Genomic DNA, 56,577 nt, shown 5'->3' with positions numbered 1-56,577 from the left:
CGAGCTGACGGTCGAGATCGCCGAGAACGTTCGGGTCAAGGTGATCCGCAGCACCGTGACCACCGTCCTGGCCCGCACCGAGCCGGCCAAGAACGGCGGGGCCAAGGGCACGGATGCGGACGACGACGCTACGCCGCCGCCTGCTGCCAACGCCCCGGCCGAGGCGGAGAAGCCGAAGGGGTTCAGCCGCTTCCTGTCGCGGAAGTGAGCTGAACGGGCGGGATCGGTCATGGAGATCTCCTCCGTCATCCCGCCCGGGCGGCGGATGATCGACGGCTATCCGCCGGGCGGCTTCCGCGTCGCCGGCACGTTGTACCAGGGGCCGATGCTGATCTGGCCGGAGGGTGAGACGCCCTGGTCTTTGAGCCGGATCGAGGACCTGGACGTGGCCGCTCTCGACCCGGTGCGTCGGATCGACCCGCCGGTCGAGGTGCTGCTGATCGGCTGCGGCCCGCGCATGACGTTGCTGCCCTCGGTGCTGCGGCGGCAGATCCGCGAGGCCGGCATCGGCATGGACGCGATGGACACCGGCGCCGCCTGCCGCACCTACAACGTCCTGATCTCAGAAGGCCGGCGCGCGGCCGCGGCGCTGATCCCGGTCTGAGATCGCCCCTGCGGTTGTTTAACTCGGCCGCTTGTCTAAACTCGAAGTGAGCCGCAGACAGCAGCAGGGAGGGCGCGACATGAAGCCGATGACGGCGGGCATCACCGGGGCTGCGGAGGGGATCGACAACCTCTCCTGGTCGATCCTGGGCCAGACCTATGTGCCGAAGCAGATCTCGGTGGACAGCTTCGCCTGGCACGCCACCTTCGGCATCGGCACCTTCGTGCCGCCGCACATCCACCCGCTGCAGGACGAGTTCCTCTATATCCTCGAGGGCAAGCTCGACTTCATGCTCGACGGCGCCAATGCCAGCGCCACGGTGGGCGATCTTGTGCGCCTGCCGAAGGGCATCCCGCACGGCATCTTCAACAACAGCGGCGCGATCGCGAAGTCGCTGTTCTGGGTGGCGCCGACCGGCCGGCTGGTCGAGCTGTTCCAGGCCATCCACGACCTGCCGCAGCAGACGCCGGAGGCGGTGGTGGCGCTGGCCGCCAAGTACGACGTCGATTTCCTGCCGCCGCCTGCCTAGTTACCCCTTACGCAGCTGGGCTGGGGTGAAGCCGGCGACCGTTGCATAGCCGCGGATGATCGCCTGGCGCTCCGCATGCGGCAGGACGGCGTCGATGTCCTCGAAGCCGTCCGGCGCCAGTTGCTCGATCACGTCGATCACGCCCTCCGGTCCGCCGCTGCGGTTCAGCCGGACGATCTCCGCGGTCTTCGGCCGCCGGTCCGCCTCGTAGCGTTCCAGCGCGGCGACGGCATCGGACGTGTCCGCCAGGGCGTCGGCCAGGGCCCGGGCGTCGAGGATCGCCTGGGACGCGCCGTTCGACCCGACCGGGTACATCGGATGCGCCGCGTCGCCCAGCAGTGTCACCCGGCCGTGGCGCCAGCGCGGCAGCGGGTCGCGGTCGCACATCGGGTACTCCCAGAACTCTGGCGTCGCCGCGACGATCTCGGTGATGTCGGCCTCCGGCAGGGCAAAGCGCCGGGCGTGCGGCAGCACCTCGTCCCGCCGGCCGGGCCGCGACCAGTCCTCGCGCCGCGGCGGGGGCGTGCTGTCGTCGCCGATGCGGGCGCAGACCGCCCAGTTGGTCAGCCGCCGGTCCGGCGCGGTGCCGGGCGCGATCGGATACAGCACCACCTTCGCCTGCATGCCGCCGGCGACGATCATCGTCCGCCCGTCCATATATGCCGGCCAGTCGATCGCGCCGCGCCAGATCATGACGCCGTTCCAGGACGGCGGCCCCTGGTTTGGGTAGAGCGCGTCGCGCACGATCGAATGGATACCGTCCGCCGCGACAAGAATGTCGCCCCGCGCGGTGCCGGCCGGTGCGCCGTGGCGGTCGACGAAATGCGCGGTCACCTCGGTCTCGGTCTGCTCGAAGCCGGCCAGCCGGCGGCCGTGGTGGATCTCGCCGCCCAGCCGCTCGCGCGCCGCCTTGTGCAGCACGCCGTGCAAGCGGCCGCGATGGATCGAGAACTGCGGCACCGGGAAGCCGGCATCCAGGCCGCGCGGCTCGCGCCACACGATCTGGCCGAAGCGGTTGGTGTAGAGCAGCTCCCGGGTGCGGATGGCGACGGCGTCGAGCCGGTCGAGCAGGCCCAGCCCGGCGAGTTCCTGGATCGCATGCGGCAGGGTGTTGATGCCGACGCCGACCTCCCGCGGCTCGGTCGCCTGCTCGAACACGGCGCAGCCGATGCCGCGCGCCTGCAGCATCAGCGCCGCGGTCAGCCCGCCGATGCCGCCACCGACGATGATCGCCTTCATCGGTTGCCTCCCTCGATGTCGTGGCGGCCAAGTCTTCAACCTTGAGCCGGCGCTGGCAAGCTCCGGTGGCGATCCGGGCCGCGAGCGGGCATATAGGGGCCGCCATGCCGACCACCGATTCCCTGGGCCAGAACGGCGAGCAGGTTCGCCGCCTCGACCACGACCGCTACCTGACCTGCCTGTTCGCCCCGGCGCCGCGCCGAGCGGGGCTCTTCGCGCTCTATGCCTTCAACATCGAGGTGGCGAAGACGCGCGAGGTCGTCAGCCAGCCGCTGCTCGGCCAGATCCGGCTGCAATGGTGGCGCGATGCGATCGGCGAGATCTACGATGGCCGGCCGCGGCGGCACGAGGTGCTGGATGCGCTGGCCCCCGCGATCTGGGCCTATGACCTCAGCCGGGCCCATTTCGACACCGTCCTCGACGCCCGCGAGCGCGACCTGGAAGACGAGCCGCCGGCGACCCTCGCCGATCTCGAGCGCTACGCCGCGGACACCGCCGGGCCGCTGCTGCGCCTGCATCTCGAGGTGCTGGGCGTACGTGAGGACGCGGCGCATCGGGCGGCGACGGCGGTCGGCACCGCTTGGGCGCTGGTCGGGCTGATGCGCGCCCTGCCGTTCCACGCCCGGCAGAAGCGCCTGTATCTGCCGCAGGAGATCATCGCCGCCGCGGGCGTCGACCGCGGCCTGCTGTTCGAGATGAAGCCGCATGACGGCCTGCGACGGGCGGCGGCTCGTGTGGCGGAGGCGGCGAGGGAGCGTCTGGCCGAAGCACGGGCCTTGCGCCACGAGGTGCCACGGACGGCTGTGCCGGCCCTGCTGTCCGCGCGCCTGGCCGACGGCTATCTGCGCCGGCTGCGCCGGGCAGGGCACGACGTCTTCTCCGCCCTGGTCCAGGAGCCACCGCCGCTGCGCCAGGCGGACTTGGTGCTGGGGGCCATCCTGGGGCGCTACTAGGTCGTCGATCCATCGATCCCGGGCGCGGCTGCAATCATCGCGCCGTCGTCATAGGATCAAGCACGGGCGACGCCGCTGGGCAGCCTCGGGCCGGGGGGATGGCGAATGGAATTGTCGGGCGACCTGATGGCAACGCATGGCGCGGATTTCGGCAGCAGCGTGCGCCGCGCCGCATTGCGTCTCGGCCTGCTCTACTGGCTGGCCGTCTTTGCCACGAGCAGTGTCTTATGGGGGATCGTCGGGACCGATCCGGTGGACTCCGCTGCCGGCAAGCTGGGGCTGCTTTCCTTCAGCGCCATGCTCACCTTCGGCATCGCGGCCCTCCTGTTCCGGCTGCGGCGTCTCGGGTTCTTCGCCAAGGCGCTGCTGTGCTTCGCCCTGTCGATGATGGCGGCGCCGATCTATTGCCTCGTGGATTTCGGGATCTATTACCTCTGCGTCCCGGCTGGTCAGGCCCGGTTCGATGCGGTCGATTTCGGCTACAACCTGGTCTACGGCACGTCGCTTTTCTTCGGCTGGTCGTGCCTGTTCGTGGCGTTGCTGTACAGCTTCGAGGTGCGCGATCGCGAGCGGCGGCTCGCGGCCTCGCGGGAAGAAGCCTTGTCCGCCCAGATGCGGGCGCTGCGCTATCAGGTCAATCCGCACTTCCTGTTCAACACGCTCAACTCCATCGCCGGGCTGATCGAGGAAGGCGCCGCACCCCAGGCGGGGCGCATGGTGCTGTCCTTGTCATCGTTTCTGCGCACCACGCTGGCCCTTGATCCGTTGCACGATGTTCGGCTGGCAGATGAGCTAGCGCTCCAGGCGGGATATCTGGAGATCGAGCGCGAGCGCTTTTCCGACCGCATGGCCGTGCGGCTGGACGTGGCGCCAGGGCTGGACACGGCGCTGATCCCCAGCCTGATCCTGCAGCCCCTGATCGAGAATGCCGTCAAGCACGGCGTCGGCGGGACGCCGGGCCGGGTGGAAATCGTCATCAGCGCCGACAGGTCGGGGCAAAGCCTGACCCTGGCGGTCGAGAACGACGTCGCGCCGGCCGGACAGGCCGAGGCGCACCGAACGGGAAGCACGGGCATCGGCCTCAGGAACGTGGCGGCCCGCATCGAGGCGTGTTTCCCGGGGGCCGGGTCCTGCACGGCTGGCCATGTGGCGCCCGGGCGCTTCCGTGCCGCGCTGATCATGCCTCTGAGGCTGGCATGAGCGAGGTGACGGTGCTGGTCGTCGAGGACGAACCTCTGGCGCGGCGGCGGCTGGCCCGCCAGCTGGCGTCGATCGGCGGCATGCGCCTGGTGGGCGAGGCCGGCGATGCCGACCAGGCCTGCGACCTGGTCCGCGACCTGGCCCCCGATGTCATGCTGCTGGACATCCAGCTGCCGGGCGGGACCGGCTTCGATGTCCTCGACCGGCTGGGAGCGAACGCGCCGGCGGTGGTGTTCGTCACCGCCTTCGATCACCACGCGCTTCGGGCTTTTGATGCAAGTGCGGTGGACTATGTCACCAAACCGGTGGACGAGGGCCGCCTGCGTGCCGCCCTGTCGCGGGCGCGGCAAGCCGTGCAGGCGCGAAAGAGTGAGGAGCATCTCGCGGAGTTGCGGGAGACGGTCTCCGCGCTGCGCCAGGCACTCCGCAAGCATGAGGGAAGGGCGGCGGAATTCTGGGTCAAGTCGAAGGGAGCGTTTCTCCGCATCCCGTCGGAGCAGGTGACGCGCTTTCAGGCCGATCGTGACTATGTCCGCATTCACGCCGGTGATGGGGCCTATTTCTACCAAGAGAGCCTGGCGTCCTTGGAACGCCGGCTGGACCCCACCGAATTCGTCCGGATCCACCGCAGCACCATCGTCCGGCGCGATTGCATTGCCAAGCTGCGTCAGGCGCCGTTTGCCGCGTTGATCGCGGTGATGACCGACGGCGGTGAAATCCGCATCGGGCGGACCTATTCCAAGGCCATGCGCGACGCGCTGTTGCGGAGCCGTTGACCGGACGAATTCAGCCATTCGTCGGAAACCTGACCGATCGGATGAACCCCGTTGCCACCCGTAGGGGAGGCTGGCGACAGGACGTCCACGCTGGTCGATAGGTGGGCGGGACGATCGATGCGGGGCAAATCTGTTGATGGGACAGTCGAGAGGCCGCGGCCTGTTTGTCACAGCCGGCGTCCTGGCCTTTCTGATCCTGGGGATCGACCGGGGAATGGCCGGGCCGAACGAGGATGCCTTTGCTGCTGCGGGCTACACACTGTGCGATGCGCGCCTGCTCCAGCTGGCCCATGGCGACCGCCTGATCAAGCGGGTTATCCGAAACGCCGGGGAAGCGGTCCGGACCGGCCATAAGGACGGGATCGACCGGGACATTGCGCGCGGTCGCGAGATCAACGCCGGAGACTGGTCGAGATGCCCGGCAGAAGAGGTCTTCACGCCGGACGAGATCCGGATCTTCGCCGCGCGGGCGAAGATGGAATCGGTATCCGCGGCCGAGGAAAGGATCTCGAGGATCCTGCTCGACGGAGGGGCATCTGCAGTGCGCGGCACGATCGAAGCGGCGCGCTGAAGCCGGCAGGGGGAATGATGGAGCGATACAGGAATTCGGGACGGTCTCCGGGGCGCTGGAAGACGGGAATGATCGTGACGCTGGTGCCGATTTTGCTGGCGGGATGCACGCCGGCGAAGCTGCGGCTGGTCGAATACCAGATGAGCTGGATGGTCGGGAAGAACATCTCCGCAGCCGTCGCCGAATGGGGGCAGCCGAACGAACTCGCATCCGCCGGCGAATACTCGGTCTATACGTGGAGCGAAGCCGCCGTTGATCGTTATGATCAGGTTGTCGGGTCAGAGAATGTCGCCGGCCCGAATGGCGGGGTGGTCCAGATCAACACCTATGCGCCGACCGAGCAATGGCGCTACTGCCACCGGTCCCTGTACACGAACAGCGCCGACATCATCGTGAAGGTCGCCGCCGATGGCGATGGCTGCAGCCTGACCTGACGCCTGCCGAGGGCCGGCGCCGACCCTCGGCTGTCCCAAATCGACATCTTGTTCATGACCCTGTCGCGATGGCGGCGGGCCTTGTGTCATGTCCGCAGGTTGGAACGGGCTTGATCCGCCACGCAAGGGGCTGGTAGGGTTTCATTATTCGGAAATCAAGTTCCATAAAGTGGAACAATCCGGGTGATGCATGACCACACTCGATACCGCTGCGGCCGTCCTGCGCTGCTTCACCACCAGCCGCACCGAGCTCACGGTGACCGAGGCGTCGGCGCTGCTGTCGCTGCCGAAGAGCAACATCTCCCGCCTGCTGCGGGCGATGCGCGATGCCGGGCTGCTGGAGACGATCGGCGACAGCAAGCGCTACCGGCCGGGGCCGCTGATCCTCGGCGTCGCGCATCTGTACAGCACCACCTCGTCGCTGGTCGGCCGGGCGGATGCGGTGGTGGCCCGGATCGTCGCCGCGGTCGGCCACACCGGCTATGTCTCGATCCGCGACGGCGGCGAGGTCATGGGCCTGACCTACCATCCCGGCACCAATGTGCTGCGCGTCGCCACGCCGGTCGGCCGGCCGCTGGCGGCCCATTCCAGCGCCACCGGCCGGTCGCTGTTGGCGCGGCTGCCGGACGATCAGGTGCGGGCGCTGTTCCGGGACCCCTGGCCGCCGGTGTCGCCGACCGCGCCGCAGACCCTCGACGAGCTGCTGCAGCGGCTGGACAAGGTCCGGCGCCTCGGCTTCGCGGAATCGCATGACGAGGCCAATCGCGGCGTCGGCGCCCTGGCCGCCGCGGTCGGGTCGCCCGAGACCGGCGAGGCGGTCAGCCTCTGCATCGCCTATCCGCTCTCCACCGTCGCGGCGCAGGAGCGGGAGGACATCATCGCCCGGCTGCTGGCCGGGGCACGGGAGGTCGCGGCCCTGGCCGGCGACCCGAACTGGCAGGCCGGGATCTCGGCCTCCGCAGCGTAACCAAGGGACAGATCATGCGCTGGCGCATCGGCTTCGACATCGGCGGTACCTTCACCGATTTCATCCTCTATGACGGCGAGGGGCGGACGGTGAAGCTGCACAAGCGGCTGACCACGCCGCATGATCCGTCCGAGGCGGCGCTGGTCGGGATCGAGGAGCTGGTGGCGATGGCCGGCATCCAGCTGGCGGATGTCGGAGAGATGGTGCACGGCACCACCCTGGTCACCAATGCGGTGATCGAGCGCAAGGGCGCGAAGCTGGGGCTGATCACCACCCGTGGCTTCCGCGACGTGCTGGAGATGGGCACCGAGCAGCGCTACGACATCTACGACCTGTTCCTGCAGTTCCCGGAGCCGCTGGTGGCCCGCCGGCTGCGGCTGGAGGTGCCGGAACGGGTGGATCGCGACGGCGCCGTGGTCGAGCCGCTGGACCAAGACGCAGTTCGCGCTGCGCTGCGGCGGCTGGTGGCGGAGGGCGTCGAGGCCGTCGCCGTCTGCTTCCTGCATTCCTACCGCAACCCGGAGCATGAGCGGCTCGTTGGCGAGATCGCCCGGTCCGAGTTCCCACAGCTGGCCGTCTCCCTGTCCTCCGAGGTCGTGGCCGAGCTGTGGGAGTACCAGCGCTGTGTCACCACCTGCGCCAACGCCTATGTCCAGCCGCTGATTGACCGCTACCTGCAGCGGCTGGAGCGGGAGCTGGCGGCGCGGGGCTTCGCCGGCACGCTGCGGCTGATGCATTCCGCCGGCGGGCTGGTGGCGCCGGAGACGGCGCGGGCCTTCCCGATCCGCCTGCTCGAATCCGGCCCGGCCGGAGGCGGCCTGGCGACCGCCCTGTTCGGCGCCCTGGCCGGCAAGGCCGACGTCATCTCCTTCGACATGGGCGGCACCACCGCTAAGGCCTGCATGATCGAGGACGGCCGCGCCGAGATCGCGCCGATGATGGAGGCGGGGCGGGTGCACCGCTTCAAGAAGGGCTCGGGTCTGCCGATCAAGGCGCCGGTGATCGACATGATCGAGATCGGTGCCGGTGGCGGCTCGATCGCCTCGATCGACGAGGTCGGGCTGCTGCGCGTCGGGCCGCATTCCGCCGGCTCCGACCCAGGCCCGGCCTGTTACGGCAAGGGCGGCGAGCAGCCGACGGTGACCGACGCCAACCTGGTGCTGGGCTATTACGACCCCGGCTTCTTCCTGGGCGGCCGCATGGCGCTGGACAAGCCGGCGGCAGAGGCCGCGGTGGCCCGGGTCGCGGAGCCGCTCGGCCTGTCGGTCGAGGACGCGGCCTGGGGCATCCACAAGGTGGTGACCGAGAGCATGGCCGCCGCCGCCCGGGTCCATCTGGTCGAGAAGGGTAAGGATCCACGTCGCTACGCCATGGTCGGCTTCGGCGGCGCCGGGCCGGCCCATGCCGCGGGCGTGGCGCGCGTGCTGGGCGTGGCCGAGGTGATCATCCCGCCGGCCTCCGGCGCGGCCTCGGCGCTGGGCTTCCTGGCGGCGCCGCTGTCCTTCGAGCTGGTGCGCTCGCACCCGGTACGGTTCTCGGGTGAGTTCGACGCCGATGCCGTCAACGGCGTGCTGGCGGAGCTGGAGGCCGAGGGCCGACGGCGGCTGGCCGAGGCGGGCGTCGAGGTGGCGGCGGTCACGGTCGAGCGCAGCGCCGACATGCGGCTGACCGGCCAGATGCACGAGATCGCGGTGCCGCTGCCGGCGGGCGCGATCGATGCCGGTAGCATGGAGGCGATCCGCACCGCCTTCGCCGAGGTCTACACCGCCCGCTACACCTCGCTGTATGGCGGGGCGCAGATCGAGGCGATCAACTTCCGGGTCCGCTGCCTTGGTCCGACCCCGACGCTGTCGCTGGCCGGGGCCACCGGCGGCGGCGACGCCGCGGCAAAGCGCAAGGGTGCGCGGCCGGCCCGCTTCGCCGACGGCGTCGTCGAGGCGGTGGTCTATGACCGCTACGCCCTGGTGCCGGGCGATCGGGTCGAAGGCCCGGCGATCATCGAGGAGCGGGAATCCACCACCATCGTGCCGCCGGGCGACACCGTGCGGGTTGACGACACGCTGAACCTGCGCATCGCCATCGGCGTCGCCGCGCCGGTGCAGGCGCTGGTCACGGCTGAAATGACGCTGCCCGAGGCGATGGCGCGGATCGAGGCCGACCCGATCGCGCTGGAGATCATGTGGAGCCGCCTGATTACGGTTGTCGAGGAGATGTGGCTGACGGTCTGCCGCACCGCCTTCTCGCTGGTGATCTCCGAGGCCCAGGACTTCGCCTGCGAGCTGCTCGACCCCGAGGGCGAGACGCTGGCCCATTCGCCGCGGGCGATGCCGGTGTTCAACCTGACCCTGCCGCGGGCGGTGAAGGCTCTCTTGGCCGAATACCCGGCCGAGACGCTGCGGCCCGGGGACGTGCTGGTGACCAACGACCCCTGGCTGTGCGCCGGCCATCTGTTCGACATCGCCGTGGTCACGCCGGTGTTCCATGACGGGCGGCTGGTCGGACTGATGGGCACGGTCGGCCATGTCTCCGACATCGGCGGCACCAAGGACAGCCTGCGCGCCCGCGAGATCTACGAGGAGGGGTTCCAGATCCCACCGATGAAGCTGGTGGAGGAGGGGCGGCCGAACGCGACGCTGTTCCGGCTGCTGGCGGAGAATGTTCGCAACCCGAGCCAGGTGACAGGCGACGTCCACTCTTTCGTCGCCGCCAACGCGATCGGCGCCGATCGTCTCGTCGCCTTCATGCGGGAATACGGCATGCACGACCTGCGGGCCCTGGCGGCGGTGGTGCAGGGCCGGTCCGAGAAGGCGATGCGCGAGGCGATCGCGGCGCTGCCGGACGGCGTCTACCGGTCGGAGATCGAGAACAACCCGCTGGGCGAAAGGCTGCGCTATCCGCTGGCGCTGACGATCGCGGGCGACAGCATCACCCTCGACTTCACCGGCGCGCCGGCGCAGCTGCCGCAGGGCGGGCTGAACTGCACCCTGAACTACACCGAGGCGCATGCGACCTATCCGCTGAAATGCATGCTGACGCCGAATGTCCGCGGCAATGCCGGCTGCTACCGGCCGTTCCAGGTCAAGGCGCCGGAAGGGTCGATCCTGAACGCCAGCCGACCGATGGCGGTCAACCTGCGCACCCGCACCGGCTGGTACATCGCGCCGAACATCTTCCGGGCGCTGTCCGAGGCGGCACCGGACAAGGTGCAGGCCAACACCGGCCTGCCCGTGGCGGCCACGATCTACGGCCGTGACGCCGAGGGCGGCACCTATTCCGACATGCTGTTCATGGGCGGCGGCCAGGGCGCCTCGTCGCATGGCGACGGCAAATCCGGCCTGCTGTGGCCGACCTCGGCCGCGAACACCTCGATCGAGCTGTTCGAGACCAGGGTGCCGGTGTTGGTGCTGGAGAAGACCTATGTCACAGATTCCGGCGGGCCGGGCCGGTACCGCGGCGGGTTGGGCCAGCGCGTCTCCCTGCGCAAGCTGGCGGATGACGGCCTAGCCACCTTCGTCGCGGTCTATCCCGAAGGAGTCGGGAAGACCAATCCCGGCCTGTTCGGCGGCGCCCCCGGCGGGTCGGCCCGCGGCCTGGTCCGTGACGGCGACGGCCAGGTCCTGCGCGACTGCGGCACCGGCGAGCTGGTGCAGCTGAGCAAGCCCGGCGAGATCGTCGAGGTCGTCCTGGCCGGCGGTGCCGGCTTCGGCGATCCGGCGGAACGCCCGCGGGCGGCGCTGGACCGCGATGTCGGCGGCGGGCTGATTTCCGCACCCGCCGACGCCGCCAAGGCCGCCTGAGCTTCGGGGCCGCGCATCGCCTGGATGCGCGGCCCTTTCTCGTTAGGGCACGCCCAAGACCCGCATCACGAAACCAAGACCGCAGCCAAGCGGTCCCACCAGGAGGCTTCATGCAGCACGACCTGACCGCGGATCCCGCCGCGGCACCCCCGGCCGCGGGCGCCACCCGCAGCCGCCATCCCAGCGTGTTCGAGCCGGCGACCCTTGCCCTGATCATCCTGCTCTGCGTCTTCGGCGCCATCATCGGCATGCAGATTCTGGTCAGCCTCGGCGTATCGGCGAACACCTCGCTGATCGGCGCGCTGGCGGCGATGGTGCTGGCGCGCATTCCGCTGGGCCTGTTCGCCCGCTACCGCTCGATCCATGTCCAGAACCTGGCGCAGAGCGCGATCTCCGGCGCCACCTTCGGCGCCGCCAACAGCCTGCTGCTGCCGATCGGCATCCCCTATGCGCTGGGCCGGCCGGACCTGGTGCTGCCGATGTTCGCCGGCGTCGCCCTGGCGATGCTGCTCGACGCGTTTCTGCTGTACCGGATGTTCGACAGCAAGGTGTTCCCGGCCACCGGGGCTTGGCCGCCGGGTGTGGCGGCGGCGGAGGCGATCAAGGCCGGCGACGAGGGTGGCCGCAAGGCGGTGCTGCTGGGCGTCGGCGTGGCCATCGGCGCGGTCGGCAGCTTCTTCAAGATCCCGATGTCGGCCTTCGGCATCGCCTTCATCGGCAACATCTGGGCGCTGGCCATGTTCGGCGTCGGCCTGCTGCTGCGCGGCTATTCCCCTCAGCTGTTCGGCGGCGAGACCTTCGCCGGCATCATCCCCGGCGGCGACCTGATGAAGGCCTATATCCCGCATGGCGTGATGATCGGCGCCGGGCTGGTGGCGCTGCTGCAGGTCGGGTCGACCCTGCTGCGCCGCGACACCGACGGGGCCGCCCGCACCCAGTCGGACGCGGCGCTGCGGCGGGCGCTCGGCCTCGGCACCGCCGGCTACATCGCGCTGGCCATGCTGATCGCGGCGGCCGGCGGGCTGTGGGCCGAGCTGTCCTGGGGCATGCTGGTCGCCTTCGTGGTCTACGCCGCCTTCGCCGCCTTCGTGCATGAGCTGATCGTTGGTCTCGCCGCGATGCATTCCGGCTGGTTCCCGGCCTTCGCGGTGGCCTTGATCACCCTGATCATCGGCATGCTGGTTGGCTTCCCGCCGACGGCGCTGGCGGCGCTGGTCGCCTTCTCCGCCGCCACCGGCCCGGCCTTCGCCGATATGGGCTACGACCTGAAGGCCGGGTACATCCTGCGCGGCCACGGCGCCGACCCGGAGTTCGAGCGCGACGGCCGGCGGCAGCAGCTGTACGCCGCCATGGTCGCCTTCCTGGTCGCCATCGTCGTCGTCTTCCTGTCCTGGGAATCCTACTTCGCCCAGGATCTGCTGCCGCCGGTCGACCGGGTCTATGCGGCCACGATCGGGGCCGGGGTGGCGCCGGACGTGGCGCGGTCGCTCGCCCTCTGGGCGATCCCCGGGGCGCTGGTGCAGTGGCTCGGCGGGTCGAAGCGGCAGATGGGCATCCTGTTCGCCACCGGCCTGCTGCTGATGGCCCCGCTGGCGGGCTGGGCGGTGTTGGCCGGCATCCTGATCCGCGTCCTGTGGACCCGCTGGCGCGGCGAGGAGGGACGCAGCGAGATGGAGGTGGTCGCGGCCGGGGTGATCGCCGGCGACGCTCTGTTCAGCTTCTTCAGCTCCGTCATCACCCCGCTGTTCGGCCGCCGCTAGGCGCTGCCTGCCGCCGCTGCACGAAGTCGAGGAAGGCGCGCAGCGGCGGCGGCATCTGCCGGCGGCTGGGATAGTAGAGGGTGAAGCCGGGGAAGGGCGGCGTCCAATCCTCGAGCATCCGCACCATCCGGCCGGATTCGACCAGCGGCCGGATCTGCAGGTCGAACAGATAGCCGATGCCGACGCCGTCCAGCACCGCCCGGATCGCGACCTCCGGCTCGGTCACGGTAAGCGGCCCTTCCACCGCCACCTCCAGCTTCTCCGCGCCGCGCTCGAACTCCCAGCGGTACAGGCTGCCGTCGGTCGGCCAGCGGAAGTTGATGCAGCGATGGTGCCGCAGGTCGCGCGGCGTCTCCGGCGCGCCGAAGCGCTCGAGATAGGACGGGGCGGCCACCACCATCAGCTCGAGCTCGCCGCCCAGCTTTACCGCGACCATGTCGCGCTCGACCATCTCGCCGAGCCGGAGGCCGGCATCGAAGCGCTCGGCGACGATGTCGACCAGCCGGTCCTCGGCCACGATGTCGAGGGCGATGTCCGGATAAGCCGCCTGGAACGGGCCGATCAGCGGCGCCAGGCGGTGGATCGCGGCGATGCGCGAGGCGTTGATCCGCAGCACGCCCGCCGGCGTGTCGCGCAGCGCCCGGACATTGGCGACCGCGGCGTCGAGATCGGCCAGGGCCGGCAGCAGCCCGGCCAGCAGCCGCGCCCCGGCCTCGGTCGCCGCCAGGCTGCGTGTGGTGCGGTTCAGCAGCCGCAGGCCCAGCCGCTCCTCCAGCCCGCGGATGGTCTGGCTCAGCGCCGAGCGCGACAGGCCCAGCTGCGCGGCGGCACGGGCGAAGCTGCCATGCTCGACGATCGCGGCGAAGGCCCGCAGCTCGGCGTAGTCGCTGCCGCGCATTGTGCATCATTCCCTTAACGGCCCATGCGGATAATGCCGTCTTCATGGACGAATGTCAGCGCGCCATCTTCTGCCCACCAACGCAGGAGACGACCATGAGCGACACGCTGTCCCATTACCGGCTGCTCGGCCGGTCCGGCCTGCGGATCTCGCCGCTCGCCCTCGGCGCCATGACCTTCGGCACCGACTGGGGCTGGGGCGCGGACGAGCCGGAGGCGCGCCGGATCTTCGACACCTATGTCGACCGTGGCGGCAACTTCATCGACACCGCCAACCAGTACACCGACGGCAGCTCCGAGCGGCTGGTCGGCAGGTTCGCGGCCGACCTGCGCGACCGGCTGGTGCTCGCCACCAAATACACGCTGCCGCTGCGGCCCGGCGACCCGAACTCCGGCGGCAACCACCGCAAGAGCCTGGTCCGCTCGGTCGAGAGCAGCCTGCAGCGGATGCAGACCGACTATATCGACCTGCTGTACCTGCACGCTTGGGACTTCACGACCCCGGTCGAGGAGATCCTGCGCGCCATGGACGATGTGGTCCGGGCCGGCAAGGTGCTGTATGTCGCGATCTCCGACGCGCCGGCCTGGCAGGTGGCGCGGATGCAGACCATCGCCGATCTGCGCGGCTGGTCGCCGCTGATCGCGCTGCAGATCGAATACAGCCTGATCGAGCGGACTGTGGAGCGCGACCTGATCCCGATGGCGCGCGAGCTCGGCCTCGGCGTCATCCCGTGGTCGCCGCTGGCCAGCGGCGTGCTGACCGGCAAGTACGGCCGTGCCGATCTCGACATCGGCGGCGGCACGGCGGCGGCCGCGGGCACGCGCAAGAACGTCGCCGCCGCCAACGGCGCGCTGACCGAGCGCACTCTTGCCATCGCCGAGGAGGTCAAGGCGGTGGCGGCCGAGATCGGCAAGACCCCGGCGCAGGTGGCCTTGGCCTGGACCCTGCTGAACCCGGCCGTGACCGCGCCGATCATCGGTGCGCGGACGGCGGAGCAGCTCGAGGACAATCTCGGCGCGCTCGACGTCGTGCTCTCGAACGAGCAGCGGGCGCGGCTGGAGGCGGCGAGCGCCGTCGAGCCCGGCTTCCCGCACGAGTTCCTGGCCCGGCCGCTGACCCGCGCCGTGATGTTCGGCGACGTCCGGATCGCTCCGCGGGGGTAGGCGCACGCGGGCGTCAGCCGTCGCGCACGGCGGCTTGACCTGCGGCGCCCGCGCCGACTTGGCCCGAGCAGGACCCACACCGTCATGGCAAGCGAAGCGTGGCCATCCAGTCTCGCAGCTGGTGCAGGCGCAACCATGCTGGATGGCCACGCCCCTGCGGGGCTCGCCATGACGGTTCCTGGCAAAAGAGATTGGGCGGGATGTCGAGAGACTCGCCGCCGCCGGTGCGGCGAGTGCCTGGCGGCAAGCTCATCCGGTTAGATAATGTCCGGCGTCGCCTCCGGGCTGGTCAATTTGCCCAACAAATAGTATAGCTGAGAGTGAAAATATTACCGGCACCAGCGACTGGATAAGCCGGAAACATCATTGGGGGAGGACCATTACGATGCGGACGCTTCTGGCAGGAGCGAGCGCGCTTGCGCTTCTGACCGCTTTCGGCGGGACTGCGGCGGCCCAGACCGGCATGCTGGACAAGGCCGTGGGCGGCTACACCTTCGACCAGGCGTCGAAGGAAGGCCCGGACACCAAGAACTTCAACAACAAGGATGGCAAGCTGACCTTCGCCATCGTCACCCACACCGCCGGCAACGGCTTTTTCGACCCGACCTATGTCGGCGCCAAGGTCGCGGCCGGCATGATCGGTGCCAACCTGCTGATGCTCGGCTCCGAGGCGCCGGTGGACGACATCCCGCGCGAGCTCGAGATCCTCAACCAGATCGTGCAGGACCCGACCATCGACGGCGTGATCATGACCACGCCGCAGGCCGGTGCCTATGACGACCTGGTGAAAAAGCTCGAATCCAAGGGCATCCCGGTCGCCACCACCAACAGCTTCGACGCCACGATCTACAACCGCAGCGGCATCAGCCACACCGGCCAGGATTCCTCGGCCGCCGGCATCGGCGGCGAGGCGATGGCGAAATGCGTCCTCGACTCCGGCGCCAAGGGCGGCAGCATCCTGTTCCCGAGCACCACCACGCTCGGCAATGTCGAGGTCAACAACCGCGTCACCGCGGCCTTCGAGGCGACGGTGAGGACGCTGGAGGCCGCCGGGCGCCTGAAGGACTTCCAGATCGATGCCGGGCCGACCAATATCGGCATCGATGTCGACCAGAACAACGTGACCGGCTCGGTGGTCAGCCTGATCGAAAGCCGCGGCGACGTCGTCGGCATCATGGGCAACAACGCCTTCGTCACCCCGGCGATCGGCGATGCCGTGGGCCAGCTCAAGATCGGCGACAAGATCTGCAGCTACGGCTTCGACCTCGGGCCGAAGCAGCTGGAGCAGATCAAGAACGGCAATCTCGACGGCGCGCTCGGCCAGCAGCCGTTCCTGCAGGGCTTCTGGCCGGTGATGCAGCTGTACCTGCAGATCGACCGGGGCGTCGCCGCCGCCGATCTCGACACCAAGGCCCAGCTGGTGACCAACAGCAACGTCGGCAACGTCGGCAAGCGCTTCGAAAACTGAAAAACCGAGAGCCCGTTCGAGAATGCGCTGGCGTGAGTCGGCTGGTGGTGGCTTCGAGAACCGGAGCGCAGCGGACGTTTGTTTCGTGAGCACCGGAAGCGGAGAAGACGCCGCCAGACGGCCGCGCCAGTAGCATTGTCGGACGGGCTCTGAGCCGACGAGGGATCATGGCAACCACGACCGCGCCCGAACCGGCACGGCCAACACGCTTCGGTGGCTTCGCCTATGGCTGGGAGGTCGGGCTGCTCCTGGTCATGGCGGCGCTCTATTTCGCCGGCACCCAGGCCAATCCCCGCTTCTTCGGCGACCTGACGGCGCTGCACAGCGTGCTGCGCGACGCCTCCCGCTTCGGCGTGATGGCCGTGGGCATGACATTCGTCATCGTCAACAAGGACCTCGACCTGTCGGTCGGGTCGACGACGGCGATCGTCGCCGTGCTGTTCTCGATCCTGTTAGCGCCGACCCATTACGATTTCGGCATCGGCGTCGCGATCGGCGCCAGCGTCGTCCTCGGGCTGCTGATCGGGCTGTTGAACGGCGCGCTGGTCACGGTGCTGCGGGTGCCCGCCTTCATCGCCACGCTCACCATGCTGTTCATCGGCCGCGGCTTCGTGCTCGGGCTGACCGGCGGCAAGAACATCGCCTATGAGGTCAAGGCGCGCGATTTCGGGATCTTCGCCCTGGGCGAGACCAACGGCTTCGGCTTCAACAACCAGATCCTGATCTTCCTGGTGGTGGCCATCGTCGGCGGCGTCCTGCTGGCCTTCACCCGCTGGGGCTACGAGACCTATGCCGTCGGCGGCAACGCGACGGCTTCGGACTATGCCGGCATCAGCAGCCGGCGGGTGCGGATCCGCGGCTTCGTGCTGTCGAGCCTGTGCGCGACGCTGGCCGGGCTGATGACCGTGTTCCAGGACAAGGGCGTCAACAGCGGCTACGGCGTCGGCCACGAGCTGATCGTGATCTCGGCGGTGGTCGTCGGCGGCGCCAGCATCCTCGGCGGCCGCGGCCGGATCCTCGGCTCCTGCATGGGCGCCCTGCTGATCGTGCTGATCGACAAGGTGCTGCGCGAGGGCATTCCGATCGAGCGCATCGTCAAGGTCGGCAAGAGCGAGATGGTGGTGCAGGCGATGGCCGCGCTGCCGCCGGGCGCGGTGCCGGTCTTCCTCGGTCTGATCCTGCTCGCCGCGGTGCTGATCGAGCCGTGGATCTTCCGCCGCAAGGTGATTCCGCGGCTGTGGGCCCGGCTGCGCCATCGGCCCCTGCCGATGCCGGAGGTGGAGACGGTCGCGGTCGAGACCGTGCAGACCCATGGCTCGGCCATGGCGGCGCAGGAGATCCACGCCCGCGGGCTGATGTGGTTCCTGACTCAGCGCGAGGCGGCTGCCGTGATCTTCATGGTCCTGCTCTGGGCGCTCGGCATGTATCTGCGGCCGGATTTCTGGGGCAGCCTCGACAACAGCTTCAACCTGCTGCTCGCCTTCACCGAGATCGGGATCATGGCGATCGGCATGACCTATGTCATCGCCAATGGCGACATCGACCTGTCGGTCGGCGCGGTGCTGGCGCTGTCGGGCGCGACCGCGGCCTTCCTGATGAAGTTCCTGGGGGTGGACCCGGCGCTGGCCGCCCTGACCGCCTTCTGCGCCGGGACCCTCGCGGGCGTGATCAACGGCCTGCTGACCACCAAGGCGCGGCTGCCGGCCTTCGTCGCCACGCTCGGCATGTTCTACATCGCCCGCGGCCTGGCCGCCTGGTTCGTCGCCGGCCGCCAGCTCAGCCAGTTCCCGGAGAGCTACAACCTGATCGGCCGCAAGCTGATCGAGATCCTGCGCTATTTCGGCCTCGATCCCGCGCCCGGCAGCGTCTGGTCGGCCGTGGCCAGCGCGGTCAGCACCCAGTCGATCCTGCTGATCATCCTCGCCATCGTCGCCGGCGTTGTGCTGTCGAAGACCGTGATCGGCTACAAGGTGCTGGCCACCGGCGGCAACCGCCGCGCCGCCGACTATGCCGGCATCAACACCGACCGGGTGCGCTTCGGCAGCCTGGTGTTCAGCGCGATGTGCGCGTCGCTGGCCGGCATCGTCTACATCGCCTATTACCGCAGCTTCAACCCGTCGGCCGGGCAGCTGCGCGAGCTCGACGTCATCGCCGCCGTGATCATCGGCGGCGGCAGCATCTTCGGCGGCTTCGGCACTATCCTGGGCGCGCTGGCGGGGGCCGCCGTCATCACCCTGATCCGGGCGCTGCTGTCGCTGCAGATCTTCCTGCCCGGCGGGGAGTCGATGGTGATGCCGCAGCACTGGATCAACGTCTTCATCGGGCTGATCCTGATCGTCGCCGTGCTCGGCGACATCTGGCTGCGCCAGGAAGGCCTGCTGCAGCGGCTGTTCCGGCGGCTGCGTCCGCGAAGGGAGCGAACGGCATGACAGGCACCCCGATCGTCGAGATGCGGCGGATCAACAAGAGCTTCGGCGCCATCCGCGCGCTGACGGATGTGCATCTGCGGCTGATGGCGGGAGAGATCCTGGGCCTGGTCGGCGACAACTCGGCCGGCAAGTCGACGCTGATGAAGATCCTGACCGGCGCCTATCAGCGCGATTCCGGCGACATCCTGGTGGCGGGCGAGGAGATGCATTTCCGCGGCCCGCACGATTCGCGCGACCGCGGCATCGAGATGATCTACCAGGACTTCGCGCTGTGCGGGAACATGGATGTCGCCGCCAACGTCTTCCTCGGCCGCTGGCCGACCAGGGGCTGGTTCGTCGACCGCCGGCGGATGGAGGCGGAGGCCGGCGACGTGATGCGCCGCCTGAAGGTCGACATCAACCATGTTCGCCAGCGGGTCGAGAGCCTGTCGGGCGGCCGCCAGCAATCGGTCGCGATCGCCCGCGCGATCAGCTTCGACCCGAAGGTGCTGATCCTCGACGAGCCGACCGCCAATCTGTCGGTCCCGGCCACCGAGCGCCTGCTCGAGACCATGGACGAGCTGCGGCGGCATGGGGTGGCGCAGATCATCATCAGCCACCGCCTGACCGACATCTTCGAGATCGGCGACCGCATCATGGTGCTCAAGCGCGGCCGCAATGTCGGCGAGCGGCTGATCAAGTCGACGAACGAGAAAGAGGTGCTGGAGCTGATCGTCCAGGGAGAGCCGGAGACCGCTCAATCCTGAGGACGGCTCAGGCCGCCGCGCGACGCCCGAGCCAGAGGTCGAGGTCGGCCAGGGCCCGCTCGCTGTACAGGCTCTTGCGGTCGCGGCCCTTGACCTTCTTCTGGCCGGGCTGGCGCTCGGGGATCTCCGGCGGCGGGAACAGGCCGAAATTGACGTTCATCGGCTGGAAGGTCTCGGCCTCGCCGCCGCCGGTGATGTGGCTCAAGAGGGCGCCCAGCGCGGTGGTCACGGGTGGCGGCACGATGGCCTGGCCCAGCCGCTCCGCCGCCGCCATGCGGCCGGCGAGCAGTCCGATCGCGGCGCTCTCGACATAGCCCTCGACGCCGGTGACCTGGCCGGCGAAGCGCAGCCGCGGCATCGCCTTCAGCCGCAGCGCCGGGTCCAGCACCCGCGGGCTGTTGATGAAAGTGTTGCGGTGCAGCCCGCCCAGGCGCGCGAATTCGGCGTCCTGCAGGCCGGGGATCATGCGGAACACCCGCACCTGCTCGGCATATTTCATCTTGGTCTGGAAGCCGACCATGTTGAACAGCGTGCCCAGCGCGTTGTCCTGGCGCAGCTGGACCACGGCCCAGGGCCGGCGGTCGCTGTGCGGGTTGGTCAGGCCGACCGGCTTCATCGGGCCGAAGCGCAGCGTCTCCGGTCCGCGCTCGGCCATCACCTCGATCGGCAGGCAGCCGTCGAAATAGGGCGTGTCCTTCTCCCAGTCCTTGAACTCGGTCTTCGGCGCGGCCAGCAGCTCGGCAATGAAGGCCTCGTACTCCTCCTTCGACATCGGACAGTTGATGTAGTCCTTGCCGGTGCCGCCGGGGCCGGGCTTGTCGTAGCGCGACTGGAACCAGGCGGTGCCGAAGTCGATCGACTCGCGATGGATGATCGGCGCGATGGCGTCGAAGAAGGCCAGCTCGGCCTCGCCGGTCAGGCCGCGCACCGCCTCGGCCAGGGAAGGGGAGGTGAGGGGGCCGGTGGCGACGATGACGCTGTCCCAGGCCTCGGGCGGCAGGCCGGCGACCTCGCCGCGCTCGACCGTCACCAGCGGGTGGTTCGCCAGCTCGGCGGTGACGCCGGCGGAGAAACCGTCGCGGTCGACCGCCAGGGCGCCGCCGGCCGGCACCTTGTGGGCGTCGGCATGGCGCAGGATCAGCGACCCGCAGCGCCGCATCTCCTCATGCAGAAGGCCGACGGCATTGTGCATCGCGTCGTCGGAGCGGAAGGAGTTGGAGCAGACCAGCTCGGCGAAGCCGTCGGTGTGGTGCGCCTCGGTGCCGCGCACCGGGCGCATCTCGTGCAGCACCACCGGCACCCCGGCCGCGACCAGCTGCCAGGCCGCTTCGCTGCCGGCGAGGCCGGCGCCGATGACATGGACGGGTGTGCTCATCAACCGATCTCCTGCGAAGGGCGTGACTGATACGCCGATCGTTCCGTCCAGGCAACGGGCCATGACTCGGATCGGGCCGCCTTTGTCATGCCATGCTCCTGCATGTATGTAGAAGCTATGCGCATGGACGGGGAGGGGCATCGCATGGCGTCGGGATGGGCCTGGATGCTGGCGGCAGTGGCGCTGGCGTTTCCGCTCACGGCCGCGGCGCAGGACGCGCCGGCGGGCGGCACCAACAACTCCTGCATCTTCGCCCATGACGGCGAATGCGACGAGGCCAACGGCACCTGCGCCGCCGGCACCGACAGCGCCGACTGCCGGCCGGAGGCCGTGGCCGACCCGGCGAACTCCTGCCGCTTCGCCTTCGACCAGCGCTGCGATGAGCCGGGCAAGGGCTCCGGCCTGTGCGCCGCCGGCAGCGACACGGCGGACTGCGCCGCGGCCGCGGCGCCGCAAACGCCGGTCCAGACGGTGCCGTCGCAGGGACCCGGCGACGACAGCTGCCCCTTCTCCCGCGACAATGAATGCGACGAGCCGGTCGTCGGCTCGGGGGCCTGCGCGGTCGGCACCGACACCAGCGACTGCAAGGCCAAGGGCGGCGGCTCGCCGGCCCCGGCCACACCTGCCGCGCCCCCGGTGCCGGCCGGACCGGACAGTTGCCCCTTCGCCCGCGACGGCGAATGCGACGAGCCGGGAACCGGCTCCGGCGCCTGCGCCGCCGGGACGGACGGCACCGACTGCAAGGCCACTCCCGCGGCGCCGGCCGCGCCGTCCTCCGCCGCGCCGTCCTCCGGAGGCGACGACAGCTGCCAGTTCGCCCATGACGGCGAATGCGACGATCCGGGCCGAGGCACCGGCCTGTGCACCGCCGGGACCGACGCCACCGACTGCTCGGCCGCGGGCTCCGATTCTCCCGCAGCGGGCAAGGGAGGTGCCGAGGCCTGCCCCTTTATCGGCGACGGCGAGTGCGACGAGCCGGGCAAGGGATCTGGCCTGTGCGTCGCCGGCAGCGATGCGGAGGATTGCCGGGGGAAGTGATCGGTCAGGCCGGTTCGCAACGGGCTGCGGCCTTCTGGACGGTGGCGGCCGAAGTGCCGGCGCGGCACAGTCCGGCGCCACCCCGAACCGAGACGGATTTCATGCCCAAGCTCATCGACATCTCGATCCCGCTCGAGAACGACGTTCCGGCCGACCCGCCGTTCCAGAAGGTCGCGATCACCTATCGCGGCCATGACGAGACGGCGCGCGAGGTCGCCTTCGTATTCCCGGGCCTGCGGCCGGACCAGTTGCCGGAAGGCAAGGGCTGGGCGGAGGAGCGGGTGGCGATCTCGACCCACAACGGCACCCATCTCGACGCGCCCTGGCACTATCACCCGACGATGGATGGCGGGAAGCGCGCGATCACCATCGACGAGGTGCCGCTGGAATGGTGCTTCCAGCCCGGCGTGAAGCTGGACTTCCGGCACCTGCCCGACGGCCACATCGTCACCCCGGCCGAGATCGATGCCGAGCTGGAGCGGGTCGGCCACAGGCTGAAGCCGCTGGAGATCGTGCTGATCAACACCAGCGCCGGCGCCCGCTACGGCCAGGCCGACTATGTCGACCGCGGCTGCGGCATGGGCCACGACGCGACGCTGCACCTGCTGCGCCAGGGCGTGCGCGTGACCGGCACCGACGGCTGGAGCTGGGATGCGCCGTTCAGCCACACGGCGCGTCGGTTCAAGGAGACCGGCGACGCCGCGCTGATCTGGGAGGGCCACAAGGCTGGCCGCGACATCGGCTATTGCCACCTGGAGAAGCTGCACAACCTCGAAGCGCTGCCGGCCACTGGATTCACCGTCAGCTGCTTCCCGGTGAAGATCCGCGCCGCCTCGGCCGGCTGGACCCGGGCGGTGGCGATTTTGCCGGACTGAGGCGATGCCCGGCGGCGCCGGCGTCAGGCCTGCGCCGCCACGAAGTCCCGGAACCAGCGCTGCGCCGGATGAGCCTCGTTCCGGCGATGCCAGGACAGAGCGAACGGGATCGCGGGAAGATCGAGCGGCGGCGGCATCATCTGCAGCGCGTCGGCCAGACCCGAGGCTTCGACCACGCCCTGCATCAGCGTCGCGATCAGATCCGATCGCGCCACCACCGCCGGCGCCGCATACATCTGCGGCAGGGTCAGGCCCAGCCGGCGCGTGAGGCCGCGTTTCGCCAGAGCGGCGTCGACCGTGCCGAACTGCTCGTTCTCGGGCGAGACCAAGAGGTGCGACAGCGCCAGGAAACCGTCGAGATCGAGCGGCCGTCCCGCCGCAGGGTGGTCTCGGCGCAGCACGCAGACGAAGCGTTCCTCGAACAAGGGGCGGGACAGGATGCGGCCGGTGGAGGGCACCGGCACGCCGATCGTCATATCCGCCGCCCCGGAATCGAGCATGCCGACGGCATCGTCCCGCGCCGTGAAACCGCGCACCCGCAGCAGAATGCCGGGTGCTGCCGCCTGGATCGCCGGCAGCAGGCGCGGCAGCAGGCATAACGCTGGGTGCTCCGACAAACCGAGAGTGACGGTCGCCGCCGAGGAGGCCGCGTCGAAATCCTGGGTGAAGGCCAGCGTCTGCTGGATCTGCGCCAAGGCGGCGGATAAGGGCTCGGCCAGGTCCAGCGCCCGCGGTGTCGGCTGCAGCCCATCCGGACCCCGCACGAACAGCTCGTCCCGCAACAGGGCGCGCAGCCGCGCCAGCGCGGCGCTCATCGCCGGCTGGCTCCTGCCGATCCGGGCGCCGGCGCGGGTGACGCTGCGCTCGGCCATCAGCGCGTCGAAGGCGACCAGCAGGTTCAGGTCGATGCCGTGAAGATCCATGCTGTGGATGATGATACATATCAAACATCGATTTCAAACATGTCGATCCCACTCTCATCTTCTGTCGGCCGGGCCATTCCCGGCCAATCGAATGCCAGAGTGGAAACAAGATGAACCAGCATCAGACCGGTTCGGCGGCGGGGCTGACCGCGGCGGAGCGGCGCGCGATCGAGACCTTGTACCGCGCCTTCGCCGATCATGACCCCGACCTGCTGGACGCCGCCGTCACGGCCGATTGGCAGGACATCCCGCCGGCGCCCGGCCAGGAGCCGGGGCCCGACGGGCTCAAGCCGATGATCCGGGCCTTCCTGCAGGCCTTTCCGGATCTCGACGTGTCGATCGAGGACATTTTCGGCCAGGACGGCCGGGCCGGGGTGCGGGCGCAGATTACGGGAACCCATCGCGGCGAATGGTTCGGCATCGCGCCGACCGGCCGGCGGGTGACGGTGGCGCTGCACGACTTCCATCACTTCCGGGACGGCCGGATCAGCCATACCTGGCATCTCGAGGACTGGTTCGGGATGCTGCAGCAGGTCGGCGCTTGGCCGCCGGCGGCGTCCGAGGCGGAGGCCGGGCGATGAAGGCGGCCCGCATCCATGCCTATGGCGGTCTCTCCGGCGTCGTAGTCGACGATGTGCCGGTGCCGGAGGTCGGGCCCGACGAGGTGCTGATCCGGGTGACGGGGGCCAGCCTGAATCCGTTGGACCTGAAGCTGATCGGCGGCGGGCTGGACGCTTATTTCCCGCTGGCCTTCCCCTACACGCTGGGCAGCGACCTTGCGGGCACGGTCGAACGGGCCGGACCGCTCGCGGCGCGGTGGCAGCCGGGAGACGCGGTGATCGCCCGGCCGGATCCGGTGCGCGGCGGCGCCTTCGCCGAATTCGCCGTCGTGCCCGCGACGCAGATCGCGGCCGCGCCGGTCGCCCTGCCCGCGGCGGCGGCCGCGGGCCTTCCGACAACCGCCGGCACGGCCTGGCAGGCGCTGTTCGAAGCCGCTCGCCTGATCGCGGGCCAGACGGTTCTGGTGCACGCCGGCGCGGGCGGAGTCGGCAGCGCCGCCGTGCAACTGGCGCGGGTGGCGGGCGCCAGGGTCGTCGCCACCGCGTCGGCAGGCAAGGCGGAGCTGGTGCGACGGCTGGGGGCGGACCAGGTGATCGACTATCGGCGCGAGGACTTCACAGCGGCGATCCGCGATGTCGATGTCGTGCTCGACACCGTCGGCGGCGAGATCCAGCAGCGCTCCTTCGCCGTGCTGCGGCCGGGCGGGGTGCTGGCCAGCATCGTGTCGCCACCGGACGAGGGGTTGGCAAAAGCGCATGGCGTCGCCGCGGCCTTCGTGTTCCATCGGACCGACGCGACACGGTTCGCCCTGGCCGCAGCGCTGTGCGACGCGGGATCGCTGACCGTGGTGGTTGACCGGGAGCTGCCGCTCACGGCGCTGGGGGCGGCGCTCGACCACCTTGCCGCCGGCCACGCTTGCGGGAAGGTGCTGCTGCGGCCAGCCTGACCGGAGCTATCCCGGCAGCAGGCTGCGCATCGCCGTGGCGGTCGCGATCGCCGCGGCGACATCCTCGTCGTCGTCACCGTCCTCGACATGCCAGAGGGCGGAGAGGACGGCCTGGGCGAAGGACCAGCGCAGGATGCGCGCCTCGGGCAGGCCCAGTGTCTCGGCGAGGATCCGCACCCGGCGGGCGATGTGTCCGGGATCGTTGTACAGGTCTTCGGCGCCGCCGGGATTGCGCAGGCTGGCGCCGGTCTCATAGGCCAGCTCGCCGATCACGCCCTTCGGATCGATCACAAGCCAGCCGCGGTCGCCGCCATCCAGCACGTTCTCGTGGTGCAGGTCGCCATGCAGCAGGAAGCGCCGGCCCTGGCTGACGCAGAGGTCCGTGAACTCGGCCTCGGCGCGGTCCAGCAGGGCCGGCGGGATCTCGGGGTGCGGCGCGCCGGCGCGGTAGCGGGCGAAGGCGCGGCCCCAATCCTCCACCGTCGGCCAAGGCCCCGGCGGCGGGTCGTCCCGGTGCAGATCCGCCATCACGCCGCACAGGATGCGGACGGCCTCGTCGTCGCGGCCGGCCAGCACGGTCTCGGTCAGCTCCGTCCCCGGCAGCGCCCGCTCCAGCAGCACGGCGTTCTGCTCGTGCCCCAGCACCCGGACGGCGCTGCGGCCCTGGTAGTGGGCCAGCATCGTAGGCCCGAGGGCCTCGTCGCTGTTCGGCTTCAGCACCTTCAGCACCGCCCGCCGGTCGCCGCGGCGGACGAAGGCGAGATGGGCGCCGTTGCGCTCCATCGCCTTGCCGTCGGGCTCCAGGTCCCAGCGGTCGAGCCACAGCTCGATCGGGGACAGGGCGCTGCTCACGGCGTCCAGGCCAGCATCGCTTCCAGCACCCGGCGCAGCACCGCCTGCAGTGGCTTGGCCCGGTCCGCCTGATAGGTGAAGGGTGGGTCCTCGTCCATGTAGTGGCGCTGCGCCAGCTCCATCTGCAGCGCGTGCACGTTCCGCTCCGGCTGGCCGTAGTGGCGGGTGATGACGCCGCCCTTGAACCGGCCGTCGACGACATGGGTGAAGCCCTCGGCCGTGCGGCAGATCTCCGCGATCCGCTCCTTCAGGGCCGGCGCGGCCGTGGTGCCGCCGTTGCTGCCGAGGTTGAGGTCGGGCAGCAGCCCGTCGAACAGCCGCGGCACCACCGACCGGATCGAATGCGCGTCATACAGCAGGGCGTAGCCATGCTGCGCCTTGATCCGCCCCAGCTCGGCCGCCAGCGCGGCGTGATAGGGCTTCCACACCGTCTCCACCCGCTCGGCGATCTCGGCCGCGTCCGGTTCCTCGCCCGGCCGGTACAGCGGCCTGCCGTCGAAGTCGATGGTCGAGCACAGGCCGGTGGTGGCCTGGCCGGGATACAGGCTCTGGTCGTCCGCAGGGCGGTTCAGGTCGATGACGTAGCGCGACTGCGCCGCCTGGATGATGCTGACGCCCAGCCCCTCGGCGAAGTCGTACAGCCGGTCGAGGTGCCAGTCGGTGTCGCGCAGCAGTTGCCCTTCCGACGTCAGCCTGGCCCGGATTGCATCCGGCACGCCGGTGCCGACATGCGGGATGCTCAGCAGCAGGGGCGCGATGCCCCGGCGCAGGTGGAAAGCCTCCATCACGCGGCCTCCTTCGCGGCGCTCGGCAGCAGCCCGGCGGCATAGGCCAGGAAGGTACCGGCCTGGACCAGCCCCTTCGCTGCCTCGATGTCGGGGGCGAAGAAGCGGTCCTCATCCCATTTCCGCACCTTGGCGCGGAGGATGGCCATCGCCGCCTCGATCGGCTCGGCGCTGCGCAGCGGGCGGTGGAAGTCGATGCCCTGCGCCGCGGCCAGCAGCTCGACGCCGACGATCACCGCGGTGTTCTCGGCCATGTCGCCCAGGCGCCGGGCGGCATGGGTCGCCATCGACACATGGTCCTCCTGGTTGGCCGAGGTCGGCAGGCTGTCGACCGAGCTCGGATGCGCCAGGCTCTTGTTCTCGCTGGCCAAAGCGGCCGCGGTGACATGGGCGATCATGAAGCCGGAATTGACGCCCGGATCGGACACCAGGAACGGCGGCAGGCCCGAGAGGTTGGAGTCGGTCAGCAGTGCGATCCGCCGCTCCGACATCGCGCCGATCTCGGCGATCGCCAGGGCCAGGTTGTCGGCGGCGAAGGCCACCGGCTCGGCATGGAAGTTGCCGCCGGAGATGACGTCGCCGGTCTCCGGGAACACCAGCGGGTTGTCGGAGACGGCGTTGGCCTCGATCTCCAGCACCTTCGCAGCGTGGCGGATCTGGTCGAGGCAGGCGCCCATCACCTGCGGCTGGCAGCGCAGGGAGTAGGGGTCCTGCACCCGGTCGTCGTTCTCGACATGCGAGGCGCGGATGGCGCTGTGCTCCAGCAGGCCGCGCAGCGTCGCCGCCACCTCGATCTGGCCCGGCTGGCCGCGCCATTCGTGGATGCGGGCGTCGAAGGGCGTGTCGGAGGCGCGGGCGGCATCGACCGACATGGCGCCGGCGACCAGGCCGGCGGCGAACACCTCCTCCGCCGCGGACAGGCCGAACAGGGCCAGGGCGGTGGAGACCTGGGTGCCGTTCAGCAGGGCCAGCCCTTCCTTCGGTGCCAGGGTCAGCGGCGTGAGGCCGATCTGGCGCAGCGCGTCGGCGGCCGGCCAGCGCTTGCCCTTGAGCCGGATCTCGCCTTCGCCGAGCAGCGCCGCCGAGAGATGGGCGAGGGGGGCGAGGTCGCCCGAGGCGCCGACCGAGCCCTTGGCCGGGATGCAGGGATAGGCGCGGGCGTCGAGCAGCGCCTGCAGCGCCTCGATCACCACCCAGCGCACGCCCGACCGGCCTCGGGCCAAGCCGTTCAGCTTGAGTGCCAGGATCAGCCGGACGACGGAATCGTCCAGCAGCGGGCCGGTGCCGGTGGCGTGCGACAGCACCAGGTTGGTCTGCAGCTGCTCCAGCCGGTCGGTCGGGATCCGGGTCTGGGCCAGCTTGCCGAAGCCGGTGTTGATTCCGTAGGCGGTGCGGTTCTCGTCGACGATCGCGGCGACGGTGGCGGCGCCGGCCTCGATCTCCGGCCGGCAGGCGGGGTCGAGGCGCACGGCGGCGTCGGTGCGGGCGATGGCGCGGAGCTGCGGCAGCGTCAGGCGGCCGGCGGTGAAATTGATGTCGGCCATGTCAGTAGAGATGATTCCGGTAGGAGTTTTCGAGCCGGGTGTCGGTCTCGGCGGTGTCGAGGCCCTTGATCTGGTCGGCCAGGATCTTGCCCAGCGTCGGGAAGCTGCCGCGCTCGATCTGCACCGCCGGGTCCCACAGGCGGGACCGGATCAGCGCCTTGCCGCAGTGGAAGTACAACTGGTCGACCGTGACCCGCAGGGCCGAGGTCGGGACCTTGCCGTCGACCGCCATCGGCTGCAGCACCGCCGGGTCGGTGGTGATCGTGGCGCCGCCATTGACCCGCAGCGTCTCGTTGACGCCGGGGACGAAGAACACCAGCCCGACCTTCGGGTTCGCGACCACGTTCGACAGGCTGTCGCACAGGTTGTTGCCGCGCCGGTCGGGGATCAGCAGCGTGGTCTCGTCGGCCACCGTGACGAAGCCTGGGGCGTCGCCGCGAGGCGAGGCGTCGGCGCTGCCATCCGCCCCCGCCGTGGCGATCACCAGGAAGGGCGACAGGCCGATGAAGGCGCGGGCGTGCCGGTCGATCCGGTGCAGGATCTTGTTCTGCACCAGCCCGCTCGGCTCCGGGTAGCGGCTGCGCAGCTCGGCCTGGTCCCGGACGAGGTCGTCGTGGTGAAGGCTCCCGTCATCCATGCGTATCCTCCAGCATCGGCAGCTTCATGCCCTGTTCGCGGGCACAGTCGCGGGCGATGTCGTAGCCCGCATCGGCATGCCGCATGACGCCGGTTCCCGGGTCGTTGGTCAACACCCGCTCCAGCCGCCGCGACGCCTCTGCCGTGCCGTCGGCGACGATCACCATGCCGGCGTGCTGGCTGTAGCCCATGCCGACGCCGCCGCCATGGTGCAGGCTGACCCAGGTGGCGCCCGAGGCGGTGTTCAGCAAAGCGTTCAGCAGCGGCCAATCGGACACGGCGTCCGACCCGTCCTGCATCGCCTCGGTCTCGCGGTTCGGGCTGGCGACCGAGCCGGAGTCGAGGTGGTCGCGGCCGATCACGATCGGCGCCTTCAGCTCGCCCTTGGCCACCATCTCGTTGAAGGCGAGGCCCAGGCGGTGGCGCTGGCCGAGGCCGACCCAGCAGATCCGCGCCGGCAGGCCCTGGAAGGCGATGCGCTCGCGCGCCATGTCCAGCCAGTTGTGCAGGTGGGCGTCGTCCGGGATCAGCTCCTTCACCCGCTGGTCGGTCCTGTAGATGTCCTCCGGGTCGCCGGACAGGGCGGCCCAGCGGAACGGGCCGATGCCGCGGCAGAACAGCGGGCGGATATAGGCCGGGACGAAGCCCGGGAAGTCGAAGGCGTTGTCGACGCCGACATCCTGCGCCATCTGGCGGATGTTGTTGCCGTAGTCCAGCGTCGGGATGCCCATGGCGTGGAAGTCCAGCATCGCCCGGACATGCGCCGCCATGCTCTCCTTCGCCGCACGGACCACGCCCTCGGGGTCGGTCAGGCGGCGGGACTCGGCCTCGGCCCATGTCCAGCCCGCTGGCAGGTAGCCGTTCAGCGGGTCATGCGCCGAGGTCTGGTCGGTCACCGCGTCCGGTCGCCAGGCCGGGTCGGACTTGGCGCGGCGTACGATCTCCGGGAAGATCTCCGCGGCGTTGCCCAGCAGGCCGACCGAGACGGCACGGCCCCGGGCCTTCGCCTCGTTCACGATCGCCATCGCCTCGTCCAGCGTGTCGGCCTTGCGGTCGACATAACGGGTGGCGAGGCGGCGCTCGATCCGGCTGGCCTGGCATTCGACCGCGATCATCGAGGCGCCGGCCATGGTCGCGGCCAGCGGCTGCGCCCCGCCCATGCCGCCCAGCCCGCCGGTCAGGACCCAGCGGCCCTTCAGGTCGCCGCCATAGTGCTGGCGGCCGACCTCGGCGAAGGTCTCGTAAGTGCCCTGGACGATGCCCTGGCTGCCGATATAGATCCAGGAGCCGGCCGTCATCTGGCCGTACATCATCAGGCCCTTGGCCTCGAGCTCGCGGAAATGCTCCCAGGTCGCCCAGTGCGGCACCAGGTTGGAATTGGCGATCAGCACCCGCGGCGCGTCGGTGTGGGTGCGGAAGATGCCGACCGGCTTGCCGGACTGGACCAGCAGTGTCTCGTCCGGCGCCAGATCTTTCAAGCTGCGGACGATGGTGTCGAAGGACTGCCAGTCGCGGGCCGCCTTGCCGATGCCGCCATAGACCACCAGCTCGTCCGGATTCTCGGCCACGTCGGGGTCGAGGTTGTTCATCAGCATCCGCATCGCGGCCTCGGTCTGCCAGGTGCGGCAGCTCAGCTCCGGCCCGTGCGGCGCCCGGATGACGCGGCGGTTGGTGGCGGTCGTCACGGCAAGGCCTCCCTCTAAACAGCGCTGGCGTCGAATTGGTATAGGGTTGTATATACAAGCTGTGATGGCCCGGCAAGGGCCAGAAAGGACGCCGGCGCAATCGTGATGGACCCCCAGCCTCTGGCGCTGCTGCTCGGCGAGCCGCAGCCGCTGTACCGCCGCGTGAAGGCGATGATCCTGCGCTCGATCGAGACCGGGGAGTGGCCGGAGAACGGGCGGGTGCCGTCGGAGAACGAGCTGGTGAAGTCGCTCGGCATCAGCCGGATGACGATCCACCGGGCGCTGCGCGAGCTGACCGAGGCCGGGGTGCTGGTGCGGGTGCAGGGCGTCGGCACCTTCGTCGCCGGGGCCAAGCCCGAAGCGCCGCTGATGGAGATCCGCAGCATCGCCGACGATGTGCGCGCCCGCGGCCACGCCCACAGCGCGACCGTGGTCCTGCTGCGGCCGGAGCCGGCGACGACGGAGACGGCGGCGCGGCTGGAGGTGCCGGAGGGGGCGGCCATCGCCCATTCGGTCCTGATCCATCACGAGGACCGCGTGCCGATCCTGCTGGAGGACCGGCTGGTGCGGCTCGACATGGCGCCGCATTACCTGGCGCAGGACTTCACCCGGATCACGCCGCATGACTACCTGATGCAGGCGGCGCCGATGCCGGATGGCGAGCATGTGGTCGAGGCGGTGCTGGCCGAGCCGTGGGAGCGCGAGCACCTCAGGATCGGCCGGCACGAGCCGTGCCTGCTGGTGCATCGCCGCACCTGGGCGGCGGGCCGGCTGGTCAGCGTCGCCCGCCTCTTGTTCCCCGGCTCGCGCTACCGCATCGGCGGACGGTTCACGAGCAGGCCCTCTGCCGGCTGACGCCGCCTGATCTCGCGGTCGAGCCGGGCGGCCAGGGCGTCGCCGACCCCGGTCATCGGCAGGCGCAGCTCCGGGCTGTCGATCAGGCCGGTGCGCCACAGCCAGTGCTTGATCGGCGCCGGGCTCGGCTCGGCGAACAAGAGGCGCGGCAGCTCCGACAGGTCGCGCCAGGCGGCGAGGGCGCCCGGCTGGTCGCCGGCCAGCAGCCGGGTGCGGATCGCGGCGAAGGAAGCGGTCTCGACATGGGCCGAGGCCAGGATGCCGCCGTCGGCGCCCTGGGTCAGGGCGGTGTAGAACAGCGCGTCCTCGCCGGTCAACACCGAGAAGCCGGCCGGCCGGTCGCGCAGCAGCTCGAAGGATTGCCGGGCGTCGGCGCAGCAATCCTTGACCCCGACGACGTTGGACCGCTCGGCCAGGCGCAGCATGGCCTCGTTGCCGAGGTTGACGCCGGTCCGGTAGGGGATGTTGTAGATCAGGATCGGCCGGTCCGTGGCGTCGGCCAGGGCGGAGAAGTGGCACTCGAGCCCTTCCTGCGAGGGGCGGACGTAGTAGGGGCAGGCGATCAGATATCCCGCGACCGGCCAGGCGGCGGTGGTGCGGGCGAGCTCCTTGGCCAGCTTGCGGGTGTCGCTGCCGGACAGGCCGAGATAGAGCGGCAGCGCAGCCTCCTCCGCCGCGATCATGACCAGGCGCTGGGTCTCGTCGGTGTCGAGCGTCATCCCTTCGCCGGTGGTGGCGGCGAGGATCAGCCCGTCGACCGGGCCGGCGGCGTAATGCCGGACCAGCCGGCGCAGCGATGCTTCGTCGAGCGCGCCGTCGCGGAATGGGGTGATCAGCGGCAGCCAGAGGCCGGTCGGGGCGGGAAGGGGCATCTTCGTCTCCTGGGGTGCAAGGCCGGAGACGGGGATGGCGCAGAGACGACAAGACCCCGTCCGAACCGGCGGGGTCTGGTGGATCCTGTGGCGCGCGGCGGGTTACCGCGGGCAGTGATCTCCGATCCCCGCGAGCGGGGCTTTTTTGGCTTTCGCGGGGAGGGTGCGGCCGGAGGTCATGGCCGGACAGTCGCCCGCCGCGGCCGGGGCCGTCAAGCGGCGTCTGCCGGGTCCCTCCCATTTGAGGGATGTGCCGCACTCGGTCTTAGGGATACAGTCGGCACAGCCGCTCAACCGATTTTTAGACAAAGACTTTCTATCGATTTGTGGGCCGGATCGTCATCGGCGGGGCGCTGCAGTCGACACACATAGGGAACAGGGGTTTTTCATGGCGAATTTGGTGGTCAATGCAACCAACGGCATCAGCGGTGCCGGGTTCTCGATCGCGGCGATGTCGGCGCTCGATTTCGACAATCCGCAGATCGCAACCTTCACCCCGACCTTCGTCAAGGTGAACTTCGACGACGGGCTGTCGGTCGAGCTCACCGGCAGCGGCTTCGGCTTCGGCCTCGGCGGCGTCACCGGGACGGCGACCAAGCTGGTGCTGCTGCAGGCCGGCAGCCCGGCGGTCACCCTGTCCGGCTTCTCGATCGCGGCCTCGACCGTCTACGACGCGGTGGAGTCGGGTGACTACCAGGGGCTGGCCGCGGTCATGTTCGCCGGCGCCGACACCATGACCGGATCGCAGCAGATCGACACGCTGATCGGTCTCGGCGGCAACGACACCCTCTCCGGCCTCGGCGGCAACGACGTTCTCATCGGCGGCGACGGCAACGACGTCCTCCGCGGCGGCGCCGGGGCGGATACGCTCAACGGCGGCAACGGGACCGACACCGTCAGCTACTACACCAGCGGCATCGGGATCGTGGTCGATCTCTCCACCGGCAACGGCAGCCTCGGCGAGGCCCAGGGCGACGTCTTCACCGGGATCGAGAACGTCTCCGGCAGCCAGAGCTGGGACAGCCTGGTCGGGACCACCGGCGCCAATGTGCTGCAGGGCTGGAACGGCAACGACAGGATCCTCGGCGGCCGTGGCGCGGACACGCTGAGCGGCGGCGCCGGTGCCGACACCTTCTTCTATGCCGGCACGATCCACAGCCTGGTCGGGGCCGGGGCCGACCGGATCACCGATTTCAGCCATGCCCAGGGCGACAAGATCGACCTGGCGCAGATCGACGCCAACACCATCGCCGCCGGCAACCAGGCCTTCAGCTTCATCGGCGCCGGCCTGTACACCGGCGTCGCGGGGCAGCTGCGCTTTTCGGTGGTCGGCGGGGTCACCACCATCGCCGGCGACGTCAATGGCGACAAGGCCAGCGACTTCCACATCCAGCTGACCGGCGCCATCAACCTGGTGTCCGGCGACTTCGTGCTCTAGCACCGGGCGGGCGGCTCCCACGCCCGCAGCCAGGTCTCCATGGGGGCGAGGTCGAACGGGACCTCGCCCTCGCGGCCGATCGGCAGCAGCGGGCGGATCGCCCGCCAGGGATCGCGCAGGCCGAGGCCGAGCCCGTCGACCGGCAGGCCGCGGCGGGCGATCGCCCACACCGCCACCGCGGCCTCCACCGTCACCGCGGTCCAGGCGGCGTCGAGCTGGCGCTCGGTCTCCTCGACCGCGAACGGGGCCATGCCGCCGACATCCTCGACCCCGTCGCAGACCTGGCCGCGATACTGCAGCGCCACCGGCTGGGCGGCGATGCGGGCGGCGGCGACCTTGGCCGCGGCGATGTGGCCGAGATTGAGGAACTGTACCCCGCCGGCCGCGCCGGACTCGGCCGCCAGCCCGGCCGGCAGGCCGCTGAAGGACGGCCATTGCAGCTTGTGCACCCGCTCGCCCGAGGCCTCGACGGCCTTGGCGACGGCGAGGCGCAGCGCGTCGAGCGCCACCGCCAGCAGCGTCGTCTCCATGCTGCCGTGAGAGACCGCGGCGCCGGTGGCGCGGTCGACCAGCGGGTTGTCGGCGACGGCGTTCAGCGCGCCCTCCCACGCCTCCCAGGCCCAGGCCAGGGCGGTGCGGGCGGCGCCGTGGATCTGCGGCGCGCAGCGCAGGCTGAGCGGGTCCTGCAGCAGGCGCGGGGCGCCGGGCTGCCACAGCGCGCTGTCGGCCAGCAGGCGGCGCAGGGCCTGGCCGGAGGCGGCGTGGCCGGCCTGGGGATGGGCGCGCTCCACCGTCTCCGACCAGGCGCCGGGGTTGCCGCGGAAGCCTTCCAGCGCCAGGGCGGCGGCGAGGTCGAGCGCATCGAGCAGCCGCCTGGCCTCGGCCAGGGCCAGGGCGCCGGCGGCGAGGGTGAGGGCGTTGCTGTTGAGCAGCGACATCGCCTCCTTCGCCGCCAGCCCGTCGAGCGGCGGCACGGAGGCGAGCCCGTCCAGCGCCGGCCCGTCCGAGGCGCGGCCGACCAGCGCCAGGGCCAGCTGCGACATCGCGACGATGTCGGAGGCGCCGACCGAGCTGCCGGTGCGGACGTCGGGCGCGACGCCGGCATTGGCGCGGGCCAGCTGCGCCGCGCACAGGGCAGGGCGCACGCCGGACCAGCCGCGGGCCCAGCCGTTCAACTGCACCGCCAGCGCCGCGCGGATCACGGCGGCGGGCGCGCAGCGGCCGGGCGCGCGGGTGGCGTGGCCGGTCAGCACGGCGAGGTTGAAGGCGGCGTCGCGGCGCGGGTCGACGGAAAAATCCTTCTGCGAGCCGAAGCCGGTGGTGATGCCATAGGCCGGCACGCCGGCCTCGACGATGCGGTCGACGATGCCGCGCGCCTCGGCGATGCGGTCCCAGGCGGCGTCGGACAGGGCCAGCCGGGTGGCGCCGGCGGCGAAGCGGGCCAGCGCGACGATGCCGAGGCTGTCGCCGTCGAGGGTCAGGACGGCCGTGTCGGCCGCTGGCATGTGGCTCATGATTCACTCGCTTCGTCTCGATGCGAGAGGTAGGGCAGGGCGGCCCGCCGCGCCGCCAGCCGAACGCCGCCCGCTGTCCCGCCAGCGACAGGGGAGGGCCGAGGGGCCTGCGCTGCCCCCTCACCCGAAATCGCCAGAGCGATTTCGACCTCTCCCCAAGGAGAGGTGAAGGGGCCGCGGCCGGTTTCCCTCTCCTCGGGGAGAGGGAGGGGCCCGTCGCGTTGGCGACGGGAGGGTGAGGGGGCGGGCGCCGGCCCCTCACACCCACACGTCGTTCTGCGCCGTCCTTTCCCCGCCCTCGTGGCCGGTGTTCAGGACGCCGCGGGGCTCGATCAGCATCAGCTTGACCTCGCTTTCGGCGCAGGGCTTGTGCTCGACGCCCTTCGGCACGACGAACATCTCGCCCGGGCCCAGCCGCACGGCGCCGTCGCGGAAGTCGATGCGCAGCGTGCCCTCCAGCACCAGGAAGGCCTCGTCGGTCTCCGCATGGTGGTGCCAGAGGAAGTCGCCCTCGAGGCGGACGATCTTGAACTGCAGCTCGTTCATCTCGGCGACCACGCGCGGCTGCCACTGGTCGGTGAACAGGCTGAACTTCCGGGCCAGGTTGATCGGGGCATAGGGCATCGGGGGCTCCTTTCGAATGGACCGCAGATGTGGCCCGGCCGACCCGCAGGATCTTGTATCGCCGTGCGGCCACAGCCCATCCCTGCGCAACAATCGCTTGGCGTCGCCGCCGGAGATGGCGAGGATGCGCGCCATGGACGCACCGACCCTGACCTATCCCCACCCCACGGCGCCCGAGCCCGGCGTGCCGGTGGAGGTGGCGCCCGGCCTGCTGTGGCTGCGCTTCCCGCTGCCGATGGCGCTGAACCACGTCAACCTTTGGCTGATCGCAGACGACGCCGACGCCGGGGGCGCTCCCGGCTGGCTGCTGGTCGACGCCGGCATCGGCAACGCCGCCTCGCGCGAGATCTGGGACGCCCTCCTGGCCGGGCCGCTGCAGGACAAGCCGATCCGCCGGGTGCTGGTCACCCACATGCACCCCGACCATATCGGCCTGGCCGGCTGGCTGTGCGAGCGCTTCCGGGCGCCGCTGACCATGACGCTGTCGGAATACGCCACGGCCCGCGCCACCTGGTCGGACGACCGGCCCGAGGTGGCGGCCGCGCATGCTGCCTTCTACCGCGCCGCCGGGCTGCCGGCCGAGGCGGCGGAGATGGTGGAGGCGCGCGGCAATGTCTATCGCCGCGGCGTCTCGCCGATCCCGGTCGCCGCCCGCCGCATCCGCGACGGCGACACCCTCGCGATCGGCGGCCGGCCGTGGCGGGTGATCGTGGGCGAGGGCCATTCCAGCGAGATGGCCTGCCTGTACGATGCCGGGCGCGGGATCCTGATCTCGGCCGACCAGGTGCTGCCGAAGATCAGCCCGAACGTGTCGGTCTGGCCGTCGGAGCCCGATGCCGACCCGCTGGCGGATTTCCTGCGCAGCCTGGCCGTGCTGCGGCAGCTGCCGCCGGAGACGCTGGTGCTGCCCTCGCATGGCCTGCCCTTCTTCGGCCTGGTGGAGCGGATCGACTGGCTGGCCGCCCATCACGCGGAGCGGCTGGCCCTGACCCGCGAGGTCTGCCGCCGGCCGGCGACGGTGGCCGAGCTGATGGCGGCGATGTTCCACCGCGCGCTGGACCGGCAGCAGATGATGTTCGCGGTGGGCGAGGCGACGGCCCATCTCAACCGCCTGGTCGCCGCCGGCGAGCTGGCGCGGGAGACCGGGGCGGACGGGGTGTGGAGGTTTCGGCGGGTCTGAGCCGGAAGGCCGACCAGTTTGCTCTGCCCTGCCCATTCATCCTCCCCCTCCCCCCGCGGAAGGGGGTAGGGGAGGGGGTGTCGCCGCCTGAGCCGGCAGCGCGCGTCTGAACCAGTCTTCCCAACAGGACTTCGCGCGCGGACGCGCGCAGCCCCCTCCCCCGGCCCCCTCCCGCAAGGGGAGGGGGAGAGTGGAAGGCTGGGCCGGCTGGTCATCGGCAAAGGTCGGAGGGCGACGGGCAGCGCTCAGCGGCCGCCCGGTTTCAGCTCCCAGGGTGGGCGGTCGAGCCGCTTCTCGGTGAAGAGGTCGATCCAGCCGGGAGGGGTTTTCCGGCTGCCCTTGAAGTAGAAATACCGGCCCGCCTCCGGGCCGGTCTCGGGCCACATTCGCGATTCGGATTCGGGCTCGGGTTCGGGCTCTTCCCCCTCCGCGTCGCGGCCATAGGACCAGTCGGCGCCGGAATAGTCGGGGTTCAGCCAGGCCGGGTCCGGATGGATGCCCATGTCGCGGCAGAGATGGATGACGATCTCCTCGAGCGGATGGTCGGCGAGGGCGAGGGCGGCGTCGATGTCCTCGTCCTCGATCAGCCGCTCCCACAGATCGGCCAGCAGCGCCTCGCCCTTCTCGGCGCCGACCGAGTCGTCGCCGCCGATCGAGCAGGAGACGGCGCGGGCCACCTGGCGGCGGCGCTGCGTCTTCTCCTCGGCCCGGTCGCGGGCCTGGGCGGCGGCCTTCTGCGCCATCTCCTGGCGCTTCTGGGCGAGGTGCAGCTTCAGCGCCAGGGTGCGCCGGACGCCGCGGGCGATGCGGTCGAGCGAGCTCTCCAGGTCCTTGGCCGCGGCGGCGTCGCCGGCCTTGATCGCGGCGAGGGAGGCGGCATGCATGGCCTCGGCGCGCTCCATCGCCATCTCGGCCAGCCGGTCGAGCATGCGCGCCGCCTGCCCGGCATCGGCGGAGGCCGGTGCGGCGGGCTGCGGGCTGGAGTCGGAATGCGCCTTGTCCATAGAACATAGCATGAACGATAACGATCCGCCCGCGCAATGAACATTGTGTTAACCGGAACCGACTTCCTGCGGGATCCGGCGACCGACCCGCAGCAAAGGCTTCTCATTGCGCCCTGCATGGCGTTTTTCGCGATGGGGTTCAGCGACCCGAACCGGTATGTCTATCGCGAGGCCGATGACGACGACATGTTCCAGGCCATCGTCAACGAGCATACGCGGGAGGATGAGCGGCATTCCGCCTGGTTCATCTCCGGCTGCAAGAAGCTCGATTTCAACCAGGCGCTGACCTTCACCGAGGCGATGTGCTTCCTGTGGGGGGGCGCGAGACCATCGGCGTCCGTCGGGCGAGCTACGACTTTTCCGCGCTGCTGCGCTATGCAACGCCGTTCGAGCGCTATGTGGTGCTGGAGGCGCTGGAGGGCCACGGCCATGTGCTGTTCTCCGCCACCTGCCAGGCGGCCGAGGATCTGAGCGCGCGGACCGGCAAGGAGTATGTGTTCTTCGGGCCGCATCACCTGGCGATGGAGACCGGCCACGCCGCCGGCGAAACGGTGGCGCGGCTGCAGGACGAGATCAACCTGTACCAGCCGTCGGCCGAGCAGCAGCAGACGGCGATCGCCCTGGTGGACAAGGTGTACGAGATCTTCACCCGGTATAATGACGACCTGTACGACTATGCCCGGAACCACCGCCTGGACGACCGCCTGATCGCGAAGCTTTATTGAGGGTTTTGGGAGTGCGGTGAGAGTGCACGAATTGGGCCGCCTTCGAACGTGATATGAAGGGACCCATGGGTAGGCCGGAACGCCAGAACAGTTGCATTCTCGCTCCCGCCGAGTGGGGGCGAAGATCTGCTAAAAGTGCACTGTCGCCGCAATAAATCCACCGTAATAACTCGTCTACACAGGAAGCTCGAATAGTACGCCTGCCACCGGCCATACTTTTGCCAATGCCCGACCGGAAGTGCCTCCGATATCGAGGATTGTAGGAGGAAAATCGCCGCTTCCCTCCAGACTTTCCAGAACGACTTGATCGGAAGAAGCGATACGCATACGCTTAAAATAACAGTTTCCATCCGCATCTTCGGCGATGACAGGCTGGTCGCGTAGGGATGTGCAGGCTGCCGACGGCGAAATCGCGTCTCTCACAACGAGATACTGATGGTCCAGTGCGATCGGCTCCGCGCTCTTTCCGACAACTTCGACTAGGCCCAGAACGCCAGCGGTCAAAGCAGCGATAGCAGCTTCACCTCCGCAATCGCGAATCTCATGTTCGGCACTACTCCCAATATACGGTTTGCTACGATCAAATATAATACCGACTATCTTGTGCAACGAGAAGGTCGTTTTTAGAGCCACGATGGGCGGAGCGATCTGTCGAGGATTGATCGCCTGAGCTACGAGGACTGCAATATCCTCTTGATTCTCCGATATTTCAAAGCGTCGCGCTAAAATTCGGTCATTGTTGAGCGCAACTACAAGGGATCTGTTCGAAGGCTCGCCGACGGACTTCGTAAGAAGAATATCGCCAACCTTTGCCACAGGCTCTAATGTTCGCGCGACCAAGCGGAACGCCGAGTGATCGTTCAGTATGACAGATAAACGCTCATGCTGCTGAAACTCGCTCATATCAACCAGACCGTCGGCATCGCGCCCATCGGTGCGGGCTGCAGCCCGACCCAGCAGCGTCAACGGTATCTCGCTAACCTTGGTTCTGTATCCTTCCGGCAACACGGCGGTCGGCAGTGCGGCGTGCAGAGCTTTCATGCCTCCGTGAAGCAATCGATGTTCCCGCGCCGTTTCGTAGGCTCTCGCAAGCGCCGGCCCCAATTTGCTTCGCAGATACTGTTCAACAATTGTTGCTTCGGCCATACCAAAGTTCTGACCGGTTGTGTGGTGCGAACCCTCCAGGTATTTCACCTCGGCGCGTTGCTTGCCCATAAGTTCTACCAGTGTTTTGAACACCGGAGCCTTCCAGGGCGCCTTTCCGGCCCCGTTCAAGTTTTCAAGTAAGCTCCGAAGCACGCCGAGCACCATTCCCGGCACACCCGGTGCCTCACCTCGCATCATCAGCTTGAGCATCCCTTCCACGTACACTCGCGCTCGATCGAGGTAGTCGACCGCCGCTACCGGCGTTTTCTCGATCAGTGCCTTTTGCCAGCGCCGATCAAGGCTCGCACCTTCAAGGACGACAGCACAATCGCGGTCAGGCCCTGGAGCTGCGATAAGAGCTCTCCTCCCTGTCATGCCGTCGAATGAAATGAGGTCGAGAAACATTTCCTCGTAGGTTGTGAGGAGCACCTGAACATTTACCGGAGAATTCTGCAGTGAGGCGACATATCGCGCCCATCGTGCCCGGTGATAGGTATCAAAGGTACCTTGCGGATCATCGAATGCTACGAGCGGCATTTCATCCATCCCTATTTGCTCTACCGCTTCCTCGCGCATTGCAAAAATAAAGCACCACAAGACGGCACGCAGCCATGAGCTGTTTGCGATCAAGGTGGCGTCGATGCAGATCTCTCCCGAAAGCCCCGCATGCACAACAAGGCCAGATTTTTTTTGAAGCTGTGCGCCTTTATAGTTCAGCCGTTCAGCCACTAAGAACTCATCCAGAAGCTCGCCCACGCGACCGGACAGATCGCCGATGGCCTGCCCCGCCACGAACTCGCAAAGCGCGCCCAACATCTTGAGCGGCGTAAGACTCTTTCCGATTTCAACCCGTTTCGCGATTTCATTCTCGTAGTCGTGAGCTTCTTTGCCCGCCTTCCAGGCGATACCCAGCGCTTCCACGGCCTTGCGATAAGGTTCGGCTTTACTCAATGCGTCCGAAAGCCTCTTCAAATGTTCCAGAAGCGTCTCATGCTTTTGGTCGTCTTCTTCCGATGCCAAAATGGCATTGTCATCCGACGCATCAGCCCACCAATCCCTCCACGCGGCGCAATGGCTCTCAAACCATTCCGAAATCACGACGGCACGTTCCATGATGACGATCCGGTCGGTGATCGGCTTTAGCCTCAGGTCCGAAGCGTCAACCAGGGTATCTGGCAGCTCATCGGTGGGCGCGCCCGCGATTGCCTCCTCTACGAGTTCGCCTAGCCGGACAAGGCATTTTGAGTAACTGTCATTCTGTAGAAATCGCTTGTTAATTTCATCGATGAGTTTCGATCGCGGCTCTGATGTGATGAATTCCGGTGTCATCTGCTTCACGATAGCGGGAAGCGCGGCATCCAGGGCGGCGGCTATAGCTGTGACATTGTCATCGAAGGTGCGCGCAGCCGCGTCGCCTGCCGACCGCAAGCTCTCCAGTTGTTCGACAAGTGCTTTGCCGAGACTAGCCTCACAGAGCGGGCAACTGACGATCGGACCTGCGGCATGCTCGGCATGCCACCTAGCGGCGATTGCTTTCAGTCTGAAGCGAGAATCGCTGATGCTGCTCTGGAGAAGAGCGGTCGCTTCATATCCAGCCCTTCGTGCGACTGCAATCGCGTCCGCTATCGCAGTTTTTTTGGCTGCGTCGAGCGCAGAGGCTAGTGATTCAAAGGCCTTCCAAGAATTGAGTCCGCCAAGCCCGACGCGAACCTCCTTCTCAGCTTCAGACAAACAGGAAATAACAAGCTTCTGGTTGGCGACACCCTTCAGGTCCAGCCCGGACATGAGATCGCTCGACACAACTCGGCGAATGCCGCCGCTCGCTCCCGTAACTGTTTGCCAAACGTCGCAAATGTTCCTTCAGCATCGGCGGTGTCGGATGGAGAAAAAATTGGGAGAGCCAACATCACAGGCTCAAGCGCTGTCTTTGCGGTGGCCAGCGCGACTTCGATCTCCTTTTTCTTCTGAGCAAGCTCCTTCGATCGGTAGGTCTGATATTCGCGCCCGCCATGGCAAAGGCCCACTGCGAGGAGTCCGATCTCGATCAGATCATCGAGTCCGGTCAGAGTTTGAATCGCCTCAGTCAGTTTGCTCGGCCCGTTTGCGAGGCGAAGTTGGCTCAGCCGCGCCGGCATCAGCAGGCCGGTTTCGATTAAGATCTCTGGCAGATTAAGCTTGGGATCAATGCTGTGACTTACGAGACCCTTGCCCAGCGACCGCTCCACAGTCGCGACCTCACCCTTCGAATTCTGAAATGTCAGAATCACACGAACAAGTGGGTCGACAACTAGATCTTGTTCTTTAGAGGGATAACACGCCACAGGCGGCCATGTGCCCACCTGTTTGCCGTTAGCTTCTGAGAATACTGGCTGCCGTTCGTGTGGCTGCCCGTCGTGTTGGTCGCGAGGCCGTTCGCCCGTCAGCGCCCAGATTATAGCTCCGGCAAGTGATGATTTTCCGCTGCCGTTCGGTCCCTCCAGCAGCAGGCTGACTTGATCAGCCTCCAACTTGAAAGGCGAGCCCTTCCATGTGTTTAGCCCGCCAAACCCCTCAGTTTGAATAAGCTGCAAGCGCCAGGGCCCCGATGCGGTATGAGAAACTCCTTGCATCGCTGCGGCGCCAGGGTCGTCACCCCCGTCGTACGCGGCGGCTAGGCCGGCCACAAAAGTCGGGGGAAGTTCGGTTGGCTTTCGCACTGAGGAGGCACGAAGATATGCAAACAGGCGACGCTGCTTTTGATCGCCCAATTCGAGGTATTGCGCTTTGCCGTTTGCGTCATTCCATGAAAGCGATTTGCCTTCGAGCAGACGACGTTCTATCTCTAGCTTTGTCAGCCTTGTCATGTTTCCCTCCCCACGGCCGAGCTATCACACTGGAGCACTTTGGACCAAAGTCGAGTTCGGGTGCGGCCGCTATCTCAGGCTAAAAAAAAGGTTCGAGTTCAATCGCTAGTCGTGAGCGATGTCCGCTTTTGAGCAGACCTTGATGTCTGCGCTAGAATGAAGCCGACGCTCTCTATGATGGCAACAGTAGTAAGTAAAAGATTGGAAATGCCATCATGAGAATGGTAGATCCAGCATCGGGATTCAAGTTGTGAGTTCGACCAAAATTAGTCCGAAAGCTTCCGAAGTTCGGCACTAAAAGCAACGCCTGGCGCTTGAGGGGAGCTGCCTTTGAGTGTTGCGGTGTCGGCAGAAAACGCGCCGACGAGTTTGACACTTACACGATCTCTGCCGAAGACAGATGCCATCTGCTGCTGCCGAGTATGAACATCGACCTCAATCTCAGCCGACAACTGACTCCCACTGATGGCATACGATCCGATGTAATACATCATCGAATCCCCGCCTCGAATCACTCCGTCTCGAAGGACGACAACGCCGGCGCCGGTACCCAATGGGGTGCCAAATCGGGCAGAATAAAGTCCATTTTTCATCGAATATCTCCTAAAAAATGCATACTAAAACTATCCGTTTGTGGTGGCCGAGGCAAGTTCGGCGATCCGGAGAAGGTGCGCTGAATCACCCCGTTCGGGCTGCTGGGCCCATCCGCGCGCGCACGGGTGGGCTGCGGCCGCGAGCAACGCGTCTCCGATGCCTCCGATGCTGGGCCCATCCGCGCGCGCACGGGTGGGCTGGGCCCTAGTGGATCGCGGAAGAATAGAGATTACGGTGACGCTGCACGCTTTGGAGCAGGTGCGGTCCGCAGGTCGAGCCGATCCGGAAGCTCCCGGCCTGGAGCGACCCTGCGCACCGCCTCCACAATGATATGTCCGATCCCAGCACAAAACGCTCCGCCGGGTTCCGATAGCGGAGCGTTCGCCCCGGAGAGAGCGGTTCGGCTCAACCCGCCGGGCTGCCCCGGCGTCCCATTGCGGCGCCGACTGCATCAGCTTCTGCGGCGAGCGCTGGGCCATAAACTGGCTGACCTCGCCGAGGGTCACATAGCCCTTGCCAGAGGTGTCGATCTGGTCGAAATGATCGGCCACGAAGCCCCGGCCGGCCGCCTTGGCCTGCTGCGCGATCTGGGCCGCGTCGGACCCGAAGGGTGGCGCCGCGTAGAAATCGCTGATCGCCGCCTCCAGCGCCGGGCGCGAGGCCTCGGTGTTGTGGGTCATGTGGCCGCCCTCGAACCACTTCACCGGGACGCGGCCTGGGAGGGTGGGGGCGGCCGGCCGGGCGGTGCCCGAGGACGATCCGGCGGCTGGCGGCCGCCGGCCGAAACCGCCGGGTGCGCCTCGCTGCAGCCCGGCGTTACTCCTCCGCACCCCCACAATCCTGCCCTGTCCCCGTTGCATCCCGCCCCTCCTTGTCCCAATTGTCCCGATCATGCTCTGATGCGGATCGAGACAATCGGGGCACAATCGTGCCGGGAAGGAGGAGGCCGCCATGTGGATGCCGTCGCTGGTCGACCGCGCGGGGCCGAAATATCTCCGCATCGCCGACGCCATCGCCGAGGACGTCTATGCCGGGCGGCTCAAGGTCGGCGAGCGGCTGCCCACCCATCGCGACCTCGCCTGGCGGCTCGGCGTCACCGTCGGCACCGTCAGCCGCGCCTATGCCGAGGCCGAGCGCCGCGGCCTCGTCGCCGGCGAGGTCGGGCGCGGCAGCTTCGTCAAGGCCGGCGCCCGGTCCCAGGCCACGCTCGACATGCCGGCCGTCGGCGGGCCGCAGACCATCGAGCTCGGCGTCAACCGGCCGCCCACCCATGTCGTCGCCCCGGAATACGCCGAGGCCATGCGCCGCATCGCCGGGTCCAACGCGCTCGGCGAGCTGATCAACTACCAGGCCCATACCGGGCGCTGGGAGCACCGCGCCGCCGGGGCGCAGTGGATCCGCCGCCGCGGCGTCGAGGTCGGGCCCGAGCGGGTGCTGGTCACCAGCGGCGCCGAGCACGCCATCACCGCCGCGCTGATGGCGTTCTGCGACCCCGGCGATCCGATCCTGGTCGAGGAGCTGACCTGGTCCGGCGTCCGCGCCCTGTCCAGCCTGCTGCGCCTGTCGCTCAAGGCCGTCGCCATGGACGGGGAGGGGATGATCCCGGAGGCGCTGGAGGCCGCGGCCCGCGCCTCGGGCGCCCGGCTGCTCTACACCACCCCGACGCTGCACAACCCGACCACCAAGACCATGTCGGTCGAGAGGCGGAAGGCGATCGCCGAGCTGTGCCGCGACCTGGGCATCACCATCGTCGAGGACGACATCTACGGAACGGTCGCCGAGGACCCGCCGCCGGCCCTGTCCAGCTTCGCGCCGGAGCGCAGCATCTACATCACCGCGGCGTCGAAGGCGATGGCGCCGTCGCTGCGCATCGGCTTCGCCGCCATGCCGGCCGACCGGCTGGGGCGGTTCAGCTCCGCCGCCCGCGCCACCAACTGGATGGCGCCGCCGGTGATGGGGCAGATCGTCGCCGACTGGATCGAGGACGGCACCTGCGACGTGCTGGCCGACCGCATAAGGCGCGAGACCAAGGCGCGCCACGCCGTGGCGGCGCGGGCGCTGGAGGGGCTGACCTGGCATAGCCAGCCCGGCTGCTTCCACATCTGGCTCGAGCTGCCGGAGCCGTGGCGGGCGCAGGAGGTGGTGGCGGCGGCGCGGCTGCGCGGCCTGGCCATGACCTCGACCGAGCTGTTCGTGCCCGGCCGGGCCGAGACGCCGCACGCCATGCGCATCACGCTCACCGCCGCCGCCGATGCCGAGGAGCTGGAGCGGGGCTTGAGGGTGCTGGTGGATCTGCTGCGGAGCGATCCGGATCTCAGTCTGGCGGCGGCGTGATGAGGCCGCGCTCTTACAAAACTGTCATGCCCGGGCTTGACCCGGGCATCCAGGAGATGTCGAGACCCTCTGGATTGCCGGGTCAAGCCCGGCAATGACAAAAGGGGGAAGGGCGTTTCCCGACCGACCACCTTCGAGACCTCGACCCGCAACCAGAAAGCCGATCCGTGACCGCCATCCTGTCGATCCAGTCCTCCGTCGCCTATGGCCATGTCGGCAACAGCGCCGCGGTGTTCCCGCTGCAGCGCCTCGGCATCGATGTCTGGCCGGTGCTGACGGTGCATTTCTCGAACCACACCGGCTATGGCAGCTTCCGCGGCCCGGTGCTGCCGGCCGACCAGATCGCCGAGGTGCTGCGCGGGGTCGAGGAGCGCGGCGTGCTGCCGGGCTGCGACGCCGTGCTGTCCGGCTACATGGGCGACGTGTCGCTGGGCCATGTCGTGCTCGACGCCGTGGCCAAGGTCAAGGCGGCGAACCCGCAGGCGGTCTATTGCTGCGACCCGGTGCTGGGCGATGTCGACCGCGGCTTCTTCGTCCGCCCCGGCCTGCCGGAGTTCATGCGCGACAAGGCGGTGCCGCAGGCCGACATCATCACCCCGAACCAGTTCGAGCTGGAATACCTGGCCGGGCTCGGCGCCGGGGTCGGCGACGACCGCGCCATCGCCACGCTGGACGACGCGCTGGCGGCCGCGCGCAAGGTGCAGGCGACCGGGCCGAGGATCGTGCTGGTCACCAGCCTGATCCGCCGCGACGCGCCGGACGACGTGATCGAGATGCTGGCGGTGGCGCCGGACGGGGCGTGGATCGTGGCGACGCCGCGGCTGCCGATCAGCGTCAACGGCTCGGGCGACATCACCGCGGCGCTGTTCCTGGCGCATTATCTCAGGAGCGGCGACCCGGCCACGGCGCTGGGCCGCACCGCCGGCACGGTCTATGCGGTGATGGAGGCGACGCATCTCTCGGGCAAGCGCGAGATCCAGCTGGTTGCCGCCCAGGACGCCATCGCCAACCCGCCGGAGCAATTCGAGGTGACAAAGGTGGAGGGGTAGGGGCTCTCACCGGCTTCGCCTCACGCACTAGAAACCTGAGCGTCACCTGCTCCTTCTTAGTCCTCCCTCCCCTTGCGGGAGGGGGCAGGGGGGGGGCTGCGCGCGTCCGCGCGCGAATGCGCAGAGAACAGGCCCCGCGGTCAGAGCCGGATCGCCGGAGCCCAGGCCGGTCTTGCCGGCGAGAACCCCTCCCCCTAGCCCCCTCCCGCAAGGGGAGGGGGACTCATTTTTCTTTCGGTCGATGCCATTACTGGCCCCCGAGATGGCCCTATAGACATTCCGGAAAAGTCTCGCGCTGGCGAAGGCCGGCCGGCCCAGACCGGCAACCAACTCGTCCCGGGAACTCGCCGGGGCATCGACCGGACGCAGGAAAATCGTCCGCGCCCCCCCATCTGGGAGATGCGCCACATCCGGTCTTATGCAGAATCGCCGCCGGTGCGGGTTGCCGCACCTGTTCAGCCTGGAGATCAATAAAAATGGCCGTCGTTAACGGAACCGCAGGAAACGACCTGATCCATCTGCTCGGCGACGGGGTGGTCCTGCCGCCCGGCTACACCGATATTCCGCAGGCGACCGCCTTCAATGACACGCTGAACGGTCTCGGCGGAAACGACATCATCCATGGCGGCGGCGGCATCGACCTGATCGATGGCGGCCTCGGCGACGACACGATGGTCGGCGGCGCCGGCGATGACGTGCTCACCGGCGGCGCCGGCATGGACCGGTTCGAAGGCGGCAGCGGCATCGACACCGTCAGCTATGCCGCCGCCATCGCCGGGGTGACCCTCAACCTCTTGAACGGCGTCGGCTCCGGCGGCAGCGGCAGGGACTCCTACGGCGACAGCGCTGTCGATATGGAGAATATCATCGGTGGCCTGGGCGGGGACACGCTGATCGGCAGCAATGCTGTCGGCAATGTCCTCAACGGCGCCGCCGGCGATGACGAACTCGACGGGCTGAACGGCGACGATACGCTGATCGGGGGGGCCGGCGACGATCACCTGACGGGCGGCAGCGGGGCGGACCAGCTCGACGGCGGCGCCGGGATCGACCTGATCGACTATGCCGGCTCCGCCGCCGTGACGATCAATCTCAGCACCGGCACCGCCAGCGGCGGCCATGCCGCGGGCGACACGTTCTCCGGCATCGAGAATGTCTACGGCGCCTTCGTCGTCAACGATATCCTGACCGGCTCGGACGGGAACAACCTGCTCGACGGGCGGGGCGGGAACGACATCCTCAACGGTCTCGGCGGCACCGACATCCTGCTGGGCGCCGACGATGACGACATCCTCAACGGCGGCGCCGGCAACGACGTGCTCTACGGCGAAGAGGGGGCCGACCAGCTCGACGGCAGCGCCGGCATCGACACCGCCAGCTACTACCTGCGTCCGGAAGCCGTCGTCGTCGACCTCGCCGCGGGGACCGGCAGCGGCGGCGCGGCCGAAGGCGACACCCTGGTCGGGATCGAGATCGTCAGCGGCAGCCAGGGCAGCGACACCCTCTCCGGCGATGCCGGCGCCAACACGCTGAAGGGCTGGACCGGCAACGACGTGCTCCGCGGGCGCGGCGGCGCGGACCATCTGGACGGCGGCATCGGCACCGACCTCGCCAGCTATTGGGGCGAGGCCACCGCGGTCACGGTGAATCTCGCCACCGGCATCGGCAGCGGCGGCAACGCCGCGGGCGACACCCTGGTCTCGATCGAGAACGTCAATGGCGGCCAGGGCGGCGATACGCTGATCGGCAGCAGCGGGGCCAATGCGCTGAACGGCTTCGAGAGCAACGACGTGATCAGCGGCGGCGCCGGCAAGGATCTGCTGACGGGCGGTGCGGGGGCGGACCGCTTCGCCTATGCGTCGATCGCCGACAGCGTGGTCGGCGCCAATGCCGACCGAATCGCCGATTTCAGCCACGCCCAGGGCGACACGATCGACCTGTCGCTGATCGACGCGAACACCGGCGCGCCCAACGACCAGGCCTTCAGCTTCATCGGCGCCGGGCTCTACACCGGCGTCGCCGGGCAGCTGCGCGCCGCCGTCACCGCCCCCGGCGTCACCACGATCGCCGGCGACGTGAACGGCGACAGCGTCTCGGACTTCCACATCCAGCTCACCGGCGCCTTCGCGCTCGTCGCGGCCGATTTCGTGCTCTGAAGCGATGAGGCCGGGGACGGCCGGCCGATTCCCGCTCTCAACCTTTATTGTCATTGCCGGGCTTGACCCGGCAATCCAGGGCCACCGAGAGCTGCTCTGAAAGCCCCTGGATCCTCGGGTCAAGCCCGAGGATGACAATAAAGTAGAGCGGAAACTCGACATCAAACACGCTTCGGTTGCGGTTCTGTCTGAACCGGCCAGCCGTGGGAGTGCCCGGCTGACCCGCCGACATGGCCTCATGGTCTGCAGGACGCCATGCGTCGGGCTGATCCCATCCTTCCGTGACCACCATCACCGGCGACAGGCGGCTCTGCTCGTGTAGTATCGCCGTGCCGGGGGGCACCCGGTTCTGCCGATGGGAAGCCATGCCCGATATTGCTTTGGCGGTGCTCGCCATATCCGTCCTGATCGTGCTGGTGGCGCTGCTGCAGCCGCTGGCCACACGCCTGTCGCTGCCGCATTCGGTGCTGATCGCCGGGCTGGGCATCGCGCTGGGCAGCGTCGCCAGCGTCACCGGCGCGATCGGCACCGGCGGGCCGCTGTCCGAATTCACCCATGCCCTGACCGGCGGCGAGATCCGGTCCGAGGCGATCCTGCACATCTTCCTGCCGATCCTGCTGTTCGAGGCCGGGCTGCACATGGATGTGCGGCGGATGATGGACGAGATGGCGCCGATCCTGACCCTGGCCGTGGTCGCCGTGCTGGTGTGCAGCCTGGTGGTCGGGGTGGCGCTGTGGGGCACCTCGAGCCACGGCCTGCTGCTGTGCCTGCTGCTGGGGGCCATCGTCGCCACCACCGACCCGGCGGCGGTGATCGGCATCTTCCGCGACGCCGGCGCGCCCAGGCGCCTGACCATCCTGGTCGAGGGCGAGAGCCTGCTGAACGACGCCGCGGCCATCACCCTCTACATCGTGCTGGTCGGCCTGCTCACCTCCGGCGGCGGCGGCCATGGCGAGGCCGATGCCGGCGGTGCGCCGCTCCTGTTCCTGCGCTTCTTCATCGGCGGCGCGCTGTTCGGCTTCGTCGCCGGGCGCCTGGCCTTCATGGTGATGCGGCCGCTGAACCGCTACCCGGTGGCCGAGGTCGCCTTCACCCTGGCGCTGCCCTACATCGCCTACATCGTGGCCGAGCGCTATCTCCACGTCTCCGGCGTCGTCGCGGTGGTGACGGTGGCGCTGGTGGTCGGCTCCACCGGCCGGGTGCGGATCTCGGCCGAGGGCTGGGAGGGGCTGGAGAAGGTGTGGGCGCTGCTCGGCTTCTGCGCCTCGACCCTGATCTTCATCTTCGCCGCCATGCTGGTGCCGGAGTTCCTGCGCGACGCCACGGTCGAGGACGGCGTCCTGCTGCTGGTGCTGATCGTGGCCGCCTTCGCCGCCCGCGCCATCGTGCTGTGGGGGCTGCTGCCGGTGCTGACCTGGCTCAAGATCGGCCAGCCGATCAGCACGCCCTACCGCGTCGTCATCCTGTGGGGCGGCCTGCGCGGCGCCGTCACCCTGGCGCTGGCGCTGGCGGTCAGCGAGAACCCGCTGCTGGGGGCCGAGGCGACGCATTTCGTGGTGGTGCTGGCCACCGGCTTCGTGCTGTGGACGCTGCTGATCAACGCCACCACGCTGCGGATCGTGATGCGCTGGCTCGGCCTGAACGCGCTGAGCGCGACCGAGCTGGCGCTGCGCGACCGCGCCCTGCACCAGGCGCGCGAGGGCATCGCCGAGCGGATCGAGGAGATCGCCGCGGAGCAGCACCTGGCGCCGGAGGTGGCGAAGGAGGCGGCCGAGGCCTATCGCAGCCGCCTCAGCGGCCTGGCCAGCCGGCCCTTCATGCTGGACCCGAAGGAGCGCGAGCGGATGGGGCTGATGGCCCTGGCCAACCGCGAGCGCGACCTGGTGGTCGAGCATTTCGACCAGAAGCTGATGTCGCGCCGCACCACGGTCGACCTGCTGGCCCAGGTCGGCCGGCTGCACGACGCGGCGATGACCGGCGGCCGCGCCGAGTACCTGACCGCGGCGTCACGCAACATCGGCTTTGGCCCGAGCTTCCGCCTCGCCATCCTGCTGCAGCGCTACACCGGCTGGGAAGCGCCGCTGTCCAGCCGCATCGCCGACCGCCTCGAGATGCTGAAGGTCTCGCGGATGATGATCGAGATGCTGAAGCGCCATGCCGAGGCCGAGATGCGCCGGCTGCTCGGCGCCGAGGTGTGGCAGTCGCTCGACGCGGTGCTGACCACCCGTCTCGATGCCGTCGTCGCCGCGATCGAGGCGTGGCGGCTGCAATATCCGGACTATGAGCGGCGGATGTCCGAGCGCTTCCTGCGCTGGGCGGCGCTGCGGCTGGAAGCGGCGGAATACGACGAGCTGCGCAACCAGCAGTTCATCAGCGGCGAGATCTACGAGGACCTGCAGCGCGACGTCGGCCGGCTGTACGAGACGCTGCAGAAGCGGCCGCAGCTGGACCTCGGCCTGAGCACCGCCGAGCTGGTGCGGCGCCTGCCGTTCTTCCAGGGCCTGTCGGAGGAGCGGATCGAGCAGATCTGCAAGCTGCTGAAGCCGATCTTCGCGGTGCCGGGCGAGGCCATCGTCCAGGCCGGCGAGCGCGGCGACACCATGTATTTCATCTCCTCCGGCGCGGTCGAGATCGGCCGCGGCGGGCGCAAGTTCCGGCTCGGCCGCGGCGATTTCTTCGGCGAGATGGCGGTGCTGATCAGCGGCCGCCGCACCGCCACCGTCACCGCCATTGCCTTCTGCAAGCTGCTGGCGCTGACCGGCCGCGACCTGCAGGCCCTGGCCAGCGCCCATCCCGACCTGCGCCGCACCATCACCGAGGTCGCCCGCGCCCGCAGCACCGAGACCGAACGGACGATCTCGGCGCTGGGGGAGGAAGAGGCGGTGTGAGACCGTTGTAAATGCTACTGGTGCGGCCGTCTGACGGCGGTTTCTCCGCTTCCGGTGCTCACGCACCAAACGTGCGCTGCGCTCCGGTTCTCGAAACCACCGCCAGCCGACTCACACCAGCGCATTTCCAAACGGTCTCTGAAGCGACGCCGAGGCAAACGCCGCCTCAGAGCGGCCCGCGCTCCCAGGGGCCGGTGATGGCGAAGGTGATGCCCGGGGTCTGGATGTTGACGAACAGGGTGCGGCCCTCCGGGCTCCAGCAGGCGCCGGCGAACTCGCTGGCGCGGTAGTCGCCCTCGCCGATGGTCTTGCCGGCATCGGCGATCTGGCCGGCGGTCAGCTCGACATTGTTCTTCAGCAGGTAGAACGGCGCGCCCTGGCGGGTCAGCGCGACCAGCCGGGTGCCCGGGCCGTAAGTGTCCGGGCTGCCGGAAGGCGCCGCGTCCGGGTCCTCGCACAGCACCACGCCGCCGCGCGGGCTGACCGTGACGTTGTCCGGATTGTGCGCCGCGATCTGGCTGTCGCTGACGAACAGCGCCCGCAGCCGCTGGCTGGCCAGGTCCAGCACCCAGACCGCGCCGTAGCCGCGGCCGAGCCGGCCGCTCGGCTCCTTGCCCGTGCTGGTGTCGACGATGAACATCCGGCCGTCGGCGTAGAAGATGCCCTCGCCGCGGCTCATCCGCAGCCCGCCTTCGGCCCAGCTCTGGGCGAAGGGGCCGCTCAGCGTCTCGCCGGCGCCGATGTCGGGGAAGCCGATCGGCGCGGTGACCGCGTCCATGTCCGGCTGCTCGATGTCGATCCAGTCCAGCTGGTACTCGTCGCCGACATGGGCGACCACCAGGTCGGCGTTCGGGCGGCGGCGGACGCGGGCAGCCTGCAGCCGGCCGCCATGGTCCAGCGCGCCGTAGCGGCCCGAGCGGTCATCCGGGATGAAGCGGTACAGCCCCGACTTGTTGCGGTCGTCCTCGGTCAGATAGATGATGCCGGTGCGCGGATCGACGGCCACGGCCTCATGGCTGAAGCGGCCCATCGCGACCAGCGGGCGGCCGGTGGTGCGCTCGGCCTCCGGATGCACCTCGAAGACGTAACCGTGGCGGCGGCCGGCGGTGGACCGGGCGTTGGTCTTGACCTCCTCGCAGCTGAGCCAGGTGCCCCAGGGCGTGCGGCCGCCGGCGCAGTTCTGCAGGGTTCCGGCCAGGCTGGCTTCGGCCGAGACCCAGCGGCCGTTGCGGAAGCGCAGCGTGGTGGTGCCGCCGCCGGCGCGCGAGCCGCTGGTGTCGACCGTGCCGGTGTCGTAGGTGCCCGGCGCGGTCATCGAGGTGGCGGCGGCGCTGATCTCGTGGTTGCGGACCAGGATCAGCTCGTCGCCCCGGTCGTGACCATGGCCGTGACCGTGACCATTCCCGCGGCCGAAATCGAACCAGCGGCCGCCCTTGCCGTGCATCACCGCCATGCCGTCATGCTTGGCCGGGACCGGCTGGCCGTCGGCCATGCGATCGCCGGTCCAGGAGAACGAGCTGTAGCGGAAGCCGGGCGGCAGCAGCAGCAGCGGCAGGCCGGTGCTGTCGTCGGCGGTCGAGGCGAGGGGGCCGTAGGGGCTGCGGACCGGCGCGGTCCAGTTCTCGCCGGTGGCGGCGGCCTGGGCCTGGCGCTGCGACAGCGCGCCCAGGCTGCCGATCGCGCCCAGGGCGAGGGCAGCGCCGCCGCCCTGGAGGAGGAGGCGTCGGGAGGTGGGGATGGACATAGGGTCTCCTGCTGGCTGTCCGTCGACCCGGGTCGTGCCACGCCGGCCGGCGAACGCCTGAGGCGGGGAATGGCTGCCCATGGTCAAGGGAATCACTGACGGCCGAGCTATAGCCGAGATCAGATAAAGTTTTGTTAAGGTGACTCGACTTTGCAAAAGAAATAAAATCAGGGTTTATATTTCGTTTCATATTTGTTGCGATCATGTTGCTGTTCGAATTTTCTGACAAATTGTTCTGTTCTTGATTTGCGGTGATCTTGGGCCGAAGGGCGGGGTTCCCCGGCTATCCCTTGGCCGGCGTCATTCCGTCGGGCCCTCACCTGCGACCCGCGGAAAAGGGACTGGCGGGGATTCCTAGGGAGGGGTAAAGGTCGGACATACCCATCTCGGAGACCGGCCATGGCGACCTCCTTGCCCGACGACCTCCTGATCGGTGCCGAGGACGAGGTGGCGATCCGCCAGGACCTGGTGCTGGTCGCGCTAGGCAAGCGCCCGGCCGACACGCTGCTGCGGGTGGACCGGCTGCTCGATGTCCACACCCGGAGCTGGCGCGACGACCAGGAGATCGCGATCAAGGGCCGGCGGATCGCCTGGACCGGGCCGGCGGGGACATATCCCGGCATCGCGGCCCGGCGGGTGGAGAAGCCGGGGCTGGCGGCCGTGCCGGGCTTCGGCGAGGTGCACAAGCACATCGAAAGCACCCATCTGACGCCGGAATGGGAGGCGGCGCTGGTGCTGCCGCGCGGCAACACCTGGACCTGCGAGGCCAGCCACGAATTCTCCAATGTCGACGGCCCGAACAACCTGGCCTTCTGGTTCGAGGCCCGGCGTCGCGGCTCGCCACTGAAGATCTTCCCGCTGCCGGGGTCGGCGGTGCCGCCGACCGCCTATGAATGGGGCGGCGGCTGGTACGGCTATGACGAGCAGAAGGGCTTCCTGAAGCAGAGCCTGATGGTCGCCGGCCTCGACGAGGTGATGGACTGGCCGGCGGTCTGGAACCCGGAAAACCCGTCCTATCCGCGGCTGTGGGGCAGATCCGCGCCACCTTCGAGCAGCGCGGCGTGGTCGAGGGCCATGGCGCCGGCCTGCGCGACACCGCCGCGATCAGCGCCTTCGCCGCCGCCGGCCTGGCCTCCGACCACGAGGCGTGGACGCCGGAGGAAGTGTGGGAGAAGCTGGCCCACGGCATCTTCGTCGAGCTGCGGCCCTATTCGATGCCGGAGGTGATCCCCTGGCTGATCGAACGGGGCCTGGCCGACTGGTCGCAGATCGCCTTCACCACGGACGACCGCAGCGTCTCCGACACCTTCAAGCTCGGCGCCACCGACCACAACGCCCGGCTGGCGATCCGGCACGGGCTGGCGCCGGAGATCGCGATCCAGTGCGTCACCCTGAACCCGGCCCGGCACATGCGGCTGACGCCCTGGGTCGGCAGCCTGGCGCCGGGGCGCTACGCCGATGTCGTGCTGCTGTCGGATGTCGCCAGCCTGGAGATCGCCGAGGTCTGGTCGGACGGGCGGCCGGTGTCCGACGGCAAGCGCTACACCGGCCCAGTGCCGACGATCGACTGGCCGGGCTGGGCGCGGCAGACGGTCAACATCAAGCGCGACCTGACGGCGGCGGATTTCGTCCTGCCGGCCGTGCCGGGCCGCGAGACCATGCAGGCGGCCCTGCTGCGGCCGTTCCACTGGGATGACGGTTTCATCACCGCCGAGCTGCCGGTGCGCGACGGCGCGGTGCAGCGCGACCCCGACCGCAACATCACCAAATTCGCCATCGTCGACCGCTTCTCCGGCGATGGGCGGGTGGCGAAGATGTTCTGGCTCGGCTGCGGCCCGCGCACGGCGGAGACGGCGCTGGCCTGCTCGGTGGCGCATGACAAGCACAACATCTGGGCCGTCGGCTCCTCCGACGCGGCGATGGCGCTGGCAGTCAACACGCTCACCGGGCTGCAGGGCGGCTGGGCCCTGGTGCGCGACGGCGAGGTGCTGGCCACGGTGCGCTACGAGATCGGCGGGCTGATGAGCTGCCGGCCGCCGGAAGAGCTCGACGCCGAGATGCAGGCGCTGTACGCCGCGGCCGAGAGCATCGACTGGATGTACGAGCCGACCTTCCATCCGCGCTGGTTCCCGGGCTTCCCGGAGCGGCTGATCTTCGCCACCCTGACCTGCGCGCCGTGGCGCTGGGTCCTGGTGGCGCCTTGCGAGCAGGCGCCGCAGGGCTTCGTCAATGTGCAGAGCGGGGAGACCCACCCCGTCATCTGGTAGGGGGGAGCGCCGTTCCGATCGAACCGACCCGGCGCAGACCCGGGCGAGGGGGGCTCATGACCGTTTCCAATGTCCGGGCGTCGTCCGACTGGCTCGAGCGTCGCTTCAGGCTGTCCGAGCGCGGCAGCTCGCTGCCGCAGGAGGTGATCGCCGGCATCACCACCTTCGCGGCGATGGCCTATATCGTCGCCGTCAACCCGGCGATCATGTCGGCCGCCGGGATGGACCGCGGCGACCTGGTGATCGCCACCGCGCTCGCCGCGATCTTCGGCAGCCTGATGATGGGGCTGACCGCCAACCTGCCGCTGGCCGTGGCCCCGGCGATGGGGTCCAACATCGTCTTCGCCTATGTGATGGTGAAGCAGATGGGCATCCCCTGGCAGGGGGCGCTGGCCATGGTCGCCGTCACCGGCGTGATCTTCCTGGCCCTGAGCCTGTCGAAGCTGCGCGAGAAGGTGGCGAAAGAGGTGCCGGACGCGCTGAAGATCGGCATCCAGGCGGCGGTCGGCACGCTGATCGTGTTCATCGGCCTGCGCGGTGCCGGCTTCATCGTCGCGGACCCGAACACCTATGTGAAGATGGGATCGCTG

General features: G+C 69.0%; 49 protein-coding genes (2 of these 49 running past the window's edge). 30 read left to right on the top strand and 19 right to left on the bottom strand.

Annotation, left to right across the window (positions count from 1 at the left end):
* The 3 genes from yajC to QFZ27_RS29340 all read left to right on the top strand — a co-directional run.
* Nucleotides 1-208 carry the final stretch of a preprotein translocase subunit YajC gene (gene yajC, locus QFZ27_RS29350; protein ID WP_429229993.1) on the top strand. The gene continues 236 nt to the left of window position 1, outside the view, so only the last 208 of its 444 coding nucleotides appear in the window; the start codon falls outside the window, past its left edge; its stop codon occupies nt 206-208.
* A 21-nt stretch (nt 209-229) separates the two neighbouring features.
* Nucleotides 230-604: an Mth938-like domain-containing protein gene (locus tag QFZ27_RS29345; protein WP_429229992.1), complete on the top strand. Its 375-nt coding sequence runs from the start codon at nt 230-232 to the stop codon at nt 602-604.
* Between the two features lie 79 nt (nt 605-683).
* Nucleotides 684-1,133, top strand: a complete 450-nt coding sequence (locus QFZ27_RS29340) for a cupin domain-containing protein (RefSeq protein ID WP_429229991.1) — start codon at nt 684-686, stop codon at nt 1,131-1,133.
* Here the strand turns inward: QFZ27_RS29340 and QFZ27_RS29335 are convergent, their stop codons facing one another.
* Nucleotides 1,134-2,372, bottom strand: coding sequence for a flavin-dependent oxidoreductase (locus QFZ27_RS29335; protein ID WP_429229990.1), 1,239 nt, complete (start codon nt 2,370-2,372; stop codon nt 1,134-1,136). It lies immediately after the preceding gene.
* Between the two features lie 104 nt (nt 2,373-2,476).
* On the opposite strand from QFZ27_RS29335, the gene QFZ27_RS29330 reads away from it, so the two are divergent.
* The 8 genes from QFZ27_RS29330 to QFZ27_RS29295 all read left to right on the top strand — a co-directional run bounded on the left by QFZ27_RS29330 (nt 2,477) and on the right by QFZ27_RS29295 (nt 12,830).
* Nucleotides 2,477-3,325, top strand: a complete 849-nt coding sequence (locus tag QFZ27_RS29330; RefSeq protein WP_429229989.1) for a phytoene/squalene synthase family protein — start codon at nt 2,477-2,479, stop codon at nt 3,323-3,325.
* Between the two features lie 105 nt (nt 3,326-3,430).
* Nucleotides 3,431-4,525 (top strand): sensor histidine kinase, encoded by a 1,095-nt coding sequence (locus tag QFZ27_RS29325; protein WP_429229988.1) that lies wholly within the window; start codon nt 3,431-3,433, stop codon nt 4,523-4,525.
* Entirely contained in the window at nt 4,522-5,301 is a 780-nt protein-coding gene (locus QFZ27_RS29320) for a LytR/AlgR family response regulator transcription factor (protein WP_429229987.1), read from the top strand. Before QFZ27_RS29325 ends, QFZ27_RS29320 begins: the two co-directional genes overlap by 4 nt.
* 136 nt (nt 5,302-5,437) lie before the next feature.
* Nucleotides 5,438-5,872 (top strand): hypothetical protein, encoded by a 435-nt coding sequence (locus QFZ27_RS29315; RefSeq protein ID WP_429229986.1) that lies wholly within the window; start codon nt 5,438-5,440, stop codon nt 5,870-5,872.
* A gap of 68 nt (nt 5,873-5,940) precedes the next feature.
* The gene (locus tag QFZ27_RS29310) at nt 5,941-6,306 is read left to right on the top strand and encodes a hypothetical protein (RefSeq protein ID WP_429229985.1); all 366 of its coding nucleotides are present in this window, start codon (nt 5,941-5,943) and stop codon (nt 6,304-6,306) included.
* A 190-nt stretch (nt 6,307-6,496) separates the two neighbouring features.
* Nucleotides 6,497-7,273 (top strand): IclR family transcriptional regulator, encoded by a 777-nt coding sequence (locus QFZ27_RS29305; protein WP_429229984.1) that lies wholly within the window; start codon nt 6,497-6,499, stop codon nt 7,271-7,273.
* Between the two features lie 14 nt (nt 7,274-7,287).
* On the top strand, nt 7,288-11,070 hold the full coding sequence (locus QFZ27_RS29300; RefSeq protein WP_429229983.1) for a hydantoinase B/oxoprolinase family protein: 3,783 nt from the start codon (nt 7,288-7,290) through the stop codon (nt 11,068-11,070).
* A gap of 110 nt (nt 11,071-11,180) precedes the next feature.
* On the top strand, nt 11,181-12,830 hold the full coding sequence (locus QFZ27_RS29295; RefSeq protein ID WP_429229982.1) for an OPT/YSL family transporter: 1,650 nt from the start codon (nt 11,181-11,183) through the stop codon (nt 12,828-12,830).
* Here QFZ27_RS29295 and QFZ27_RS29290 read toward each other — a convergent pair.
* Nucleotides 12,805-13,728, bottom strand: a complete 924-nt coding sequence (locus QFZ27_RS29290; RefSeq protein ID WP_429229981.1) for a LysR family transcriptional regulator — start codon at nt 13,726-13,728, stop codon at nt 12,805-12,807. The two genes, QFZ27_RS29295 and QFZ27_RS29290, sit on opposite strands and share 26 nt — an antisense overlap.
* 95 nt (nt 13,729-13,823) lie before the next feature.
* Between QFZ27_RS29290 and QFZ27_RS29285 the strand changes: the two genes are divergently transcribed.
* The 4 genes from QFZ27_RS29285 to QFZ27_RS29270 all read left to right on the top strand — a co-directional run bounded on the left by QFZ27_RS29285 (nt 13,824) and on the right by QFZ27_RS29270 (nt 19,534).
* The gene (locus QFZ27_RS29285) at nt 13,824-14,891 is read left to right on the top strand and encodes an aldo/keto reductase (RefSeq protein ID WP_429229980.1); all 1,068 of its coding nucleotides are present in this window, start codon (nt 13,824-13,826) and stop codon (nt 14,889-14,891) included.
* 385 nt (nt 14,892-15,276) lie between these two features.
* On the top strand, nt 15,277-16,359 hold the full coding sequence (locus tag QFZ27_RS29280; protein WP_429229979.1) for a substrate-binding domain-containing protein: 1,083 nt from the start codon (nt 15,277-15,279) through the stop codon (nt 16,357-16,359).
* A gap of 167 nt (nt 16,360-16,526) precedes the next feature.
* Nucleotides 16,527-18,788 carry an ABC transporter permease gene (locus tag QFZ27_RS29275; protein ID WP_429229978.1) on the top strand — a complete coding sequence of 754 codons (2,262 nt, stop codon included), beginning with the start codon at nt 16,527-16,529 and terminating at the stop codon, nt 18,786-18,788.
* Entirely contained in the window at nt 18,785-19,534 is a 750-nt protein-coding gene (locus tag QFZ27_RS29270; protein ID WP_429229977.1) for an ATP-binding cassette domain-containing protein, read from the top strand. Before QFZ27_RS29275 ends, QFZ27_RS29270 begins: the two co-directional genes overlap by 4 nt.
* Before the next feature lie 7 nt (nt 19,535-19,541).
* Here the strand turns inward: QFZ27_RS29270 and trmFO are convergent, their stop codons facing one another.
* Complete coding sequence (gene trmFO / locus QFZ27_RS29265; protein ID WP_429229976.1) at nt 19,542-20,909, bottom strand: methylenetetrahydrofolate--tRNA-(uracil(54)-C(5))-methyltransferase (FADH(2)-oxidizing) TrmFO; 1,368 nt, start codon at nt 20,907-20,909, stop codon at nt 19,542-19,544.
* Nucleotides 20,910-21,053: 144 nt separating this feature from the next.
* Between trmFO and QFZ27_RS29260 the strand changes: the two genes are divergently transcribed.
* Nucleotides 21,054-21,947, top strand: a complete 894-nt coding sequence (locus tag QFZ27_RS29260; protein WP_429229975.1) for a hypothetical protein — start codon at nt 21,054-21,056, stop codon at nt 21,945-21,947.
* Nucleotides 21,948-22,048: 101 nt separating this feature from the next.
* Nucleotides 22,049-22,822 (top strand): cyclase family protein, encoded by a 774-nt coding sequence (locus QFZ27_RS29255; RefSeq protein ID WP_429229974.1) that lies wholly within the window; start codon nt 22,049-22,051, stop codon nt 22,820-22,822.
* 23 nt (nt 22,823-22,845) lie between these two features.
* Here the strand turns inward: QFZ27_RS29255 and QFZ27_RS29250 are convergent, their stop codons facing one another.
* The gene (locus tag QFZ27_RS29250; RefSeq protein WP_429229973.1) at nt 22,846-23,745 is read right to left on the bottom strand and encodes a LysR family transcriptional regulator; all 900 of its coding nucleotides are present in this window, start codon (nt 23,743-23,745) and stop codon (nt 22,846-22,848) included.
* 110 nt (nt 23,746-23,855) lie between these two features.
* Between QFZ27_RS29250 and QFZ27_RS29245 the strand changes: the two genes are divergently transcribed.
* Together QFZ27_RS29245 and QFZ27_RS29240 are read left to right on the top strand one after the other, a co-directional pair.
* A complete protein-coding gene (locus tag QFZ27_RS29245) occupies nt 23,856-24,326 on the top strand; it encodes an ester cyclase (RefSeq protein WP_429229972.1) in 471 nt (156 codons plus the stop codon).
* Entirely contained in the window at nt 24,323-25,252 is a 930-nt protein-coding gene (locus QFZ27_RS29240; protein ID WP_429229971.1) for an NADP-dependent oxidoreductase, read from the top strand. Before QFZ27_RS29245 ends, QFZ27_RS29240 begins: the two co-directional genes overlap by 4 nt.
* A gap of 6 nt (nt 25,253-25,258) precedes the next feature.
* On the opposite strand, the gene QFZ27_RS29235 is transcribed toward QFZ27_RS29240, so the two are convergent.
* The 5 genes from QFZ27_RS29235 to hutU are packed head-to-tail and all read right to left on the bottom strand — an operon-like array spanning nt 25,259 to nt 30,754.
* Nucleotides 25,259-26,104, bottom strand: coding sequence for an aminoglycoside phosphotransferase family protein (locus QFZ27_RS29235; protein WP_429229970.1), 846 nt, complete (start codon nt 26,102-26,104; stop codon nt 25,259-25,261).
* Nucleotides 26,101-26,889: an N-formylglutamate deformylase gene (gene hutG / locus QFZ27_RS29230; protein WP_429229969.1), complete on the bottom strand. Its 789-nt coding sequence runs from the start codon at nt 26,887-26,889 to the stop codon at nt 26,101-26,103. Before hutG ends, QFZ27_RS29235 begins: the two co-directional genes overlap by 4 nt.
* Nucleotides 26,889-28,433: a histidine ammonia-lyase gene (gene hutH, locus QFZ27_RS29225; RefSeq protein WP_429229968.1), complete on the bottom strand. Its 1,545-nt coding sequence runs from the start codon at nt 28,431-28,433 to the stop codon at nt 26,889-26,891. The genes hutG and hutH overlap by 1 nt, the downstream gene beginning before the upstream one ends.
* A gap of 1 nt (nt 28,434) precedes the next feature.
* Nucleotides 28,435-29,070, bottom strand: coding sequence for a pyridoxamine 5'-phosphate oxidase family protein (locus QFZ27_RS29220; protein ID WP_429229967.1), 636 nt, complete (start codon nt 29,068-29,070; stop codon nt 28,435-28,437).
* Nucleotides 29,063-30,754 carry a urocanate hydratase gene (gene hutU / locus QFZ27_RS29215; protein WP_429229966.1) on the bottom strand — a complete coding sequence of 564 codons (1,692 nt, stop codon included), beginning with the start codon at nt 30,752-30,754 and terminating at the stop codon, nt 29,063-29,065. The genes QFZ27_RS29220 and hutU overlap by 8 nt, the downstream gene beginning before the upstream one ends.
* Before the next feature lie 105 nt (nt 30,755-30,859).
* Between hutU and hutC the strand changes: the two genes are divergently transcribed.
* Nucleotides 30,860-31,609: a histidine utilization transcriptional repressor HutC gene (hutC, locus tag QFZ27_RS29210; RefSeq protein WP_429229965.1), complete on the top strand. Its 750-nt coding sequence runs from the start codon at nt 30,860-30,862 to the stop codon at nt 31,607-31,609.
* Here the strand turns inward: hutC and QFZ27_RS29205 are convergent.
* Nucleotides 31,564-32,481 (bottom strand): 4-hydroxy-tetrahydrodipicolinate synthase family protein, encoded by a 918-nt coding sequence (locus tag QFZ27_RS29205; RefSeq protein ID WP_429229964.1) that lies wholly within the window; start codon nt 32,479-32,481, stop codon nt 31,564-31,566. The two genes, hutC and QFZ27_RS29205, sit on opposite strands and share 46 nt — an antisense overlap.
* A 388-nt stretch (nt 32,482-32,869) precedes the next feature.
* Between QFZ27_RS29205 and QFZ27_RS29200 the strand changes: the two genes are divergently transcribed.
* Nucleotides 32,870-33,919, top strand: coding sequence for a calcium-binding protein (locus QFZ27_RS29200; protein WP_429229963.1), 1,050 nt, complete (start codon nt 32,870-32,872; stop codon nt 33,917-33,919).
* On the opposite strand, the gene QFZ27_RS29195 is transcribed toward QFZ27_RS29200, so the two are convergent.
* Both QFZ27_RS29195 and QFZ27_RS29190 read right to left on the bottom strand, forming a co-directional pair.
* Nucleotides 33,916-35,433 carry an aromatic amino acid lyase gene (locus QFZ27_RS29195; protein ID WP_429229962.1) on the bottom strand — a complete coding sequence of 506 codons (1,518 nt, stop codon included), beginning with the start codon at nt 35,431-35,433 and terminating at the stop codon, nt 33,916-33,918. The genes QFZ27_RS29200 and QFZ27_RS29195 overlap by 4 nt on opposite strands.
* Nucleotides 35,434-35,691: 258 nt before the next feature.
* Nucleotides 35,692-36,057, bottom strand: coding sequence for a cupin domain-containing protein (locus QFZ27_RS29190; protein ID WP_429229961.1), 366 nt, complete (start codon nt 36,055-36,057; stop codon nt 35,692-35,694).
* 133 nt (nt 36,058-36,190) lie between these two features.
* Here QFZ27_RS29190 and QFZ27_RS29185 point away from each other — a divergent pair, with 133 nt between their 5' ends.
* On the top strand, nt 36,191-37,237 hold the full coding sequence (locus tag QFZ27_RS29185) for an MBL fold metallo-hydrolase (RefSeq protein ID WP_429229960.1): 1,047 nt from the start codon (nt 36,191-36,193) through the stop codon (nt 37,235-37,237).
* A 245-nt stretch (nt 37,238-37,482) separates the two neighbouring features.
* Here QFZ27_RS29185 and QFZ27_RS29180 read toward each other — a convergent pair whose 3' ends face one another.
* Nucleotides 37,483-38,253 carry a hypothetical protein gene (locus QFZ27_RS29180; RefSeq protein WP_429229959.1) on the bottom strand — a complete coding sequence of 257 codons (771 nt, stop codon included), beginning with the start codon at nt 38,251-38,253 and terminating at the stop codon, nt 37,483-37,485.
* Nucleotides 38,254-38,543: 290 nt separating this feature from the next.
* Here QFZ27_RS29180 and QFZ27_RS29175 point away from each other — a divergent pair, with 290 nt between their 5' ends.
* The gene (locus QFZ27_RS29175) at nt 38,544-38,966 is read left to right on the top strand and encodes a hypothetical protein (protein ID WP_429229958.1); all 423 of its coding nucleotides are present in this window, start codon (nt 38,544-38,546) and stop codon (nt 38,964-38,966) included.
* A gap of 174 nt (nt 38,967-39,140) precedes the next feature.
* Here the strand turns inward: QFZ27_RS29175 and QFZ27_RS29170 are convergent, their stop codons facing one another.
* The 4 genes from QFZ27_RS29170 to QFZ27_RS29155 form a co-directional block, all read right to left on the bottom strand.
* Nucleotides 39,141-41,897: a hypothetical protein gene (locus tag QFZ27_RS29170; RefSeq protein ID WP_429229957.1), complete on the bottom strand. Its 2,757-nt coding sequence runs from the start codon at nt 41,895-41,897 to the stop codon at nt 39,141-39,143.
* Entirely contained in the window at nt 41,879-42,955 is a 1,077-nt protein-coding gene (locus QFZ27_RS29165; protein WP_429229956.1) for an ATP-binding protein, read from the bottom strand. The genes QFZ27_RS29170 and QFZ27_RS29165 overlap by 19 nt, the downstream gene beginning before the upstream one ends.
* A gap of 266 nt (nt 42,956-43,221) precedes the next feature.
* Nucleotides 43,222-43,548: a hypothetical protein gene (locus tag QFZ27_RS29160; RefSeq protein WP_429229955.1), complete on the bottom strand. Its 327-nt coding sequence runs from the start codon at nt 43,546-43,548 to the stop codon at nt 43,222-43,224.
* A 30-nt stretch (nt 43,549-43,578) separates the two neighbouring features.
* The gene (locus tag QFZ27_RS29155) at nt 43,579-44,229 is read right to left on the bottom strand and encodes a hypothetical protein (RefSeq protein ID WP_429229954.1); all 651 of its coding nucleotides are present in this window, start codon (nt 44,227-44,229) and stop codon (nt 43,579-43,581) included.
* A 271-nt stretch (nt 44,230-44,500) separates the two neighbouring features.
* On the opposite strand from QFZ27_RS29155, the gene QFZ27_RS29150 reads away from it, so the two are divergent.
* The 3 genes from QFZ27_RS29150 (at nt 44,501) to QFZ27_RS29140 (ending at nt 49,088) form a co-directional block, all read left to right on the top strand.
* Complete coding sequence (locus QFZ27_RS29150) at nt 44,501-45,883, top strand: aminotransferase-like domain-containing protein (RefSeq protein WP_429229953.1); 1,383 nt, start codon at nt 44,501-44,503, stop codon at nt 45,881-45,883.
* 167 nt (nt 45,884-46,050) lie between these two features.
* Nucleotides 46,051-46,932: a pyridoxal kinase PdxY gene (gene pdxY, locus QFZ27_RS29145; RefSeq protein WP_429229952.1), complete on the top strand. Its 882-nt coding sequence runs from the start codon at nt 46,051-46,053 to the stop codon at nt 46,930-46,932.
* A gap of 476 nt (nt 46,933-47,408) precedes the next feature.
* The gene (locus QFZ27_RS29140) at nt 47,409-49,088 is read left to right on the top strand and encodes a calcium-binding protein (protein WP_429229951.1); all 1,680 of its coding nucleotides are present in this window, start codon (nt 47,409-47,411) and stop codon (nt 49,086-49,088) included.
* A gap of 37 nt (nt 49,089-49,125) precedes the next feature.
* On the opposite strand, the gene QFZ27_RS29135 is transcribed toward QFZ27_RS29140, so the two are convergent.
* On the bottom strand, nt 49,126-49,485 hold the full coding sequence (locus tag QFZ27_RS29135) for a hypothetical protein (protein WP_429229950.1): 360 nt from the start codon (nt 49,483-49,485) through the stop codon (nt 49,126-49,128).
* Here QFZ27_RS29135 and QFZ27_RS29130 point away from each other — a divergent pair.
* A complete protein-coding gene (locus tag QFZ27_RS29130; protein ID WP_429229949.1) occupies nt 49,454-51,976 on the top strand; it encodes a cation:proton antiporter in 2,523 nt (840 codons plus the stop codon). The genes QFZ27_RS29135 and QFZ27_RS29130 overlap by 32 nt on opposite strands.
* Nucleotides 51,977-52,142: 166 nt before the next feature.
* Here the strand turns inward: QFZ27_RS29130 and QFZ27_RS29125 are convergent, their stop codons facing one another.
* A complete protein-coding gene (locus QFZ27_RS29125) occupies nt 52,143-53,720 on the bottom strand; it encodes an alkaline phosphatase PhoX (RefSeq protein ID WP_429229948.1) in 1,578 nt (525 codons plus the stop codon).
* Nucleotides 53,721-54,119: 399 nt separating this feature from the next.
* On the opposite strand from QFZ27_RS29125, the gene QFZ27_RS29120 reads away from it, so the two are divergent.
* The 3 genes in view from QFZ27_RS29120 to QFZ27_RS29110 are tightly spaced (at most 56 nt apart) and all read left to right on the top strand, a layout consistent with a single transcriptional unit that may run on beyond the window.
* Complete coding sequence (locus QFZ27_RS29120) at nt 54,120-54,947, top strand: hypothetical protein (RefSeq protein ID WP_429229947.1); 828 nt, start codon at nt 54,120-54,122, stop codon at nt 54,945-54,947.
* Nucleotides 54,935-55,987 carry an adenine deaminase C-terminal domain-containing protein gene (locus tag QFZ27_RS29115; protein ID WP_429232509.1) on the top strand — a complete coding sequence of 351 codons (1,053 nt, stop codon included), beginning with the start codon at nt 54,935-54,937 and terminating at the stop codon, nt 55,985-55,987. The genes QFZ27_RS29120 and QFZ27_RS29115 overlap by 13 nt, the downstream gene beginning before the upstream one ends.
* A 56-nt stretch (nt 55,988-56,043) precedes the next feature.
* Nucleotides 56,044-56,577, top strand: partial view of an NCS2 family permease gene (locus QFZ27_RS29110; protein ID WP_429229946.1) — the 5' end (the start) only. It continues 831 nt past the right edge of the window; the window shows 534 of its 1,365 coding nt (coding positions 1-534); its start codon is at nt 56,044-56,046; its stop codon lies beyond the right edge, outside the window.

It is taken from the genome of Inquilinus ginsengisoli, assembly GCF_050434925.1.
In the GTDB taxonomy this organism is placed as follows: Bacteria; Pseudomonadota; Alphaproteobacteria; order DSM-16000; family Inquilinaceae; genus Inquilinus; species Inquilinus ginsengisoli_B.
Note: the sequence above shows the minus strand (reverse complement) of the source record. Positions and strands in the feature narration are given on the sequence as shown.

Coding starts and splice junctions, on each gene's coding strand:
- QFZ27_RS29200 (WP_429229963.1), top strand. CDS start 32,870: ATGGCGAATTTGGTGGTCAATGCAACCAACGGCATCAGCGGTGCCGGG.
- hutC (WP_429229965.1), top strand. CDS start 30,860: ATGGACCCCCAGCCTCTGGCGCTGCTGCTCGGCGAGCCGCAGCCGCTG.
- QFZ27_RS29190 (WP_429229961.1), bottom strand. CDS start 36,057: ATGCCCTATGCCCCGATCAACCTGGCCCGGAAGTTCAGCCTGTTCACC.
- hutG (WP_429229969.1), bottom strand. CDS start 26,889: ATGGAGGCTTTCCACCTGCGCCGGGGCATCGCGCCCCTGCTGCTGAGC.
- QFZ27_RS29285 (WP_429229980.1), top strand. CDS start 13,824: ATGAGCGACACGCTGTCCCATTACCGGCTGCTCGGCCGGTCCGGCCTG.
- QFZ27_RS29310 (WP_429229985.1), top strand. CDS start 5,941: ATGATCGTGACGCTGGTGCCGATTTTGCTGGCGGGATGCACGCCGGCG.
- QFZ27_RS29140 (WP_429229951.1), top strand. CDS start 47,409: ATGGCCGTCGTTAACGGAACCGCAGGAAACGACCTGATCCATCTGCTC.
- QFZ27_RS29155 (WP_429229954.1), bottom strand. CDS start 44,229: ATGACCCACAACACCGAGGCCTCGCGCCCGGCGCTGGAGGCGGCGATC.
- QFZ27_RS29335 (WP_429229990.1), bottom strand. CDS start 2,372: ATGAAGGCGATCATCGTCGGTGGCGGCATCGGCGGGCTGACCGCGGCG.
- QFZ27_RS29345 (WP_429229992.1), top strand. CDS start 230: ATGGAGATCTCCTCCGTCATCCCGCCCGGGCGGCGGATGATCGACGGC.
- trmFO (WP_429229976.1), bottom strand. CDS start 20,909: ATGAGCACACCCGTCCATGTCATCGGCGCCGGCCTCGCCGGCAGCGAA.
- QFZ27_RS29300 (WP_429229983.1), top strand. CDS start 7,288: ATGCGCTGGCGCATCGGCTTCGACATCGGCGGTACCTTCACCGATTTC.
- QFZ27_RS29165 (WP_429229956.1), bottom strand. CDS start 42,955: ATGACAAGGCTGACAAAGCTAGAGATAGAACGTCGTCTGCTCGAAGGC.
- QFZ27_RS29115 (WP_429232509.1), top strand. CDS start 54,935: ATGCCGGAGGTGATCCCCTGGCTGATCGAACGGGGCCTGGCCGACTGG.
- QFZ27_RS29195 (WP_429229962.1), bottom strand. CDS start 35,433: ATGAGCCACATGCCAGCGGCCGACACGGCCGTCCTGACCCTCGACGGC.
- QFZ27_RS29315 (WP_429229986.1), top strand. CDS start 5,438: ATGGGACAGTCGAGAGGCCGCGGCCTGTTTGTCACAGCCGGCGTCCTG.
- QFZ27_RS29130 (WP_429229949.1), top strand. CDS start 49,454: ATGCCCGATATTGCTTTGGCGGTGCTCGCCATATCCGTCCTGATCGTG.
- QFZ27_RS29330 (WP_429229989.1), top strand. CDS start 2,477: ATGCCGACCACCGATTCCCTGGGCCAGAACGGCGAGCAGGTTCGCCGC.
- QFZ27_RS29170 (WP_429229957.1), bottom strand. CDS start 41,897: ATGTCCGGGCTGGACCTGAAGGGTGTCGCCAACCAGAAGCTTGTTATT.
- QFZ27_RS29270 (WP_429229977.1), top strand. CDS start 18,785: ATGACAGGCACCCCGATCGTCGAGATGCGGCGGATCAACAAGAGCTTC.
- QFZ27_RS29280 (WP_429229979.1), top strand. CDS start 15,277: ATGCGGACGCTTCTGGCAGGAGCGAGCGCGCTTGCGCTTCTGACCGCT.
- QFZ27_RS29125 (WP_429229948.1), bottom strand. CDS start 53,720: ATGTCCATCCCCACCTCCCGACGCCTCCTCCTCCAGGGCGGCGGCGCT.
- QFZ27_RS29295 (WP_429229982.1), top strand. CDS start 11,181: ATGCAGCACGACCTGACCGCGGATCCCGCCGCGGCACCCCCGGCCGCG.
- QFZ27_RS29240 (WP_429229971.1), top strand. CDS start 24,323: ATGAAGGCGGCCCGCATCCATGCCTATGGCGGTCTCTCCGGCGTCGTA.
- QFZ27_RS29320 (WP_429229987.1), top strand. CDS start 4,522: ATGAGCGAGGTGACGGTGCTGGTCGTCGAGGACGAACCTCTGGCGCGG.
- QFZ27_RS29305 (WP_429229984.1), top strand. CDS start 6,497: ATGACCACACTCGATACCGCTGCGGCCGTCCTGCGCTGCTTCACCACC.
- QFZ27_RS29290 (WP_429229981.1), bottom strand. CDS start 13,728: ATGCGCGGCAGCGACTACGCCGAGCTGCGGGCCTTCGCCGCGATCGTC.
- QFZ27_RS29340 (WP_429229991.1), top strand. CDS start 684: ATGAAGCCGATGACGGCGGGCATCACCGGGGCTGCGGAGGGGATCGAC.
- hutH (WP_429229968.1), bottom strand. CDS start 28,433: ATGGCCGACATCAATTTCACCGCCGGCCGCCTGACGCTGCCGCAGCTC.
- QFZ27_RS29150 (WP_429229953.1), top strand. CDS start 44,501: ATGTGGATGCCGTCGCTGGTCGACCGCGCGGGGCCGAAATATCTCCGC.
- QFZ27_RS29260 (WP_429229975.1), top strand. CDS start 21,054: ATGGCGTCGGGATGGGCCTGGATGCTGGCGGCAGTGGCGCTGGCGTTT.
- QFZ27_RS29220 (WP_429229967.1), bottom strand. CDS start 29,070: ATGGATGACGGGAGCCTTCACCACGACGACCTCGTCCGGGACCAGGCC.
- QFZ27_RS29180 (WP_429229959.1), bottom strand. CDS start 38,253: ATGCTATGTTCTATGGACAAGGCGCATTCCGACTCCAGCCCGCAGCCC.
- QFZ27_RS29275 (WP_429229978.1), top strand. CDS start 16,527: ATGGCAACCACGACCGCGCCCGAACCGGCACGGCCAACACGCTTCGGT.
- QFZ27_RS29160 (WP_429229955.1), bottom strand. CDS start 43,548: ATGAAAAATGGACTTTATTCTGCCCGATTTGGCACCCCATTGGGTACC.
- QFZ27_RS29185 (WP_429229960.1), top strand. CDS start 36,191: ATGGACGCACCGACCCTGACCTATCCCCACCCCACGGCGCCCGAGCCC.
- QFZ27_RS29250 (WP_429229973.1), bottom strand. CDS start 23,745: ATGGATCTTCACGGCATCGACCTGAACCTGCTGGTCGCCTTCGACGCG.
- QFZ27_RS29255 (WP_429229974.1), top strand. CDS start 22,049: ATGCCCAAGCTCATCGACATCTCGATCCCGCTCGAGAACGACGTTCCG.
- QFZ27_RS29325 (WP_429229988.1), top strand. CDS start 3,431: ATGGAATTGTCGGGCGACCTGATGGCAACGCATGGCGCGGATTTCGGC.
- QFZ27_RS29205 (WP_429229964.1), bottom strand. CDS start 32,481: ATGCCCCTTCCCGCCCCGACCGGCCTCTGGCTGCCGCTGATCACCCCA.
- QFZ27_RS29245 (WP_429229972.1), top strand. CDS start 23,856: ATGAACCAGCATCAGACCGGTTCGGCGGCGGGGCTGACCGCGGCGGAG.
- QFZ27_RS29120 (WP_429229947.1), top strand. CDS start 54,120: ATGGCGACCTCCTTGCCCGACGACCTCCTGATCGGTGCCGAGGACGAG.
- QFZ27_RS29135 (WP_429229950.1), bottom strand. CDS start 49,485: ATGGCGAGCACCGCCAAAGCAATATCGGGCATGGCTTCCCATCGGCAG.